Here is a 57,671-nt window from a genome sequence, read left to right as displayed (position 1 = left end):
CTGAAAAACATCCGGATATTGAACGTGCCCACCTTCGGGTTAAAAAACACGTCATTTCGTCGATTCTGATTCATATCCCGGAAATTGCCATTCCCTTGTGAATAGTACTCCGGCGCAAGAGAGAAGAAGTTATAATCCCGCTCCAGATCCCCATGCTTGCGGGAGTATAGATGGACAACGGCCCCTTCCTTCCCGTTATCGAATAGGAATGGATATCCGCCCCGCAGAAAATTGTCCAGATAGGACTGACGGCTATATTCGTCAAATAGGGGTAATCCCGTTTTGGTGGCCACATCCTCGGTTAATTTCCGGGTCAACGCCGAGGCCTCCTCGCGTTTACGGAGGATATAGGCAGGAGAACACAAATCTTTGGAACGTTTATTGATTTTACCGATATCGTTCACATGACCAACCAGTGTATAAACGGTCGCCGTCTCCCCAGGCTTAAGCTGAGTCGATAATCCGCTGAATCCGCATGGTACTTTGTTCACGGCATAAGGCGTGGCGTTCAGCAAAGCTTCCACCGAGCTCACAGCAAATCGATCAGGGTGGATCAAGGAAGTGTTTCCGCCAAAGATCAGCTCAAAGTCTACAAGGGGTTGGAGCAGCTTCCCATGCTGATCAAACGACAGATAGAAGTGACCGCTCGTAACTTCGCTGACTTCCGCCTCGTCGTGCGTACTGGAGCGAACTTTATAGAACGGGATCCCCTGATCCAAGTTCTCCACTTCCATCCAGCTCCGCAGCAGATTGCCGACCTCCTTGTACCCGCTATTCTCGACACCGTAAGGCAGAATCTCCGGCATGCCGTCCAGCAGTTCAAGCGATACAGTCCCGGCTCCGATATTCGTTACGCTGACCTTGCGAACAAGGGCGGCAAAATCCTCACCGGGCAGCTGAAAATACGACACCGAAGTGCGAAGTCCTTTACCGGCATGCTCCTCCTCAATGACCAGCTCATTCTGACGAATCAGCATCGTTCTCTTCGCTTTGGAATCCGGCTGAAAGGATTGGAACGGCTCATAGAGGGGCGTTGTCCCCGCCATCTTGATAAACGTGCGGAAACCGGTAGTCGAGACATTCTTATACGAGATATTCGCCGGGGAAAATTCCATGATTGGCGAGTTCTTATCGCGTATGCCGAAGCTGCATATTCCCTGACCCCGATTCACATAAAAGGTCCACATTGGAATCCCTTTCAAGCCTGCGATACCCGGCAGAAAGCTGGAAAACGGTTTGGCAAGATCATACTGCTCAATAACAAAGGTATCCTTCTCAAAACGATAATTTGACATGTTAGATCCTCCTTTAATGGGTCATAATCGACTCAACTCTAGAGTCCGATTACTTTCGAAACCGGTTTCGAAAAATGGTAAAAATGAGTCCTGCCTTATATTTCACCTAGGTGACCGGGTGGCAGGATTCCCGGATAATCAATTGAACTGGCAGCATAACCGACTTTACTGTTGCGTCTTGCTCTTCGATGGAAGAAAGAAGGAGCTCCGCCGCAACGGTGCCCAGCTGCTCCGTATCCTGGCGTATGGTCGTTAACGCAGGGGTGATGTAACGGGACATTTCAATATCATCAAAACCAATGATGGACACATCTCCCGGTACATGCAGGCCATGTTCCTGAACGGCACGAACCGCTCCAAGTGCGAGTAGATCACCTGCCGCATAAACAGCAGTCGGCCTCTCTCTAAGCCCCAGCAGCTTCTTCATGGCTTCGTATCCGCTCTCGGTGGAGAAAAAATCGCTGCCGGTTATGTACTCTCCCCTTAGATCCAGGTCAAGTTCCCGAAGGGCTTGCTCATAGCCTTGTTGGCGCTGTTCGCCTGCAAACGTATTCAATCCGCCCGATATATGGGCAATTCTGCGATGTCCGAGCGAATGCAAATACCGAAGTGCCTGCATGCTCCCTCCGATATTGTCGGAGTAAACCGAATGCACATGTTCCGGTGACGAATCCAGAATGACGCACGGAATGCCGCTATCCAGCAGCTCCTGGAAATCGGGATCCTCGCTGCTCGACAGAATGACGACCACACCGTCGACGCCTCGGATTTTGCAATGCTCCACATAACTGCTTCTTCGGCCGCCGACATCCTTGGAGATGAACATCAGATCATACCCTTTGGATACGGCAATTTTCTTAAAGCTTTCGATAACAGCTCCAAAATAGGGGTGACGAATCCCTGCTCCAGTGGCTTCTACAAAAAGAATACCAATGGTCCAGGATCGCTTCGTTGTAAGCGATCTGGCGTTTGCGTTTGGAAGATAGCCCATTTCCTTCGCGGTTGCCAGGATCTTGGCTCTCGTCTTCTCCCGGACATCCGGATAGTTGTTGAAGACTTTGGACACCGTCGTAGGCGAATAGCCTGTTTTCTTGGCAATATCATAAATCGTAGTCAACCTTGGAATCAGCTCCTGCACCTTCGCCGGCATATTCTAATTCAAATCTATCTGATATTAGATTCTACCTGTCCTGGCAGGCTCTCGTCAATGTTATTCCGCACGGACGGACTAGCAGGAGCCGAACCTTCGGTTATCAAAAAAACAAATCTTCTAGGACAAGCTGGCAGATGCGGTCTGCGGTTTTGCAGGACTTGCCGTTTCCTGATGGCGAATCATCAGAACGCAGATCAGCGCGAGCAGCATGCTGCCAGCGGCACAATAAAACAGAATCGAATATCCCATGCCATCAATGAGCTTGCCCAGCAGAGGCGGTGACGAGATCGCCGCCAGCGAGGATACCAAATAGTACATTCCTGTCCGCGTCCCAATGCTGTCCTCCGATCCGGTAGATACGATAAACGGATAGGAGTTAATATTGATGCAAGCCCAGAATAACCCACCAACAGTCAGCAATACACGGAGCAACACCATTGATTCAACCCATGGTACAAGCGCAAAGACAATCAACAGTCCGCTGACGCCGATCAGAATCATCCGTTTCTTGCCGAATTTACCGCCGAGCCATCCGCTTGGAATGGCGAACAGAACAAAGGCGAGTGAAAAAAACGTTAAGGAAAAGGAAGCCTGCGATTCCGTTAGCCCCATCTCGTTCTTCCCGTACAGAGTAAACAGCGTCTCAACTCCCTGATAAGCGACAAACCAGAAAAATATAGCCGCCAAGAGCAGCACCGTCGTCCGATTGAGCTGACTCTTAAAGGAAACTTTAGTTTTGGCTTCCGTCTGAGCCTGATAGCCTGGAGCGTCGCGCTTCTCCTGGATAAATGTTCTCAAAATGAACAACGACACCAGCGTTATGCCGGCCGCTGCAATAAAAGGTAGGGAGCGATGAGCGCTATACAGTACCGAGCCCACGCCAAAAGCCAGTATAGACCCTATGCCGCCCATAAAGTTAATGATGCCGTTGGCCCTCGTGCGTCGTTTCTCCTCCGTAATATCCGGCATTAGTGAAACGGTAGGCGAACGATACAGGCTCATAGCCAGATTCATGAGGACCATGAACAGTATCAATGTTGCCATCCCGGTGTGAAACGGAATGATTGCGGTAAACAGAGCGCCAAGCGGCATTCCGATGAGCAGGTAAGGCATTCTTCTGCCATACCGGGTATGAGTACGGTCGCTTCGACTTCCAATCCATGGCTGCAAGAACAAGGCAAAGTAATTGTCGATCGTCATAAAAAAACCGATCAGTGCGACACTGGATATGTAATCCTCCAGAAAATAGGGCACAAACGCATTGTAGAGCGCCCAGGTAATGCTAATGCTGAAAAAGCCAAATCCCAGCAGCCATGTTTTTTTCACAAAGTCACGCTCCCTTGGTTTGTAGCAATCCCCCGAGTACATCCGGATAATCCGTAATAATGCCCGCCACGTCTGCATCGATCAAGGCTTTCATCTGTTCCTCGTCATTGACAGTCCACGGGTGATAGACAACACCATGCTGCTTCGCTTCCGCTACCCATTCCGGTAGAACTGCGCGATGGTATGCATGAAGCGCATCCGCTTTAGCCAATTTGGCATACTCCCACGGTTTGTATAACCCTTCTCCATACAGCAGGCCGGTACGGATTTCAGGATCAATATGTTTGCACTCCACCAGGGAATAATGATTGAAACTTGAGATGACGATTTGCTCTGACATTTTGTAGTGTCTTACGGTCTCGATCACGCGCTTTTCCAGCTCAGGATATTGAATCGACCCGTTCTTCAGCTCAATGTTCACGATCGTGCCACGGTTTTTCGTTAATTCCAGCAGTTCTTCCAGCAGCGGAATCCGTTCCCCTTGAAAAGCCGCTCCAAACCATGAGCCTGCGTCCAACTTGGCCAGTTCGTCGTATGTATAATCTTTGACTAGCCCCTCAGCCCCCGTGGTACGGGCAACACTCTCATCATGGATCAGAACCAGCCTTCCATCCTTCGTCATCTGAACATCGGTTTCAATCCCGGTAGCTCCCTGCTCCAAGCCTTTGGCAAAGGCAGCCATCGTATTCTCGGGGCATATAGCCGATGACCCGCGGTGTGCAAAATTAATCAATTGTGACATTTGTACTTCCTCCTGAGTGGTTAGAAATTGGTTTGTACTATAAATATAGCTCGCAATTGTTAGAGCTATGTTATCATTCCATTTTTCATATTCCACATCGTTTTACGAAACCCTGTCATGCAGACAATTAATTTTTTGAATGGTTTGACTGATTTGCATGTCAGGCATATAATTGTTTAGACAACTATTTTTGAAAACTTGAAAGGAAAGGTGTGACTTGTTTCTTGAAAGTACCTAAACGCAACCCCTCCATCGGTTTTCATCTGGGTTACACCTATCGCCGCGCATCCCATTTGTTTGCTAACGCCTTGAAGCCCTATGATATCACCCCTGAGCAATGGCTGGTGCTGTACCACATCGGAGAGCACGAAGGGTTAAATCAAAAGGAAGTTGCCGCCAAAGCGGACAAGGACCAACCGACCACTACCCGCATTTTGGATCTGCTCGAGAAAAAAGGATACACCCGCAAATCCGTTTCGGTAAACGACCGAAGAGCTTTCCAGCTCTATTTGACGGATACAGGCAAACAATTGATCGAGACAACCACAACGATCGAAAGTCAGTGCGGAAGCCAGTTAATCGAAGGCATTGACGATCATCAATTAGAGATGTTCTGGGACACACTCTCACGCATCAATACCAACATACACAACTTAGAGAATAACAGGAGTGATGTTTCACATGAATGAAATAAATTCGAAACAACGATTATGGACCAAAGAATTCATCACCTTGATGGTCAGCAACCTGTTTCTGTTCCTGACCCTGCAGATGATGCTGACCACGCTGCCCGCATACGCCAAAGAGGCGTTTATGGCAAGCCCGCTTCAGGTCAGCCTGATAACCAGCCTGTTCGCCTTCAGTGCGATCGCTTCCCGCTTCGTGTCAAGCAAAGCGCTGGAAAAAGGAAAACTGCGCCTGCTTCTGTACGTCGGGCTGTTGATATCACTGGCAGCCACGCTCGGCTATTACTGGGCATCCGGCATCGCCTTTCTGCTGCTGATGCGCGTTTTGTTTGGCATCGGCTTTGGCATGACAAGCACCTCGTTTCCTACGATGGCTTCAGACGTCATTCCTATCAAACGACTGGGCGAGGGCATGGGGTATTTCGGATTATCCACTACACTCGCCATGTCGATCGGCCCGATGATCGGCTTAACGCTCCTGCAAGACGGGGGTTTCACACCGCTTGTGGTCATCACCGTCATCATCAATGTACTTATCTTCCCGCTCGCCTACGTTCTGACGTTAAAATCGGCAAAACGAAACACGGAACGCCCCTCAGCAGTTAAACCTCGAGTGGAGGAACAACCAAAGGGTTCATTCAATAAGAAGCTGATTCTACCCAGTATCCTTAACTTTTTGATGTCCATTACGTACGGCGGACTGCTGAGCTTCATGGCGTTGTTCGGCGCCGAGGCTCACCTCCGGAATCCCCAGTATTTCTTCTTGTTCAATGCCATTGCCATTATACTGGTACGGCCGTTCTCCGGCAGAATCTATGACCGGTATGGGCACAAGGCGCTGGTTATACCCGCTGCTGTTCTGATGGTCACCGGTTTGTTGTTGCTGACCTTCGCCTCATCGACGGGAATTATGCTGTTATCGGCATTATGTTATGGCCTTGGCTTCGGTGCGATGCAGCCGTCCATCCAGACCTGGATGATCCAGGAGGTTCATCCGCTCCAGCGCGGCATGGCCAACGGCATGTTCTTCAACTCCCTGGATTTCGGTGTCGCTATCGGCTCTATCGCGCTCGGCTCCATCGCCAAATCCACTTCGTACACGATCATGTACCGATATTCAGCCATTGCGCTAGTGCTGTTGATCCTGATTTATATCGTCATGCAGGCAACCGGCAAATCGCGCACTAAAGCTACATCAAAGCTTGAGGATACCGAACCCACCGTTGCAGGATAACGGGGGTTCGAAAGCGAATCCAATTTTTTGGCATCTCTTTGATTTCATTCGAATATTTTGCACGCATCAAGCTCTGACCTACCGGATCGGACCCGGATGGATCATGCAGAGCCCGTTTACTCGATTATACGAGTGGACCTTCGTTCCCTATGCTCCCGATCCGTACCCGAATATGAGAGAAAGGTCTTGTCCATTATTTATGGACAAGACCTTTCTTTTTCAAGCCCTGCGGTTTCTTGAAATCCACTCGGTATGAATTCCCTCCGGTATCGTCTTCCTTCGCCTCCGGCTTCACGGCGAATAATGTAAGCAGGCCACCTACAGCCGCGACGGCTGCCAACGTGCCGAACAGCACCCAATGATTCGCCCCGAGCAGCAGTGAAACAACTGGCGGACCGAGCGATACGCCGATAAAACGCATACTGCTATATAGGGAGGTAATGGTACCGCGCTGCTCCTTCTCAACACCTTCCGTCAGCAGCGTGTCCATGCATGGCAGTACCATCCCGATCCCGATGCCACCAAGCGTCATCATGCCGACTACAAAATAGATCTGTGCACTAAATCCGGTTACGATCAAGGAAGCCGTCAAAATGGCCATGCCCGCGAAACCGGTCCACTTCTTAGCCGCTTTATTTTTGCCCGTAAATTTACCGGCTAAATAAGATGAAAGACATAACAAAGCTAGCGGAATCGCAAGCACCAGCCCTTTCACCACACCGTGTAAATGGTAAGTGCTTTCGAGCGTTTCCGACAAATAGAAAAGAACGCCGAACACGCCAAACATCGCGATGCCGCCGATGGCAAATATGGCATACAGCCATCTTCCCTTCTCGTGCAAAACCTGCTTGGTTGTTTTTAAAAACTCGTGAATGGATTGTTTGTCGTTGTCGTTCGACTTTGGCGTCTTCACAAGAAAAATGACAAGCACGATAGAGATCAAGCATAGAATCGGAATAGCTATAAAGGGCAAGAACCAAATAAAACTTCCGAGCAGGGCACCCAGTATCGGGCTGATTACCTTGCCAAACGTATTGGAGGTTTCGATAATACCCAAACTCTTACTGACCTCTTCTTCCTCTTTAAACATGTCACCGACAAGCGGAATGACAATGGGGAATGCCCCGGCAGCACCAATCCCCTGCAGAAACCGTCCCGCCAAAATAACGTAATATGCCGCCGTCCCACTCAGCATCCAGGCTGCCACAGCCGAGACAGCTCCGCCTAATGCCGCAATAATTAAGCTGGGGATGATGATCTTCTTTCGTCCATACCGATCCGATAAATAACCGGCAATCGGAATCAGTAAGATGGCTACAACAGCATATACTGTTATAAGCATACTGACTTTGAAGGAACTGATCCCCAGAGCTTTTGAAATCTGCGGCAAGATGGGAATCAGCATGGAATTGCCCAAGGTCATGATGAGTGGTATGGATGCAAGGGCAACCAGATCCCATTTCTTGTTTTCCATGAGAGAAGACCACCTTTGCGTTATCTGTCATCCATATTGTAGGTTCTTTTGCCCAGAATATGCATGATTGCAAGGTGGCCGTTTTTTCCCATATGCAATTTTTCCTTATTTATACTTTAAAGCCGGACATCAACTGCCGCAGCTTGCTGGACATTACGTTCAAATCCTCAACGGAATTTGTAATTTCCTCCATAGAGGCGAGCTGCTCTTCCGTGGCTGCACTGACGCTTTGGGTTCCACCTGCCGTCGTCTCCGTGACCTCCTGAATTCTGCGGATGGCATGAACAAGCTCTCCTGCTCCGGAGTCCATCTGTTCAGTTGCAACAGTGACACTCTGAATTTGTTCGTTCAATTCGCCGACGGATTGCTCAATATCCTTAAAAGCTCTCTCGGCTCCTTGTGCCACGTTCATTCCCTCGGTCACTTCGCGGGTGCCCTGCTCCATGACGCCGGCCAAATCAACAATATCCTGCTGAAGCTCATGGACGAATTGTCTGATTTCGACGGAAGAGTTTGAGGCCTGATCAGCCAATTTTCGGACCTCAGCCGCTACAACCGCAAAACCCCTGCCATGCTCACCTGCCCGAGCGGCCTCAATGGAGGCATTCAAGGCAAGCAGTGATGTCTGCTCTGCAATTTCGATTATGATCTGTCCCATCGCTCCAATGTTGGAGGCCTTTTCGCCGAGCGCCCGCACCGATTGCGCAGATTGATCCACACTGGTGCGTATACCTTCCATCTGAGCCAGCGTATGTATAAGTGCCTGTTCCCCTTCAGCCGCAAGTTGGTTCGTCGTTGCTGCCAATCCGGAGACGTCTTGGGCGGCATGCGCGATATGTTTCATGCCTTCCGCCATGTCCGTTACCGTAGCTGTCGTTTCCTCCGTATCCTGAAGCTGGTTTTCTACCCCGGCCGCCAGCTCTTCCATAATCCCAGAGGTTTGCTGAGAAGCTTGACGGATTTCCTCGGTCGTGGAATGCAGCGTCGAAGCTGCGATACCGACTTGGCTGGCCGTATCCTGTACCTGCACGACAAGCACCCTGAATCCATCGACCAGTTTATTGTAGGCGTCGGCAACCGCCCTGATTTCGTCTTTTGTATTGATCTGTAATCGGGTAACAAGATCACCGCCGCCTTCGGCAATCTTCAAAAGCTGACTGCTCATCTGGTTTAACGGACGGATCGATCGAGTAAGAAGATATCCCTGTATAGCAAAATAAACAACGGCTGCGACTCCGATCAGCATAATGATCAAATTCTGAAATCGGCTGCTGGCCGCAATTTGATCAGCCTGTTTAGCCAAGGCTTCATTTTTATCTACCGTAAATTGTGCGATAAGCGTACTAAATGACTTGCGCACTTCGCGTTCCTGGTTAAATGCAGCTTCATATACCCGAAACGGCACAGCCTTGTAAAATCCGGTATCATACCCCAATTTGTTTAACACCTCAGAAACGGCTTCGGTGTAGATGACATACCCGGTTTCGATCTCGTTAAATACCTTTTGGTCTTCTTCAGCCGTCATCAAGCCTTTGGTTTCGGCCATGAGTTTGGCGACGGACTCCTGTTTCGCTTTCAATGAATCGGCAAAGGTCGAATCACCGGTCAATAAGTAGCCCCGCTCATCATTAGAGACACCCGTCAATAGGGTCTCCAATTGCGTCAGGTTATAGATGACCTTCTGATCCACTTCAATAATCTTGCTGAACCTCTTCTCCGTCATATTCGAAGTGATGAACGCGATGATTACGATAACCGCCGTAACCGTTGCAAGAATCGTAGACGAAAGAATTAATTTTGTTTTTATCTTCATCCGCAAGCACCCGACCTTTGATATAAGTAATAGACCCCCAATCCTTTTTTCGTCAAATTTGTGTCCAAAATGAATAGACGAGGCGATCGAGAAAGCGCTTTTCCCGAAAATAATTGAAAAAAATTATTAATCACCGGTCAAATCATCATAAATATTGGATAACTCCCTCCTTATGGTATAAAGCATACTCCCTATCTCGCCCTAAATAGGTTTCCGTTTTTTTCCTTTTCCATGAAACATGTTTGGATTTCATATAACAATCATGAAAAAAAAAGGCCTGCCTAAGCCGTGGCTCAGACAGACCTTTATTCATTTAATATTCATCCGGGATAAAATGGCTTTTTTCCCCGATATGATACACATGAAGTTTGTGCATGGCACGCGTACATGCGGTGTAGAACAGCTTGCGGTCGCTTTCGCGATGGTACACATCCTCAGAGCCGTTGTATATGATCACCGCGTCGAATTCCACGCCCTTGGCCAAATAGGCAGGAACGACAAGCGTTCCTTTCTCAAAAGCCGGAGTGGTTTTGGCAATTAATCGTGTTTGTATATCTGCTGACAACTGCTCGTGTACGCGTCTACTCTCCTCTTCTGTCCGGCAGATCACCGCGACGTACTGGAATCCCTGTTCATGAAGTTCACGGATATCAGAGACAATCGCTGCATGCAGGTGTTTTTCATCGTTCACCGCAACCACACGCGGAGCTTCGCCGCTTCGATTAAATGGAACGATCCGCTCCCCGCCCGGTATCATCTGCCGCGTGAAATCAACGATTTCATACGTGGACCGGTAGCTTTGCGTCAGATTGATAACCTCCGTATCCTCATTGCCGTACAGACTTACCAGATTTTCGAGATTGCCGAGTGCCTCTCCATGTGCATAAATCGCTTGATTAAGGTCTCCCAGCACCGTCATTTTCGCTCGTGGGAACAATCGCTTCAGGAATTCCAGCTGGAATCCGGAATAGTCCTGTACTTCATCAACAATGACATGTCGAATCGACGTGTTCGTGCGGAAACCTTGAAGCAGCTCCTTCAGATAGAGGAACGGAGTCGCATCCTCATACAACAGCGATTTGTTGTCCAGTGATGCAACGGTAAGATTGCAGATTTCTTCCCAATAATCAGGGAGCATCTCCAAATTTCCGGCCGCCCGGCGAAATAACGATTCATCTGTATATAGTTTTCGATACATGCCCTTCACATCCACATAACGGAACCGCTTGATCCAGCGTCTGACCGGCTTGAGTCGATTGCTGATGACCATTTTGGCAAGGACGTCCCTTTCCTTATCGAAATCGTCAAACGTGTCTGCCTTCCGGTTTTGCTTACGTCTCATCGTTTGAAAGGCCCGTTGGTAATCCTCCGTATCCAGCAGCTGGATTTGCTCCTCCACCCACGGGGCGTCTTTTTCGCTCTGAGCAAACTCCGACAGGCGTTTCAGCATCCACTCTTTCATGAGGTCGATACGGCCAGCAAGCTTAACCGCCGCATCATAACCATAGAACTGCGCGGACATTTCGTCGGAGCTAACGATAACCTTACCTTGAAATACGACCGGCTTAAAGAGCATCCCGTCCTGTTCCAGCAGCTCCTTGTATCGTCTGATGGTGTCCAGATAAGCACCCGAGGATTTATAGGATATACTCTGAAGCCGTGCCCGGTAACGCGGCGAATCGTCCGCATTCAGCAGGGTTTCCGTCTGCGTGAACACGTCTTCTAGCTCAAACTCTTTGCCGAGCCGATGCTCCAGATAAGACTGAAAGGTCGTCTGCTGCATATTGTCCTCGCCAAGCTCCGGAAGCACCGTGGATACATAACTGTTGAACAGCGGGTTCGGTGAGAACAGAATCATCTGATCGGCCCGAAGCGTCTCCCGGTACTTATACAACAGATAGGCCACTCGCTGCAGTGCCGCTGAGGTTTTGCCGCTGCCAGCAGCCCCCTGAACGATCAGCATGCGGGTTTTGTCGTTTCGGATGACGGCATTCTGTTCCTTTTGAATTGTAGCTACGATGCTCTTCATCCGATCATCCGCGCTATGGCTGAGCACCTGCTGGAGCAGCTCATCCCCGATTGTTACACCGGTATCAAACAATACCTTGATCTCGCCGTCATGGATGACGAATTGGCGCTTAAGCAGCATTTCGCCTTTGACCGTACCCGAAGGCGTTTCATATTGGGTCGGACCGGGTGCCCCGTCATAATACAAGCTTGATATCGGAGCCCGCCAGTCGTAAACCAGAAACGTCTCCATATGTTCATCCAAAAAAGATCCTGTCCCCAAATAAATGGTTTCCGTCTCCGTGGTCCCATCCTCTTGAAAATCAATGCGTCCAAAGTAAGGGGATTCCACAAGTTTTCTATACTTTTTAAGCAGCTTGCTGGATTGCAGATGAGCATGCTCACGTTCCGCGAGCACCTGCGACTGCTGTCTCAGGTTGGTGGACGTTTCACCCAAATCGTCCGGGTTGCTGAAGTTGACCGTTACTTCGTCCCAAAAGTCTTTCCGCATATCAATAACGACTTCACGGATATCTCCAACGCTCGCTTCCAGCTGAGATATTTTATTACCGATTTTCGTTGTCACTTCCGTTACCCGTGCCTGTTCTTCTTTCCAATCCTGTTCGCTGATAGCCATTTGTTCATCCCCCTAATATACTGGTTGACAGCGCAAGTTGCCTGTGTTATAATACAATTGTGATATTCTAACCACGAATTCCAATTTTAATGACAAATCATTGCTAATTATAACAATGAGCCCCGTATAATTCAACATCGAATTCCAGAACCGACCCACCGGGCGGTTTTTTTTGCGTTTATATACAATACCATTCCCAAAGCTCACTGCCAAGAGAAATCATCATAAATCCTGGTGCATGAAAACAGCCGATCAAATATGGCATCTTGATCGGCACCCTCATGGTGAACGTCACTTATTTACGCAGCCACGAGAACAAAGCTTCATCCTGCTCTTTATCATCCGCAACGCGGCTGATATGATCCGCCACACGGTTCAGCCGGTCAAGCTGATATCCGTAATCATACATGGAGGCAGCCACCACTGACAGCCGAAGCCCCCCGGCATTGGCGCCTGGCCCGCACATCACCTGCTCCATAAACGCTTCATTGTTCTCCGCCATAGTCTCAGCTTCGTCCTCATTCGGTTTCAGTTTATCTTCGAATTTCCACAAGATATGCTCATGGTACTTCATTAACCGCTCTAGATTATGATCAAACTTCTCGTCGATTTCTTCGGATCGTTCCGCCTGAAAATAGTGGTTCTCCACCGCATCCAGCACTTCATACCCCTTACGAAGGGATTGGAGCAGTTGCTTATACACCACTAGCTGCCTTGCTTGACTGTACTTGGCCCGCTTTAGCTTCCTCTGCTCTTCCTCAAACAAATTGTATTTGTCGGACAACGATTTGATCGCCGATTCCAGCTCCTTCTTCTCCGCACGATACACCGAATCCTTCATTTCATGAGAGATGGCCGTGCGCAGCAGAAGTGACATTTTGCCAAATACAATATGAATCCGCGTGATGTACTGTTCCTTGGGTTTCGGGGGAAACACAAGAATATTGATAAGAAATGCAGATATGATACCGATAATCGTCAGAATAAAGCGATTGAGTGCAAAATCCCATTGACCTGAAGCTTCCATCACAGATATTACCGTGACGAGCGTAAGTCCGATGGTCTCACCCATATTCAGCTTCATACAAATCATAATCACTAAAACACACACCAAACCGACGGAAATAGGCTGATTCGATAAAAAGTATCCTCCGAGCATCGCCAGAATCGCACCGAGCGTACTGGTCTGCAGCTGGTCCAGGAAATATCTCCACGACCTGTATATGGATGGCTGCATCGCAAAAATCGCGGCTATGGCGGCAACAACAGGGGATTTAAAGTCAAAGAGCATGGCTAAATAAAGAGCCAGCGTCACGGCTAAGCCGGTTTTGAACATTCTTGCTCCAAACGCCACAGACAGCCCTCCTTACCGAACCCAATTTCACATCTATGGATACACACCATGATACATACTCCTCCGTTTGAACCGCTATTACATGAATTACCCTTGCGCTTCCAATGTTATGCAGTTTCTGATCCAATCCTATCTTCCGGGTTGGCCCGCTTCCCCATCCTCTTCTCGTAAGATCGGACCAGAAATCCAAGCCAAGCGCAAGCAGCCAAATATCCGCCAAGAATATCGCTTGGATAATGGACCCCAAGATAGACTCTGCTTAGTCCGATGCCCAGAATCATGACGACGGAGATGGATATTAAAGTCCCTCTCCCCGCCCTGCTGTCGATATGTCTCCACAGCAAGTATGCGAGCACGCTGTAGAACGAGAAGGCAGCCATGGAATGTCCGCTGGGATAACTATATCCCGTAATTTCAATTAAGCGGTGGATGTCAGGCCTTGCCCGTTGAAAGACCCATTTTAATAATACATTCAGAATAGATGAACCGAAGACGACCACAATAAGGAGAAGGATCTCCACGCGGTGCCCCAGTACCCAATATAGCACGGCGATTACAATCAGACATAACATAATCACCGGTCCGATAGAACCTATAAACGACAGCCCGATGGCGATATCCGTGATAAGCGGCTGCTCCCAGGCTTGTACCGTTGTTATGATCGCCATGTCAAACGTTTCCAGGCCTTGCCGCTTTACCAAAGCTGCCAGCGTGACAAATCCTATGAGGCTGATCATCGATATGAGAAAAATCCAGCGTTGTCTTCCTGAAGTCGGGTGTAGCTTCTGTCCGCTCAACTCTCTTTTCTCCTTTGCCTTTGTTTCGAACCCGTGTCCATTGGTGAAAACAAGATAATATCATTTTCCCGAGATAAAGGAAAGTACATTTGGGATATACATGAAATATCCCGTAGTCTATGTCAAAGTCGCAATGATTACTCTTTCAAGGAAATTTTTACCGTAAAGGAGCATGTCCACATGAAGATTCTCGTTGTCGGTGCCAACGGCCAAATCGGCAAACAGCTTACACATCTGTTGCAAGACCATGAAAGATATACCGTGAGAGCAATGGTACGAAAAGAGGAACAGGCCGCCCCATATCAAGCTGCCGGAATAGAATGTGTTCTTGCGAACTTGGAAGGATCGGTCGAGGAGCTTGCTGATGCGGCGAAGAATTGCCAGGCGGTGGTATTCGCTGCCGGCTCAGGCGGAGCTACCGGATACGACAAAACCCTGTTAATCGATCTGGACGGAGCCGCAAAAATGATCGAAGCCGCCGAGCAGGCATCTGTTTCGCGTTTTGTGATGGTAAGTGCGCTTCAAGCCCATCATCGGGAATTTTGGAATGAGGAGATCAAACCGTATTATGCCGCCAAGCATTACGCGGATCGCATGCTTCGTCAGAGCAGCCTCACGTACACCATCATTCGTCCAGGAGGACTTACAAATAGACCCGGTACCGGTCGTATTACCGCTGCGGTGGATATCCAGGGCGGATCAATTCCGCGCGAGGATGTAGCACGAACGATTCTGTTATCTTTGGATGAAGAAAATACCTTCCGTCGTTCCTTCGATTTGATTTCAGGAGATACTCCTATATCCGAAGCTTTATCCTCCATTTAAAGAGAATGCCTTTGCCAAAAAAATCGCCCCTTAGTATAAGCGGTACGGTTGTATCCGCTCATACTTCAGGGGCGATCTTTCAGTTCTGGTTGAATAATATAACCAGCTCACAATAAAGGCAGTCCATGCCAACGCAGCGCATAGATCGTGAATTGCTTCGTCAAATTAGCTTTTGTTTTGTTATCTTACGCGCCTGTCTTCTGCAGCATTTGATTCCGCAATATATCTTTTACCGCATCCACAGCTTCTTCCACCCGGTCCACCGCGACAACGATAGGCGTGCTTCCCTCATATTGACTGAAAGAGTGATTATACTTGGGATCATAATAATGCTCGAGCAGCAGCTGTATTCCCTGAGCAAATCGACCCTCTTCCAACGACTTGCCGATTTCCGCGGCGATAGGTGTGTGGATCCTGTTTTTGATTAATTGAAAGGCCGCCAAATATTGCTCTTTAAAAGCGGCAGGGTTGTAATCCTCCAGGATCTGGCGAACACGTTCCGCCATCGGCAGTTCCAACACGATGGCTACCCCCGACTCCTTCTTCTTCATCAGGAAATCGGGAACGGCAATTTTGCCGATCCGTTTGCTCTCCGCCTCAAATAACAAATACGGCGCAGATTCCAGTTGCTTCAGCCGCTCAACCAATCCCGAATCAAACGTCTTCTGATTATTCGCCTGGAGACCGATATGTCCAAAGATCGAGCCGCGATGTCCTGCCAGCCCTTCCAGATCCACGACCGGGTAGCCTTCCTGCTGAAGCTGTTTAAGCACTGCGGTCTTGCCTGTGCCTGTCAATCCATGAAGGACAAATGCTTCTGCGTCCAGACTCTTATGCTCCAGCGTATCCAGCACATACTTCCGGTAAGCCTTAATCCCGCCCGTAATCCGGTTGACATGGATATCCATTAAAGAGAGAACGGTTGCGGCGGTCCGGCTGCGCATGCCGCCCCGCCAGCAATAGACCGCCTTATCCCCTTCGATCTCCTTGAATTGCTTTACAAAGCTCGGGAGCTTGGCCGACATAATGGCAAGTCCACGCTCTTTAGCCGCATCCACGCTCACCTGTTTATAAATCGTCCCGATCTCCGCCCGTTCTTCATCATTGAAGACCGGAATGTTCAGACTTCCCGGAATGGTGGAATCCCTGTACTCCGAAGGGGAACGGACATCAATCAAAGTAATCTTCTTCTTGCTTTGCAGTTCCATTAATTCTTTTACGGTGATGTCTTGAAACATGTCTGTTCGCTCCTTTATTGATACAAAACCCGATTCCCTTTATAACTCAACGACAATGCGATTCGGATGGTTATCCACGACCTCACCGATTCTTCCTGCTTCCAGACCTGCATGGCGAAGCTCTGACAGAAGCTGATCGGCCTGCGAGCCATCAACCGCAATGAGGAGTCCTCCTGAAGTAACGGCATCGCACAATATCCACTTATCAATCTGGTCCATGCTGTCCGGGAAATCCACGTCGTCCTTCACGTGATCATAGTTGTTTTTTGTACCGCCTGGAATAACACCACCATCGGCCATCTCTCGAACCCGCTCCAGAATGGGAACAGAAGGTTTAGAAATTCGGATCCCCGTGCCGCTTCCTTTCGCCATTTCAAGCGCATGGCCAAGGAGACCGAAACCAGTCACATCCGTGCACGCATGCACCTCATAAGGTTCCATGAGCTCGGCTGCCGTTTTGTTCAATGCCGCCATCACGGCGGTAACTCGGCGAATCTCCTCATCGCTTAACAGATCTTTCTTGATGGAACTCGTCAGGATACCCACGCCGATTGGCTTGGTCAAAATCAATGCATCGCCTGGCTTAGCACCGGCATTGGTCCTTACTCTGTCCGGATGGACAGTACCTGTAACGGCAAGGCCGAATTTTGGTTCTTTATCATCGATGGAGTGCCCGCCAACCAGGGTTACCCCCGCTTCCTTCAATTTATCCCCCGCGCCTCTCAAAATATCCGTCAATACCTGCTTGTCCAGCGTTGAGATCGGAAATGCCACGATATTCAAGGCAGTCAACGGCTTGCCTCCCATGGCATAAATATCGCTGATGGCATTCGCTGCAGCCACTTGTCCAAAATCATAGGGATCATCCACAATCGGCGTAAAAAAATCGACGGTCTGAACCATAGCCAACTCATCCGTGAGGCGGTATACGCCAGCATCATCACTTGTATCCAAACCAACCAATAAATTGGGATTCGGCTCGGCTTGCGGGAGCTTGCGAATGACCTGTGCCAGGTCCGCAGGTCCGATCTTGCATCCGCATCCTCCTTTAGAGGAATACGAGGTTAATTTTATTTTCTCCGATTGACTCATAACGGGTCTTCCCTTCGTCTTAAGAGTTAATTTTAACAAAACACATGCAACAACCCCGGCGTGGATGCATAAAAAACGTCTCATCTACCCCGGGGATAATCTGATATTTGTCCGTTTACTAACACTTGTGATCACACACAATATCTATATTATAAGAAATCGGCTGCTCCAAGTCTAATGGTCTTCCTATTTCTTGCAATTACCGGGAATATCTTCCTTCGTTCTTCCACAATGTGATATACTAATTGATTGGATATGTAAATCATTTCACAACGCATCGGGGGAATATAGATCATGAATCACTCAAGCGACGGCAGAATGGCCTTTGATCATTCGGATCGCAGAAGAACCATCTGGTTCATCACCATCTTCATCATCATTGCAGCAACAGGGCTAACCTACGTAAAATGGTGGCCTTATTACGATAAAGCGCTCAAAGCTATTATGGAGCACAGCATTGGCTCTTCCATATTAGGCCTGGACCCGGGCAATGCCGCGCCATCTTGGCAAGCAGCCTGGGAATATGCGGTCACGTATTTTAAAGCAGTTTGGAAAGCGGCGGTGCTCGGTATCCTGCTCGGGACCTTGATCCAGTCGCTGCTGCCCTCCCAGTGGCTGCTCCGCGTACTTGGCAAAACCACCTTCGGCAGCACGGCGATTGGAGGAATCGCCTCCATTCCGGGCATGATGTGTTCCTGCTGCGCAGCACCGATCGCGATCGGTCTGCGCAAGAAAAAGGTGTCCGTAGGCTCCGCCCTCGCGTTCTGGATCGGTAACCCGACCATCAATCCGGCGACACTCGTGTTTATGACGTTTGTTTTGTCATGGAAATTCACCGCGCTGCGTTTGATCTTCGGCATCATTCTGACCTTTGGCGTCAGTTATCTGGCTAACCGCTTTGCCAAAGAGGCGAATCCAGTAGAGATTGACGCGCCAGAGAGCACTGAACAACTCGATGAACGTCCACTGTGGAAACGCTGGTTCGCCAGCATCGGTCATATGATTATTCGGGTGGTACCGGCTTATTTTATCGCTGTGCTTCTCCTTGGCGCCCTGCAAGTGTGGATGTTCCCTCATTTGGGAGCTGCTGCTGGAAACACGCTGCTGGCCGTCATTTTCTTCTCCGTGATGGGAATGCTGTTTGTCATTCCAACCGCAGCGGAAATCCCGATCATTCAGGCCTTTATGGCCGCGGGCCTCGGAGGGGGCCCGGCCGCAGCGCTGCTTCTGACCCTGCCGGCCATCAGTCTTCCATCTCTTCTCATGGTGAGACGCTCATTCCCGAGGAACGTCATGTGGTTTGTTGTTGCTGCCGTGATCCTGCTTGGAATTATATGCGGTATAGCGGGAATGCTGATCCTGTAGGCCCAGCTCCAACTTTTTCGATTATCTTTACAATTTTTATTTTTTCTTAAGGTAAACCCTTGGCTTATCTGGTAAAGTGATTAAAGAATGAACCAACTCATTATTACATGCAGTCGAAGGGAGTCAATCATTAAATGAAAGATAACGATTTGCAGCCAAACCATCCGGGGCAACCCGAGGATGAACTAGGACAAGCCCAAGAGAAAGAGAATAACCAACAAGATCCGGGCAGCTTGTCTAATGAAGAAGAAAGAATAGATTCAACCTATCCTGAGTCGATCGAGCTTCACAAGGATGAGAACGAACAGCCTGCACTCATGCATCCAGCAGGGGATCAACCGCTTAACGATGAACAGTCCCCTGCAGGTGGCGGCGGCAACGGAAGCAAAGGTTGGATGATCGCTTCGCTGGTATTGGCGGCAGCGTTAATCGTCGTCCTGATTGTCCCTCCGTTTGCCAAGGGATCCGGCAATGAAGCTATAGCTAAAGTCAATGACGTTAACATTACCAAGGATAATCTATACAACGAGCTTGTCAGCGCAGGCGGTAAACAAACACTCAATTCCATGATCACAGAGGAATTGATTCAGCAGGAGTTGAAGAAGAAATCCATTACGGTGACCGATGCTGACGTCAATAAAGAAGTGGATACCTTGAAGGGAAGTTTCCCGTCCGAGGATCAATTCAATAGTGCCCTTCAGCAAAGCGGCATGACGCTCGATGACCTGAAAGAGCAAACCAAAACCCAGGTCGAGCTCAAAAAACTGATGGCCGACAAAATCAAAGTCACCGATGAAGAAATTAAAGAAATTTACGACCAAAACAAAGAAAGCTTCGCTACGCCTGAGCAAGTTCGCGCATCCCACATCCTGGTCGAGACCAAGGAAGAAGCCGAAGCCATCGAGAAGCAGCTGAAGGAAGGCGCCGACTTTGCAGCGATTGCCAAAGAGAAGAACCAAGATGCTACGAAGGAAACCGGCGGCGACCTGGACTTCTTCGGACGCGGCCAGATGGACCCTGCATTTGAAGAAGCAGCGTTCAAATTGAAGAAGGGAGAGATCAGCGAGCCTGTGAAGAGCTCCTTCGGTTACCACATCATCAAGGTTACCGATCGTAAAGCAGCCACGAACCCTACCCTGGAAGATAAGAAGGAAGAAATTCGCAGTCAGCTTGAGAACCAGAAGGTTTATTCCGAATCCACGGCTTATATTCAAGAACTGAAGGATAAAGCAACCATCACCAATACGCTGGAAGAAACACCGGCTAAAACGCCAGCAGATCCTGCAAAGGAAACACCGGAAGCACCTGCTGCACCATAAATATTAGTCCAAGCCCCTACCCTTGAGGTATGGGCTTTTTTTAATTCGAAATAAAAAGTTCTTTAAACCCCAGGGAAAACATGTTAGAATGTAAGCGTTATCAAATGTTGATCTTGGAAAAGGGGGAAGCAGAATGATGAAGCACGTATCGGAATCCCGCAACATGTATGAGGACTTCGTGGTGGAGACAGACATTCTGTTCTTTAAAACCGGATCGCACGGTTTGGTCAGCTTTCACGGCAGAAACTATAACATTAAAAAGAGAATGACTGCCGAAAAAATCGCATCCCTGCTCTCCGGTAAACAGTTCTATCATGTCGGCGGAAACTGCTACGTTAACGTAGACAAAATCACGACGGTAGAACAAGGCATCGTTTACTTTGGGGAGAAGGCACCTTCTGCCAAACATCTTCGGATTCCGAGATGGAAGCAAGAGTCACTCAAGCGCCTTGTCGCTGAAGTAAAACAGCCTGTTTGAGAGCAGCGCTCTCTTCAGTATCAGGCGTCAAACACAGAAGATCCCGTATCCGTTAACCGGAAGCGGGATCTTTTGGTTTACAGGGTTAAAGCTTCAGTTTTTTAGCATTGACGATGTACAGATGCTTCAGCGGCATTGCACCGTTTCTGTACTTCCGTGCACCGGATTCAAACAGAACGTACAGATCATTACCCCTCATCGCAATATTCTCGGACATCGGAGGCATCGTCAGCGGCGTAGCCGCAGCCTTTCCCTTTGCTCCACGAGTATATATGAGCAATTTGCTTGCATTGTTGCGGCCGCAGGATTGGCTGTACACAACGCGTGATTTCGTCACGACCGCCCCTTGTATACGGTCAGGTGTAATCCATATATAGGTCGCCTTCCGATTCGACGGGAAACCGTCGCTGGAGGTCAATGGATAACCTCGCAGTTTGCCCTTAGGTCCCGGCGCACACTGTTTGCCTCCTTGATCCTCACCATCCATATATTCGCCAATCCATAGAATGCCGTCTGAATACGTGGCATAGGATGCTTTATGGCCGAGCGCATATGGAGTCATGACAATATTGCTGTAATCTTTCTTGCTGCTAATTGTACTCAGCGGAATTTTGTACACATTTTTGCCGGACGCTACCCACAGATGATTTTTGCTAACCGCAAGCCCTCCGACATGCCCGGTATGCTTTTTGCTGCCGCTCTCATACAAATAGAGTGTTTTGATACGTTTGCTGGTTTTGCTGCTTGTAATCGAGATGCTGCTGGCTTGATTGTTGTCCTTATTGCCCCAATAATGCGAGATAATAATCCAGTTCTTGCTCGGAACGAGAGCCAGTCCTTGCGGAATCCACTCCTTGGTCCCGGAGTAACCAGGAATAGGAGCGCCCTTTTTACTGATATCGAAAAACTTTTTGTACTTCGAGCTGGCTGCTTCGACCTCTCCGGGAAGAACAAGCCCGCTTAAGCTGAAGATCAGCACTAAGCTAAGCAGGAGAAATGCATAACGTTTGGTTCCCTGTCGTTTACTCACAATCAATACACCTCTCTTCCATCGTCATAATCTATAACGGTATGATTTTCACCTTGCTTACCTACTTAAATGTATGTATTCTGGTCTGGTTGTACCTGAGGATCGATAGGGATGCAATGGTATGATCCTACCCCTAACTTGCCCCATATTATGGTAATATCAAATTAAAGGCTTATGAACATAGAGAGGATGATTGCGCATCAGTCCCTATTTTGATCCGAAATATCCGAAAGTTTTTACTGCTTTCTCCATTGAACATTGGATAGCCATTATGGTATTTATCGCCCTTGGCTCGCTGTTGTACCTGTTCAGGACTACAATCGCCTCCAAGCCTTCTTTACACAAGACCGTGAGATGGGGGCTGCTTGCTGCACTTTCGTTACCCGAAGCCTCCCTTCATATCTGGTATGCGTCAACGGGAATATGGGACCCTGCCACTTCGCTTCCATTGGAATTGTGCAGTTTGACCCTGTTTCTCTCCATCGCCATCCTGCTTACGGATGAACGCCGTCTATATCCGTTAGTTTACTTTGCCGGAATTGGAGGGGCCTTGCAAGCTATATTAACCCCCAATCTGGGTTACCCTTTTCCCCACTTCCGGTTCTTTCATTTCTTCGTTGTCCATATCGCGATCATATTGACGGCGTTGTACATGACATGGGTTCGAGGATACCGTCCAACCTGGAAATCCATTGCCTGGACGATGGTCTTCCTGAACGTATCCGCAGTCGTTGTCGGTCTGGTCAACCTCGCTGTCGGCTCGAATTATATGTTCCTGATGCACAAGCCGGACACGGCTTCGCTGCTAGACCTGCTGGGACCGCATCCCGTATACATCCTCGTTGAGGAGCTCATCGCACTCGCGCTGTTTATCCTTATGTATGCCGCCTTTTTTGTCATTCCGGATCGCTTGAAACGCAGTCGCCGCCGTAAACAAGAACAAACCCCTTTTTCTTCGGCTGGCAGTTGAAGAAGGAGTCCTATAAATATAAAGCGTATGGATTGTAAACGCCCTGTGTATTCGGGTGCGGCAATCCATACGCTTTTTTTCAGGGAAAAGCCTAGACTAATCCTTAATCCTTAAGATACAGCCTGGAGGTTGCTTCCCAAATTTCGCCCGGAGCCAAACCGAACAAGCCGATATCGTCAGCCGGCAAGTCCACGTTCGGTGCATTCACCAGATTGATCTGTGGCTCGGGACAGAAGAACTTCCGGGATGCCTTGTTGTTCCATACCATCCACTGCTTATACGAATTGCCGACATCATAAACGAACGTTTTACCAAGCTTGGTATCCGTCAATTCCATGCGGTTTCTGCCATTTTGCGGAACGGCCGTGTAATGGTTGTCCATCGAATCGAAATAAGGATTTACGCCGCTTGTCCGAAGCAGTTCTTCTTCTGGCGTCAGAGTCTGGAACTTGCCAGTCGGCAGCATCCGCTCACTCATTTCCCACCGCTCGCCCATGGTAATTCTCACGACGCAGTCATCCGCCGTGCTCCCGGGTGCAAACGGAGCGTTGATCGCCGTGTGGAAGGCTAGTAGGCACGGCATGCTGCCGGTACCCAGATTACGGATAAACACATGCTGGGCCAATCCATCCTGATTCAGCGTGTAGCGAAGCCGGAAGGTGAACTGGTGCGGAAGCATGGCATACACGGGATGATTCTCATCAATGGTGACCGAAACTACCACGTAGCTTTCAGCCTCGCTGCTGCCATACTCCTCCACACTCCAGGGAATCGTATGTAAAAAGCCATGGAGGTGGTTGCCCGTCTCTTCTTCATTGATTGGGAACTGATAGGTTTGTCCATTCCATGGAAACCGGCCGTCCTCATAACGGTTAGGCGGAAAGAGAACAGGAATGCCGTGAACGCCCGGATTGGATTTGAATGCTTCCATCTCGCCTGCTTCCGGTTCGCGGAGGAACCGGTAACCGCTTTCGTTATCCCTAAAAGCGATGAGATTGCCTCCGATTTCGGGCAATATCGCCGCTTCGTAAGGGCCGTGCTGGAGCCAAACCGCGCGCTCTCCGTGATATGATCCTTCATACGCTTGGTGGTTCATCGGGTCATCTCTCCTTTCAAGTGTGAACGTATATAGATTATCATACCAATGCCCTTAACTTCTATATTTGAGGAGGGATAGTCATCAGAGTCATCCGCTCCCCCCTCCCCCCGTTTGTTTAAAATTACATGCCGGTTAAGACGTAAGTTTCGTTTTAGAGGAGTTTTGCAATATTGGAGCCGGGGCCGATTGATCGCTTGCTGCAGGCTGTGTGGCCGAGACCAACTCCTCATCCAGTTCCTTCGTGTATTCGAGTGTCTGCTGCTCGCTCCAACCCAGTACCGTAGCCATATAATCGATCACAGGCAGCTTCCATTTTCTCGTCCAATCGATATGAAATAATAGGGAACCCGTGCGACGGATAAAAAAGTCGGCCGGCTTCGCTGCCATCTCATGCTGAATCGCATACATCAGAGGAACCAGCACCGATACCGGAAGCGCCGCTGCTTCCGCCTGTTCGGAGCCCTCCTTGGCCAAGCGGAACAATTCCGACACGTTGGAGCCGTACGTTCGCGCCCACTGCTCGGCGAGCTTACGGTCAATTCCTTGCGCGGCGCCGATCTCCGCCTGCTTGCGGACAAAATCAGGGAATTGGGCCGAGCCGCCAACCTCACCGCCGGAAATAGGCAGATTCTTCGTTACGCAGGCACCATACACTTTCCCGCCGCTTTCTTGGATCCGTCTCGCAACCAGGTCGACGACGGTGCCGGCCATTTTGCGATAGCCGGTCAGCTTCCCTCCGGCAATGGTAATCAGGCCAGACGGGGACTCCCAAATTTCATCCTTTCGTGAAATTTCGGACGGGCTTTTGCCTTCCTCCAGAATCAGGGGCCGGATTCCCGCCCATCCCGATTCAACGTCTGCCGGGTTTAGCTTCACGCCAGGGAACATGTAATGAATGGCTTTCAATATATAATCCCGGTCCTCCACCGTGATCAAGGGACGTACGGGATCGGCCTTGTAGACCGTGTCGGTGGTGCCTACGTAGGTCTTCCCGTCGCGGGGAATAGCAAACACCATTCGGCCGTCAGGTGTATCGAAGTACACCGCTTGACGAAGCGGAAACTTGGATTGATCGATGACCAGATGAACCCCTTTGGTCAGCTGAAGCATTTTCCCCTTCTTGGACTTATCCATTTCGCGCACCTGATCCACCCAGGGCCCTGCGGCATTTACGATTTTGGCTCCGGTTACGGACTTGGTCCCGCCACCCAGCATATCCCGCACGGTGATACCGATGATTCGTCCATTCGCATCATAATTCAACGATTCGGCCTTCGCGTAATTGAACAGAACCGCCCCTCTGGCGGCTGCCTCCTTCATGACCTCCAGCGTCAGCCTGGCATCGTCCGTCCGATATTCCACATAATAACCACCGCCCTTAAGACCCTCCTGCTTCAGAAGCGGCTCCCGCTTCAGTGTCTCGGATGCAGACAGCATGGAACGCCGTTCTCCCCGCTTTACGCCGGCCAGGAAATCATACACCATCAGCCCGATAGAGGTGCTGAACCTCCCAAAGGTGCCACCCCGGTGTATCGGCAGGAGCATCCACTCCGGCGTGGTAACATGCGGCCCATTCTCATACACAACAGCCCGTTCTTTGCCAACTTCGGCCACCATGCCAACTTCAAACTGCTTCAAGTACCGCAGTCCGCCATGCACCAGCTTGGTCGAACGGCTGCTCGTTCCTGCGGCAAAATCCTGCATTTCTACCAACAAAACCGACATCCCGCGGGTGACCGCATCCAGCGCAATCCCCGCACCGGTTATGCCTCCGCCGATTACGATCAGATCAAAGGTTGCCTCTGCAATTTCTTGAAATCGATGCCTGCGCTCCAAACTTGAAAACGACTGTACCTGCTTCACAATGAATCCCTCCCAGTATGATTTACCCTGTTTTTATCTATCGTTACCTCCAATGCAAAAAGACAGCAAAAAAGAGACCACGAAACGCGCAGTAACAAACCCCATATCATGAGGTATTCCGCGCCTAGTGGTCTCTCCAAGTCTCCAGACATGTATTCACTTAATGATCATTATACCATAGAAAATGCTAATGAAAAGCCATTGCCGCATAAACGGCTTTTTTCCAGCCGCTGTATAATTGCTCCCTTACGTCTTCCTCCATGGTTGGCTTGAAGCTTTGCCCCATGCTCCATTTGCTGCAGATTTCCTCCTGATCCTTCCAGAAGCCGACAGCGAGCCCCGCCAGGTAAGCGGCACCGAGTGCCGTTGTCTCCGTAATGTTCGGCTGTTCCACCGGAACATTCAGGATGTCGCTTTGGAATTCCATGAGAAACGTGTTGGATACAGCCCCTCCATCCACCCGCAGGGATGTGATGCCATAGCCGGAATCTTCTTCCATCACGGATAGGACATCCCGAGTTTGATACGCAAGCGACTCCAGGGTTGCACGGATGAAATGCTCCTTCGACGTGCCTCGCGTCAGGCCGAATACGGCCCCCCGGACATCGCTGTTCCAGTATGGACTGCCGAGTCCGACAAAAGCTGGCACCACGTACACGCCATCTGTTGAGTTGACCCGACGCGCATAGGGCTCACTGTCCTTCGCCTCGCGGAACATCCGAAGACCGTCGCGCAGCCACTGGATCGCCGAGCCGGCCACGAACACACTGCCCTCAAGCGCATACTGTACGCCGCCATCCAGTCCCCAGGCGATCGTGGTGATCAGCCCATGCTCGGATTTTACGGGCTGGTCGCCGGTGTTCATTAGCATAAAGCTGCCGGTTCCGTAGGTCGTCTTCACCATGCCTTCCGAGAAGCAGGTCTGCCCAAATAGCGCCGCCTGCTGATCGCCGGCTGCTCCGGCAATTGGAACCTCGCGACCGAAGAAATGATAGGAAACGGTATTGGAATATACCTCGGAAGAAGGCCTGACTTCGGGCAGCATGGCCATGGGGATATCTAGGAGTTGCAGGAGCTCCTCATCCCATTTCAATTCATGAATGTTGTAGAGCATCGTTCGCGATGCGTTGGAATAATCGGTCACGTGCGCCTGGCCTCCGGACAGCTTCCAGATCAGCCAGGTATCGATGGTTCCGAATATAATGTCTCCGCGCTCGGCCCGCTCACGGGCACCGTCTACATGATCGAGGATCCATTTGATCTTCGTTCCCGAGAAATAAGGATCAATCAAAAGTCCGGTCTTCTCCCGAACCATCCCGTCATGTCCGGCGGCAATCAGCTCCTCGCAGATGCCCGCCGTCTGGCGGGATTGCCAGACAATGGCGTGGTATATCGGTTCGCCACTATTCCGATCCCAAACCACGGCCGTCTCCCGCTGATTCGTAATTCCGATTCCGGCAATCTGATCCGCCTTCACGCCCGCTTCGGATAAGCATGTCGCGATGACCGCAAGAATGGAGCCCCATATTTCATTGGCATTCTGCTCCACCCAGCCCGGCTTGGGAAAATACTGCGGAAACTCCTTATGAGCCGAGTGTACGATTTCTCCTTCCTTGTTGAACAGGATCGCCCGCGAGCTTGTTGTTCCTTGGTCAAGCGCCAGAATGTACTGCTCCAATCAACTTCTCCCCTTCCGCATATGCATTTAACCAAAGATAACGTGCAGGTGGAAACGTTGTCAAATCCATTATTCCGTAAGCGAGAAACCTAGCAAGTCCTGCAGCAGGACTGAGGCCGCACCCATTAACTTGTCTTCCTCGCCAAGGGAGGCCAAACCGAATACCATGTCCTCCTTCAGAATCGGCAGCGCATGCCGGTCTATATAGCTGCGGACCATTTCCAACAAATTCGGATTTCCATGCGCCATTTCCCCGCCCAGGATTAGCGCTTCGGGATTAAACATATTGACCAGATTGACGATGGCTGCTCCCAGAAGCTCCGCCACTTCCTCATTCAGATCCCTCGCCAGCCTGTCCCCTCTGCGAAGAGCTTCCTTGAATACGGACGGAACAATTTTACTGTAATCTCCCCCGCTGAGCTCCTGGATTAGCGTCGGTCTCCCCGTTGCAATTGCCGTTATAATTCGCGAATACACGGCCATCCAGCTGATGTAACTGTCGAGGCAGCCTACATTGCCGCATTCGCAGCGGATGCCGCTGCGGTTTACGCTCGTATGCCCGAATTCGCCGGCACCGCCATGCTTGCCCCTTAGGAGATGATCGTTAATTAAAATACCGGAACCAAGCCCGTCGCCAATGGAGATATAAATCAGGTTCGCAAATGCGTAATCGCCAAATCGGCGTTCAGCCAGTACAACGGAATTCATATCGTTCTCCACCCAGGTGCGCAGTCCATAGCGTTCTTCAATAATCCGTTTCAACGGAACATCGGTCATGCGAAGTTTCGTGTTATAGTGCACCATGCCCTGACTATCACTCACAATACCCGGCACGGTAACGGAAATCCCGACACACCGCTCTAAGTCTTCTTGGCCTGTCATGAAATTGTCCATCAGGCTCAGCAGCCGCTCGATAACGGCTTCTCCTTGGAGTCCGGCTAGAGGATGCGTTTCCTTCTGGAGCACCTTCGCCTCCAGATTCATGCGGGCCAGCATCATAACCGAATTCGTTATCGCTACAGCGAACAAATGATGATTATCCGGATTGAATTTAAGCAGAATGGGTTTTCTCCCTCCGCTGGAGGAGCCCGTTCCAATCTCGGAAACGTAGCCTTCCTTGATGAGTTCCTGTACGGCTGAGGCGACCGTGGAGGGACTCAGCTTGTTTTTTTTGGCCAGATCGATTCTGGATATGGGTCCCTCTGTGCGGATCTTGTTCAGCACCCTGGACCGGTTTAATGCCTGAATCAGCTTATGGTCACCTTTTTTCATATTGTTCAAGCAAGCTCAACCTCTCTATCGTTTCTTCGCATAGTGCGACTTTCTGTATCGGAAAAATGAGGATAGAATCACTATAACATGTTCCAGAACTGAATAAAAACTTATTCCATTACTCGAAATAAGATGTAACGTTAGATCTCATGCTGATTCTCTCATATTGTGAAAAAAAGAATTTAAATGGATTTGAAATCGCTGTCTTGAAAAATAATCGAGGGGATTATATAATCTTTCGCAATAGAAGCTGGTTGTTCTGTCAAGAAAGATAGCATATCGATGTTAACTTTTTTCGACTTATGGAATAACTATTGCTTTTTACATCACTTACATAAAGGGGGCGCATATGGGGTCCGCTTCACTTCGAACAAACCGTACGACCAACCACGCTTGATCAAAAACCATGTGAATTCAAGGAGGGTTATCTGATGAAAAAAAGAATGTCTGTCCTGATTTCGGTATTATTCGTGTTCACCGCGTTACTGTCTGCTTGCGGAGGCGGCAATGCCTCTGGAGGAGAAAACGGCAAGAAGGTCATCAGCGTCGCTCTATGGGACGAAAATGTGCGGGACACGCTGGACAAGTCCATTAAAATTTTCAATGAGAAGCACCCGAATGTTGAAGTGAAAGTGACTTACACCCCATGGGCCGATTATTGGACCAAGCTGAAAACCAGCCTCGCCGGCAACAGCGGTCCTGACGTCTACTGGATGAACGGTCCTAACTTTCATTCCTATGCCTCCTCCGGTCTGATCAAAGACCTGTCTCCCCTAATTGAGCAAAGCGGTCTGAACACCTCGGTTTATACCGAAGCGCTCGTCGATATGTACACCTATCAGGGTAAACTTCACGGACTCCCTTACTTCCAGGATTCCGTTGGACTTTTTTACAATAAAGAATTGTTTGACCAAGCAGGTCTGCCTTATCCCGACAAGAGCTGGACCTGGCAAACCGTCGAGGAGAACGCAGCCAAGCTGACGGATAAATCGAACGGCATTTATGGCTTCATCGCGCCGATCGACAGCCAGATCGGATACTACAACTTCATTGCTCAAGCGGGCGGATACGTCATCTCGGACGATAAGAAATCATCTGGATTCGATACACCTGAAGCGCTATCGGCCTTCCAGTGGGAGCAGAGCTTGATTGAAAAGGGTTATTCCCCAAGCGCCCAGCAGCAGCTTGAAACGAAGTCCCGCCAATTGTTCGGCTCCGGCAAGGCCGCTATGTTCCCGGGGATTTCGGTTAACTCCCCCGAGTTGTACAAGCTTCTCGGCGATAAACTCGGTGTCGCTGAACTTCCTGCCGGCAAGGAAAAGGCATCGATCGTTCATGGACTCAGCTGGGCCATCAACGGCAAGACGAAGGTCGAGCAGGAATCCTGGGAGCTGATTCAGATTCTTTCCGGCAAGGAAGGTCAGGAATTACTCGCCGAATCTGGATTCTCGATGCCTGCATACAAAGGCACGGAGGGCGGCTGGCTGAAGTCCATCCCTTCTCTTGATCTACAGGTGTTCGTGGACAGCCTGGAGTTCGCCGTACCTTATCCCGTATCCCAGAAAACGGCAGAGTGGCAAGACGCTGAAGTCAAGGAAATTCAGGCGGCTTTCCTCGGAAAGAAATCGTTTGAAGAAGCACTGAAAAATGCCGGCGAACAGATGAATGCGATCCTTGCGACAGAAACGAAATGACAAGCGGCCACGCCCAATACGGAAATTAAGAAAGGACGGTGCAGCCTGTGAGCTCTCCCATCACCGTGACCACAGAACCTCCTAAAACAACAACCAAGCGAAAAGTTGGGAAACTTGCCGTACACGAAGCTGTCTGGGGGTATATCTTCATTCTTCCTGTTGTGCTGGGCCTCGGTCTGTTCTATATGGCACCTTCCGCAGCATCTCTGTTCCTGTCGTTTACATCGTGGGATGGATTAACTTCACCTCAATTCATCGGATTCGATAACTTCGCAAATTTGATGAAGGACGACAAATTCACCGGTTCCTTGCTCAACACGATGCTGTATACGGTCGGTACGGTGCCATTATCCGTTGCACTCGCAACGGTGCTGGCCGTGCTCTTGAACCAGAAGATCAAAGGCATGGTCTTCTACCGCACCCTCTATTTCATTCCCGTGATCACCATGCCGATCGCGGTCGGCATGGTATGGAAATGGTTATACAACTCCGAATTCGGATTGATCAACCATGTGCTGGGCGTCATGAACCTTCCGCAGCCCAACTGGCTGTTCGATGAGCGATTCGCCTTGTTCTCCATCGTGCTTGTCAGTGTCTGGAGCAGCATCGGATACAATGCCGTCATTCTGCTGTCCGGTCTGCAGGGCATCTCCGGCAGCTATTATGAAGCGGCTTCGCTTGACGGAGCGGGGACGCTGTATAAGTTTTTCCGAATTACACTTCCTCTGCTCACGCCTAGCTTGTTCTTTGTCTTGGTCATGTCCTTCATCAATTCGTTCCAGGTGTTTGACCTGATCTTCATCATGATGGATCAACAGACCACGATGCTGGAATCCACCCGAACGGTTGTGTACAGCATCTGGGAAGATGGCTTCAAATACTTCAACATGGGTTACGCTTCAGCGCAGGCCTTCATTCTCTTTATCGTTATTCTGATCATCACCATGGTCCAGATGTATATTCAGAAGCGCTGGGTCCACTACCAATAACAGGAGGTGTGTAGATGTGAATACTTCAACCAATACGGGAAAAGCAAGCCGTCTAGCGGTCCACATCCTGTTAGCTGTCGGGGCGCTGCTCATGATTATGCCGTTTCTGTGGATGATATCCACATCCTTCAAGTCCTTTGCGGACTCCATGTCCGTTCCGCCCAAATGGCTGCCTGTGGAATGGCACCCGGACAACTACCTGCGGGTCATCCAAACCATCGACTTCGGTACCTATTACTTGAACACCATAATCGTGACGGTGGGACGGACGGCTGGCCAACTCATTCTGTGCTCCCTTGCAGCCTATGCATTTGCCAGCTTGAGATTCCCTTTCAAGAACGCCATCTTTCTCGCGCTCTTGGCCGTGTTGATGGTCCCCTCCCAGGTCGTTATGATTCCGAGCTTTGTCATCATGCGCGAGTTCAATTGGCTGGACACATTCTATGTGCTGATCGTACCCGGCATATTCAGCGCCTTCGGTACATTCTTACTGAGACAGTTCTTTATGACACTGCCGAAGGATCTGGAGGAAGCCGCCAAAATTGACGGCTGCAGTTACTTCCGGATTTACTGGAATATTTACTTGCCTTTATCCAAGGCGGCTCTCGTCTCCCTGGCGATCTTCACCATATTAGCCTCATGGAACGATCTTCTGTGGCCGCTCATCATGACAAGCTCTGAGGAGATGCGCGTGCTTTCGATCGGGATTTCCAGCTTCCAGGGACAACATTCCACCGATTACCCGCTGCTGATGGCAGGCGCCCTAATGGCTACCCTTCCCATCATCATTCTGTTTATCTTCCTTCAGCGTTACTTCATTGAAGGCATTGCCATGAACGGGATTAAGGGATAGAACTCGGAAAGCACGAACCATGCAGAAAAAAGAGTGGACGGAAATGTTACAGGGTTAGTTATTGGAGCAAGTACCATGGGAAGAACCCATGGTACCGCCTATGCTTCGATGCCGGGCGTTAAACTTGCCGGTATTGCCGTCCGGATGGAGGAAGCGCAGCAGAGTTAGAGGACAGACATGGCGCACAGAGGCCTATGCTTCATTCGAAGCAGCGGCACAGAAGGCGTACTCGTGGTATTTGAGAAGGTCTTCTGTGCTTTTTATCATTGCGCATCCGTCAATCTAGGTTCAAATGAGTGCTTGAATAATATGGATAGCGGGGCTATAATCACGTGTAAGTAATCGAGTTACCGGAATATGTAACCAACATCTTATACGATCAGGAGTGAGGCAATCTATGATTAAAGCAGGCGTGCTTGGAGCGGGAGGCATGGGCGCTGTCCATATCAAAAACCTTCACGGGAACGAACACGTTCAGCTGGCTGCAATATGCGATACCAATGAAACGTTAGCGCAGCAGCAGGCCGAACTGTACGGCACAGCTTACTATACGGACGGCAGCACGATGCTGGAGCAAGAGCATCTGGATGTGCTGTATGTGTGCATTCCACCATTTTGCCATGGGGATATCGAAGAACAGGCAGCCGCAAAGGGCATTCACCTCATGGTGGAGAAGCCGCTGGGACTGGACGCCCAGTCCGTCCGCCACAAAGCCAAGGTCATTGCTGAAAGCGGAATCATTGCAGCTTCCGGCTACTGTCTGCGGTACCTGGACACGGTTGCGATTGCCAAAGACTTTCTCAAGGACAAAAAAATCGGCATGGTTCGCGCCCACTACATTACAACACCTGTACCAACTCCTTGGTGGCGCAAAAAGGAATTATCCGGCGGACAGCTAGTTGAGCAATCAACGCACACCATGGACTTGGTTCGCTACCTGTGCGGCGATATCACCCGCCTGTATGCTGATATGAAGCTGCTGCTGGTAGTAGACGACATCCCGGACCTCGATATTCCGGATGTGGGCGCCATCCAATTCGTGTTGGATTCCGGAGCCGTCGGCCATATGCAAACTGGATTTATCCAGTTCGATCACCGCAGCGGAATCGAGATCATGGGCCGCGACTTCCGCGTCGTTCTGGACGGAACCACGCTCTCCATTGTAGAGAAGGAGAAAGAGATCGTTTATCGGAGCAAAACGGACTTCTACAAAAATCTTACCAACGCCTTGATCGACGCCATTCGTAACAACGACCCAAGCCTTGTGCTGGCATCTTATGAAGACGGCTTCAAGACGCTGGAAGTGACGCTCGCGGCCAATGAATCTGCGGAAACTGGAAAACCCGTTATCCTACAAGCATAATAATATGGGGCATGCTCATGGTCTGAAAACTTTGAGCATGCCCCTTAATTTTGAATTGGCATGGAGTAGCACAGTAACATATATGCTTGTCAATCCACCCGTTTCGCATTCTTGTGCAGAGATATACTCGCCCCGCTCTTATAAACCAAGCGAAATATACTTCACCTCCAGGAACTCATCCATTCCGTAGTGCCCGCCTTCCCGGCCCAGTCCACTCTCTTTGAATCCGCCGAATGGTGCTTGCGCCGTCGAAGGTACGGGATCATTCACGCCCACAATCCCGTAGTCCAGCGATTCCGCAATGTTGACCGCTTCGCCTAGATTCTGCGTGAATACATAGGCGGCTAAGCCATAAGGACTGTTATTGGCTCGCTGCACCGCTTCGTCTATCGTCCGGAAAGTGGTAATCGGCGCAAGGGGGCCGAAGGTTTCCTCATTCATACACTCCATGTCATCGGTTGCGTTCATGATGACCGTCGGCTCAACATAATTGCGACCCAGCTCAGATAATGCTTGACCTCCTGCCAGAATGACGCCGCCCTTCTCTTCCGCGTCCTTGATCTGTCTTACGACTTTATCCACAGCGTCCCGGTTAATCAAAGGACCAATATCGACGCCGTTCTCCAGTCCATTTCCTACCTTCAATTGCTTGACAAGCTCAGCAAACTTCGCGGCAAACGCCTGCGCAATGCCTTCCTGAACATATACCCGGTTGGCACACACGCAGGTTTGTCCCCCATTGCGGAATTTAGAGGAGATTAATCCGGCAGCCGCTTGGTTCAGGTCAGCCTGATCCGTCACAATAAACGGCGCATGACCGCCAAGCTCCAGCGATATTTTCTTGACGTTAGCGGCAGCTCCGGCCATCAGCTGTTTCCCCACCTCGGTTGATCCTGTAAAAGACAGCTTTCTTACACGGCTGTCCGCCTGCCACACGCTGGAAATGTCGCTTGAAGATCCAGTTACGATGTTAATGACCCCGGCAGGAATACCAGCCTGATCGGCAAGCTCTACCAGCTTGATGGCCGTGAATGGCGTCTCACCGGATGGCTTGATCACCACCGTGCATCCTGCGGCTAAAGCGGGCGCCACCTTACGGGTAATCATGGATGCCGGAAAGTTCCACGGCGTAATCGCTGCTACGACGCCAACGGGCTGCTTCGTTACGATGATGCGTTGGCGGCTGGATGATCCGGGTATGGTCTCGCCGTAGATTCGTTTGCCTTCCTCCGCATACCAAGCCACAAAGCTGTTGGCATATTGTATCTCGCCTGCTGCTTCCTTCAGCGGTTTCCCCTGCTCTGTGGTCATAATCCGCGCCAATTCATCCGTATGCTCCGCTATGAGTTGATGCCAGCGGCGCAGCAATTCCCCACGCTCATTCGCCGTCCTGCGGGACCACGCCGGAAAAGCATCGGCTGCCGCATCGACGGCCAGGGCTGCTTCCTTCTTGCCAGCCTTGGACACGGTACCTATCACCTTGCCATCCGCCGGATTATATACATCCATCTGTTCTTCGGTCTGAATCCATTGTCCAGCAATATAGATTTTATTTCGAAACATAGTAAAGACCTCCTCATCGTCTCTTCAGGCTGCAAGTGTCTATTGATCATCATCTTCTAGGTCACGATTTGTCCTTCTTATTATCCGTTATCCACTTACCCTAATGCAAAAAAATAAAACACCGGAGCTCATGTGAAAGCTCCAGTGTTTTCTATATTCATAACGGCTTCAATATCTTATTTAATCGCTGCGTCTACTTCCGTGATCATTTCGGATACGGACGTCAGGCCGCCACCGGAAAGATACCAGAAATCCGGATTCAAGTAAACGATGTTGCCCTCTTTCGCCGCGTTCGTTGTATTCACAAGCTCGTTCTCAACGACCGCTTTAGCGCCTGAATCCCCTTCGCCTGTGGCAACCGCTGCACCACGATCGACAACAAAGAGATAATCCGGGTTCATCTCAACGATGTACTCATTCGAAATGTCTTTACCATGTGTGCTGACTTCGATGTTAGGATCTACAGCTCCGAAACCGAACACGTCATGCAGAATGCCGAAGCGGGAACCTGGTCCGTATGCACTGATTTTGCCTTCGTTAGCCAGGATGATCAATGCCTTCTTGCCGGTTGCTGTAGCTTTCTCATTCAAAGCTTTGATGTTCTCGTCAATTGTAGCAAGCTCTTTTTCAACTTCTGCTTCTTTACCAAAGATTTGACCCAGCGTGTTCATGTTTGCTTTAAAGGATTCCATGTATTTGCTTGTATCCACACCCAGGAAGATGGTTGGGGCAATTTTGCTGAGTTCATCATACGCATCTTGCTGTCTGCCGGAAATGATGATCAGATCCGGTTTAATGCTGTTGATTTTCTCGAAGTCTGGCTCTTTCAAGCTGCCCACATTCTCATATTTCTTGTCTTCGAATTTGGACAGGTAGGCCGGGACATTCGCTTGGGGTACGCCCAGAACCTCAACGCCCAGTTTATCGACAGAGTCCAGAATACCAAAATCGAAAACAACGACGCGGGAAGGATTCTTCTTAACAAGTGTATCGCCCAGTTGATGGGTAATCGTGATTTCATCGGTTGCAGCCGGTGTATCTCCAGCTGCATCTCCGCCGCCTGCGCCGCTTGTTTTATTATCTTGACCACAAGCCGCAAGTACAAGCGTGAACATTGCTACCATAAATAAAGCTAACCATTTTTTCATTGTTTACACCCCATTTTTATATTTAAAAGCTACTATAATTCAACATATATTTGAATTTATGGTTGAATATGTAATTCGATTTGAACAGACTAAACCATGCCGTCCTGTATCCAAGGCAGCCCTGTCCTTGTCTATGATTAAGGATTCCGTGCTTCTGTTCCCCCAGAATCCTTATCCTCTACTCTCTACTACCATGTCGCTTAGCCGTAGTAGACGCATACCCGATTGTCATTAATCTCTTCGATTTCAATGTCCATGTCATAGATTCCGCGAAGCACATTGCTCTGAATGATGTTCTCGGTCTTCCCTTCGCTTTCAATGGCTCCATCCTTCAATGCCACGATGTAATCGGAGTAGAAAGAAGCGAAGTTGATGTCATGAATCACGATGACAATCGTTTTGTTCAGATCAGCGACAAGCTTTCTGAGAATCTTCATAATCTGTACGGAGTGTTTCATGTCCAGATTGTTCAGAGGCTCATCCAGCAGGATATACTCTGTATTCTGGGCGATGACCATCGCAATGTAGGCGCGCTGGGTCTGACCGCCGCTGAGCTGATGAAGATATTTATGCTGCATATCCCCTAGCTCCATATAAGAGATCGCCTCATCGACGTATTTCTCGTCTTCCGCGTTCAATCTGCCCTGAGAGTAAGGAAAACGACCGAAGGATACAAGCTCACGCACCGTCAGACGGAGACTGATATGGTTGGATTGTTTCAGGATCGAAACCTTCTTTGCCAGATCGCCGCTCTTCCATTGACTAACCTCTTTACCGTCCACCGTAATTTGTCCGCTGTCCTTGCCTGTTAATCTGCTAATCATGGACAGCAATGTACTCTTGCCGGCACCGTTCGGGCCGATAAAGGACGTAATTTGACCTTTCGGGATCGTAACCGACACGTTATCAACGACTTTTTTGCCGCCATAGACTTTCGATACGTTCGTAACCTGGATCATGCTTTACTCTCCTTTAGTAGCAGGTATATGAAGTAGACACCGCCGATGAAGTTGATAATGACGCTAAGCGTTGTTGAGAAGGTAAATACCCGCTCTACAACCAATTGTCCGCCGACCAGCGCAATAATGCTAATCAGTATGGATGCTGCAATTAAATACGAATGCCTGTACGTCTTCATAACTTCGTACGCAACATTGACAACCAGGAGCCCGAGGAATGTGATCGGCCCTACCAAAGCGGTAGCCACCGAGATCAGAACGGCAACCACAATCAGAAGCCGCTTCACAACATAATCATAATTCACGCCGAGGTTGATCGCCTGCTCACGGCCAAGCGCCAGCACGTTCAGGTACTTGGCAAATCGGGCAAAGTACAGCAAGGTCAGCACAACGACAATGACCGACAGGACCAGAAGCTCGGTCTTCACATTATTAAAGCTGGCAAACATTTTGTCGGCCACAAACTGGAACTCGTTCGGGTCAATCAACACTTCCATAAAAGAAGACATGCTCGAGAACAGGGTTCCAAAAATCATGCCGATCAGCAGCAGGAAGTAAATGTTGTTTCCTTCCCTTTTGAACAGAATCTTATATAAGACTCCGGCGAATAGGATCATCCCGCCGACGTTGATCAGAAAGTTAACATTGCTGCCCAGTTTGTACAGCGTGAAGGATCCGAAGACGAAGATGACGGTGGTCTGGATCAGTACATATAAGGAATCTAATCCCATAACGCTTGGCGTCAGTATCCGGTTATTCGTGACCGTTTGAAACACCGTGGTAGACAGAGCGATCGCTCCGCCGGTCAGAATGATGGCAAGCACCTTCTTGATTCTTCTTGGAAGCGCGTAATCCCAATTGCCGCCAAGATCAATGAACAGAAAGACTGCCACCAGGATGATTGCCGCTGCGGCCAACAGGCCGAGTTTGGCTTTATAAGTCATAAGCCTTTCTCCTCATCAGTAAGAAAATGAATATACCGCTTCCGAGTACGCCCACGGTTAGACTAATCGGAATTTCATAGGGATAAATAATGATCCGGCCCAGGATGTCACAGAACAGTACGAACCCGGCCCCCAGAAGCGCGGTATGCGAAAGGCTTTTTTTCAAGTGGTCTCCTAAGTACAAACTGACAATATTAGGTATGATCAGACCAAGAAACGGAATCACGCCGACCGTCAGCACAACAGATGCCGTAACCAGCGCCACGATGACCAATCCCAGATTCACAACTCTCCGGTAGTGAAGACCCAGGTTGGTTGCAAACTCCTCTCCCATTCCGGCCACCGTAAACTTGTTGGCGAACAGATACGCCAGAATCAAAAGCGGGATACTAATATAGAGCATTTCATACTGGCCCTTCATGATCATGGAAAAATCACCCTGAAGCCATGCGGACATATTCTGAATAAGATCATATTTGTATGCAAAGAAGGTGGCTATCGAACTCACGATATTACCAAACATCAGCCCTACGAGCGGGATGAAGATCGCATCCTTGAACTTAATCCGATCCAGTATCTTCATGAAGATAAAGGTTCCTGCCAGAGCGAATACAAATGCCACGAGCATTTTGATAAGCGGACCGCTTGTCGTGAAGACGAGCATGGCTACCAAAATCCCCAGTCTGGCAGAGTCCATCGTACCTGCCGTGGTCGGCGATACAAACTTATTGCGGCTGAGCTGCTGCATGATCAATCCGCAGATACTCATGCTGACACCCGCCAATATAAGACTGACAAGCCTAGGAATCCGGCTTACAAGCATAATATGCTGTTGTTGTTCTGTCATCGAGAACAGTTGCAGTGGAGAGATATCTTTAACTCCAATAAATAATGAGATTATCGAGAGTACCACAACGGCTGCAAATAAGTATCTAATCTTCATGGCTCTTCCTTCTATGCGTATGTCTCTAAAATATCCGGGATCTCGCAATTTCCAACGCCATTCTCATTGAGATTGATTATCAATCGCGCTCTGATATGCATTATATCATCCTCATTCTGGCTCGACAAGTGTAATTGAGAATCAAAATCAATTAATTTGTTCATACTTGTATATTTTGTTCATGAATTGTTCATAATATGAAGTTTCGAGAAGACATAGCTAATATCCTCAGGTAGGAAGCACTCCTTTCGTTTAAACCTCCATATAATGAAGCTTCTCAAAAAGCCAAACGGATTCAATTCATATTTAATAGATAAGGGAAATTATATTTAATCAAAAGTCGTTGACAATTACTCTAAGTTATATTAATATACTAACATAAATATTATTCCTAACTAAACGTAAGTTAATATGGAATGATAATTAAAAATATTGCTAAATAAGCAACATGCATATTTGCTTGAAGTAAAGGACATCTTCTTATCAGGCGTATGCAAATTCGATTACACCAGGAGGTTTTTTTTCAATGTCTAAAGATTTTTCAACTGCACTCAAAAGTCGCCGTTCTTATTATGGGATTAGCAAAGAATCCGTTATCTCGGACGAGCGTATTCAGGAAATCGTAAACGAAGCGGTTAAGTATACCCCGTCTTCTTTCAACTCTCAAAGTGCACGCGTCGTTGTATTGCTTGGCGAACAGCATGATAAACTGTGGAACATCACGGAAGGCATCCTGAAGGAAGTCGTTGGCGATGAAGAAGCATTCAAATCCACTGCCGAAAAAATGGGTGCATTCCGCGCTGGTTACGGTACGGTATTGTTCTTCGAGGACAACAACGTCATTGCCGGGCTGCAACAGAACTTTGCCGCTTATGCCGACAACTTCCCGATTTGGTCCAACCAATCCAACGGCATGCTGCAATTTGTAGTATGGACATCCCTTGAAGCAGAAGGTCTGGGTGCATCCCTGCAGCACTACAACCCGCTGATCGACGAAAAAGTAAAATCCGAATGGAACATCCCGGAAAGCTGGAAGCTGCTTGCTCAAATGCCTTTCGGTAAGCCGGTTGCTGAACCAGGCGAGAAAGAATTTGCACCGCTTGAAGATCGCGTAAAAGTATACAACTAATTAAATAGATGAAAAAAGGCCGCCTCCCTAAGTTCCCGCAACTTGGATAGGCGGTCCTTTTATAATGGGCAAAGATTGAAAAACCGATCACTAAGCGATACAATTAGTCAAGTAAGAACCCTCGAACTTCTAAGATAACAGAAGCTCCGGGCAAACTTGCGATAACCAACTACATAGGTTGTTGGCTGTACTAGGGGTGCCATGTGCTGAGAGACGGCGGTTTGCCGTTAACCCTTAACACCCGATCTAGGTCATACTAGCGTGGGGAAGTGTAGCATTTATGTTTATTTCTTTTCGTAGGCATAACTGCACTTTCTTCACGGGGTGCGGTTTTTTTGCGTGGACTTATATCATGGGGAGGAAATAACAATGAATGAGCTTGTGTGCGGAACCAGTCGGATCGTCGGGTGCCGGTTCTCGGTATTTCCCATGACGGACCGGTTTGTGGAGGTCATCATGGGCGCACTACATTCCGTGGATACGGGGAAGGTATGGATTCAGACAGATGATGTGAGCACCTGTATTCGTGGACGTGCAGAGCATGTCTTTGATGTGACAAGGGCGATATTCGCCTATGCTGCAGCGAGTGGCGTGCATACCGTTTTTAATGGTACTTATTCCATCGGTTGCCCCGGAGATACGGACGCCGATGTATATATGACCGAGGATTCGACTCTCTTAAACAACGACATCGGGGAACATGCCGATATTGAGACTGCTTGCCAATTCGCTCTTTACCCCATGGGTACCGATGACTACATGGATGTCATCTACGGTGAAGTTAATCGTACGAAGGCAGCCGGGACATTCGCCGGAAGCGTTCATTACGCCAGCCGATTGGATGGGTCACTGGCCCAGGTGTTTGGATCCCTTGAAGAGGCTTTTTTACATGCGATTCAATCCGACAGCAGCCATTTGGTCATGACTGCGGTTGTATCCGCACACAGCCCTTCGGTCAAAGCCGCATCGAATTGAGCCTCATCGAGGCATACAAAAGCCCGGCAAGCGCCGGGCTTCCTGTCACTACTGCCAAGAATCTTGACGGTTTAAACCCAAGCACTCAAGATAATTACGAGCAGGATAAAGAGAACCAAAATAATTCCTACTGAATTGTTCCATCCACCGCCGCCATATACTCCGCTCATGAAGATCCCCTCCTGGATTTAAAGAATGACGTGATGTAATCACGCTATTATAGTATTTCCCGTCTCGTGCTAGTGTCACGGCTAATGTACCCCTCTTTTTATTCTATTCCTCATAACCAATGAGAAGCTTGCCTCCGTACGGATGGAGCATTTCCTCGGTGAATGCCATAAGAACTGAAGGATCATCCTGGCGATACATCGCCGTGAGCGCTGCTTCCAATCGTTCTCCCAAGATCGAGTCATAGCGGTTGAACAGACGGAACAGCGTTTTCCCTTCACCCGTCCACTCCCGGTTCACCCTAAGTACAAAATCACAGAGAATCGCCGCTATTTTGTGCACCGTAAACCACTTTTCGGCATCCCTTCGGGGACTCTGCAAATCCAGCAGGTACTCGGTTAGCATATAACGGTATTCGTTAATGTCGGTTAGCGTCAAGGGCATGGGTCCGTAATTCAAGTCGCTTCGGGCTTCCGCCTGCACCTCTTCCCCCTCAGGCAGCGCGTGCAGCACCGTCCCTTCTACGACCATCCGCTGCAATGAAGGATTCGCCGCGATCACTCCCTCATCGAAATATTCGCGGTAGGAGGATAAAGACAATATAAATATTTCCGCGATCCACCCATGTGCCTCTATCGTCTTCCTGCTGAAATCATGACCATCCCGTTCAATGACTATGAGGTCCAAATCGGATTGTTCATTATGTTCACCTCTGCTCGCGCTGCCGCCAAGCACAGCAAGCAAACAGTTGGGATAATCGTATTGTATGATGCGTTCCGCTGCCTCTACCGGTTCCATCCTCATGACGTTTCCTCCAGTATAATTCTGATCCTCCCGAAAAAAGGGCTCAAAATATCTAATTCAGCTAAAACCCTAAACGTACCTGAATCATATGGTAAATAAATAAACGATTACCCTCATGTTGATGACAAGGAAGAAGGGATAGATGAGATGAACTATATTCATATGCTCTCCAAATTAGGTATGGGCAGTGCCCACCCGGGAGGATTCGAGGCAACCCTCCGAATGCTGAAGAATTATCCCATTCAACCGGGCAGCCGCATTTTGGAGGTCGGGTGTGGAACGGGCAGAACTGCATGCCATCTTTCGGAGATGGGGTATCAAGTAACAGCCATTGACCTGAACGAAAATATGATCAAAAAAGCCCGTGCAAGAGCCGAAGCGATGGAAATCGACGTGCAGTTCCAACAAGCGGATGTATGCGCATTGCCTTTCGAGGACAACCAATTCGACCTAATCATGGCCGAATCCGTTACCGTATTTACGGATACTACGAAATCACTGCCCGAATATTATCGCGTTCTGGATCATGGGGGCGTCCTGCAGGACAGAGAATTGCTGCTTGATAAACCCATGCCGGAGGCAAAACTTCAGGAACTGCTCGAATTCTTCGGAATTCCTAATCTCATGATGAGGGAAGAATGGGCGGACTCCCTCTTGGCTTGCGGGTTTAAACAGGAAGAAGTTCTGGAGTACAACCACTTCAATGACCAGTTAAAGGAAGAGCAAACACGTCATCTGGATACATTTGAACAGCGCGATAAAGGACTCCTGTTCGATGTGGCGCTCTGGGAAACGTTGTTCAAGCATGACCGCATGATCCTGGATAATACCGATTATCTCGCTTCCGCCTTATTCCGGGCTGTAAAATAAAATCACTTCATATCTGTGCATCAAGTGGGGATTCGCATATTTGCTGCGTATCCCCTCTCCCTCCTCAATTTCAGTCCTTTCGACCTAATCCAACACTTTTTGTCAATTCGTTATATCTAGTTTTGCCTGTCGATGCTATAATCATGGTAAATATATCCTATGTTGTTGAGGAGGACTCATTCTTATGGCATGGTTCAACAGACTCCCTATCTCGCGAAAAATTACCGCAGCCTGTTTTCTCATTGCCGCTTTGTTTGCGGTTCCAATGCTGCTTGCATTTATTCTAATGGGTAAAGCAATCATTGGCGTGGTCATCGTCGTGGCACTAACCGGTTTAACTTTTCCTCTTTCTCGTCTTATTGAGAAAACGCTTACCAATTCCTTTGCGGAGATCTCCAGCGTTTCCGCCAAAATCGCCAAAGGCGACTTCACCTTCCAGGTAGAAGAGGTTGGGGGCATGAACGATCTCAGCCGAACGTTCAACAGCATGGTGGACAAGCTTCGAAAAATATTGCAGGAAACCTCGGATATCACCCGCCAGGTCATGTCGTCAAGCTCCAACATCTCGATTAAAAACCAGGAGCTCATTCAAGTGATGAATCAAGTCTCCTTATCTTCCAATGAGCTGGCCGTCGGCGCGAACGAAATATCGGAAGACGTAGCCGAAATGACGCATTCCATCGGTGAGATCGAAGAGAAGGTCAGCAATTATACGCATTCAACCCAGGAAATGAATACCCGTTCGATCGAAACGCTGGGACTGGTTGAGCAAGGAAGGGACTCCGTTGCCAAGCAGTCTGCAGGGATGCAGCGTAATATTGACGCAACAGCCAAGGTCTCGGAATCCATTGATGCGCTGGCTAAGAGCGCCAGGGGAATTACGCAGATCACGGAGACGATCTCGGAACTTGCCGATCAGACCAACTTGTTATCCTTGAACGCATCCATTGAAGCGGCAAGGGCAGGCGAGCATGGCGCTGGCTTTGCCGTTGTCGCCCAAGAGGTGCGTAAATTGGCTGAGGAATCCACATCATCGACTAGAGAAGTATTCAATCTCGTACGCAGCATCGAATCGGACGTGAAACATGCAACTCAGAACATAAAAATTAATGAAGAGGTCGTCAGGCAGCAAACCGAAATGATCCGTGAAGCTGAGCTGGTGTTCATGGAGATTGTAAACAGTGTGCAGTATATTTCGGAACAGATCTCCGCTTTCTCCAAGGAGAGCGAATCCATGCTGGAAAGTGCGAAGAGCATTTCTTCCGCAATTCAGAATATATCGGCGATTACGCAGCAATCCGCCGCAGGCACGGAGCAGGTGTCGGCATCCATGAATGAGGGCATCTCATCGATCCAGAAGATGGCCGAGGAAGCAGAAGCGATGAATAATGCCGTCTTCCGGCTGCAAAAAACGATCAACATTTTCAAATTTTAAGTAGGGTACAGCCTCCATCATGTCTATTACTTTCGAAGCAGCAAACGAACCGAAAATGCGAAAAATGGCTGTGCAAAGATACTATCCTGAGCACAGCCATTTCTTCATTGGACACATTTTTTAATCTGACGAACCGTCCGTGTGAGCAGACCCTTCATATGGGACAGCTCCCTTTTGTATCATGTCAAGTACACCTGCATTATTGCTCGCTCCATAACCGCGCGATATTCACAAGCCGCCCTTCTTCAAACTCGACTCGATATATATCCGGCAGCGTCATTCCTTGCCAGAAATGTTGATCATAATGCTGCAGCATAAGTGTCATAATGTCGCCGTGCGTGCCAATTACGACACGCTTTCCTAAATGCGTATTCAAGATTCCCTCTAGCACCTGGACTGCTCGGCTTTGTGCGGCTTTGCTGGATTCCCCTCCGGGAAAGGACGTGGTTGGATCCTGAAACAGTATCTTTTTGGCATCGAGGAAGGAATGCCCCTGAAAATCCCCGACCTCCCGTTCCCTTAAGTCCTCTTGCTCCGCAATCGGGAGTCCTAAAGCATCCGCCAATGGTTGGACCGTGTCCTTGGCTCGCTGATAAGGGCTTGAAGTAATAGCGTCAATCCCTTCACCCAGGAGCAATTCTTTGACTCGAACCGCAGCGAGGGAGCCCTCCGCGGACAATCCCCGCGACCTTTCCTTCCCATCGATAAAGGGAGATTCCGCATGTCTTACAAAATAGAGAGTCGTCATCCTTCGACCTCTGCTTCTTTATGAGCCTCACCCTTTAATACGGGCTCCATCATCATCTCTACAAACGGTGTTAACGGTAACACCCCCAATGACTCCAAGGGAATCCATTTGGCTCCTAATGAGTCTTGGCCGTCACCGTCCGTTTTGATAACAGCTTGAAGATCCAACAGCTCGACATCATACATGATACCGATGTGATGCAGCTCTTCCATCTGATTCGCCTCATACTGATATACGATCGTGTAAGATACAGCCGTCCGAATGCTCCCCTTAATCGGAGAAAGCCCGGTTTCCTCTAAAAATTCGCGCTGCAGCGTATGCTCCGGCTCTTCTCCGAACTCAATGGAGCCGCCCGGTAAATCCCACTTCCCCTTGTGCGGTCCTCTCGCTTTCTGGATCAACAGGATATGATCATGCTGAATCAGTATTCCATAAACACCGAGATGCGTATGTTTCACCACGGTCAACAACCTCCTTTTCTAGCAGTGAAGGTAATCCATTGACTTCGGAAAAGTACGTCTCTCCCATCCTTCACTTCCTGAATATCCTGCTGCACCTGCCGCCTCGTTAAGATCTCCCATTCCGAATACAGCTCATCAAGGATGGAAAAGGCTTTGTCGGCGGATAGATTCAACTCGATTAAGCCTGCCTCCTCCAAACCCGTTTCCTGATCGATTTCCTTTACCTCGGTGCTCATCAATAAGCAATGTACGCCCCGCTCCACGGTTCCAGCCTGCATCTGTTTGATCTTGGATACAAAGGCTTCCTCGGAGCTCATATGCTCCAGACATGAGCATGCGATGACGTAATGATAAGTATCCTCGGTAATTTCATAGTGTTCTACGTCTGCCACAAGTGCCTCAAGATTTGAGCTTACGCCATGCAATGCAGCATACTGCCGCAGCTTGTCAACTGCCGATGGCAGCAGATCCACGCAGATGACCTTCCCGTTAACCGCTTGGATCCGCTGCGCAACCGGGATGCTATTACGCCCGACGCCACAGCCTAGATCCAGTACCCGCATCTCATGAAACGGCAATAATTCCAAATGATCCAGGACCGTCTGAACGGGCTTGGCTAACCAGCTCCCAGGTTGAAACAGTACGGCTTCTTCGTACAATGTCTCGTGATACGATATTTCCTTTTCACGTGCGCGGTTGAATATGTCCATGCTATATCCCCTTGTTCTGGCCGTTATAAGGTCACTCTATAAATTCCATAAGGACAAGCCCATACTTGCTCACTGCAACTCCTGCTAGGACACCTTTTTCTAATCTTCGCTTATCGTTAGCTGCGGCCACTGATCCTGCCATTGCTTCTTTCCTACCCGTTCCAAATAATAGCGTCGCTTATGAAAGTTTGGGCATCTGCGAACACGAAGCGCAAATAAATCCTCCAGTCCGTAAGGACAGCAGAGCTCAAGCTCTCCTTCGGCGTTCAGCCTTGCCCCGACCGCGGTAGCCGTCTCCGTCCAATGAGCTAGCGCATCATGGGTCGAATGATAGGGTTCATCTCCATTCTTCACATGCATTCTGGCCTGATTCTTGACCGACCATTTCGGGTTCCCCGTGGTTGTTCTTAAAAGCTCTTCCAATCGAATATCCCGGACTTCAGACACATCTTCCGGATCGAAATACACCACATCGATATCCGTATGCCGATCCGTCCCTTCTAATCCATGAAGCAAGTCCCACACATAATTTCGGATGTAGCCTGCAGCAATATAGCATTGCGGCAGCCCTAAGTCACGAACGATGTCCAAATCCGTCATCAATTGCTGATGCTGTCTTATGTACTCCTTTAACCGTTTCTCTAACATACCATCCACCGCCAATGACCTAAATTCTTCTCAGCCCTCTTACCATTCAACTGCCATAAGTTCTTATATTAGTTAGCTGCAACTTGAACAAGAGCGTAACCCTAAAATCCTGTATTCGTGTAAAAAAGCATAGACCGCTTCACGAAGAGAAGGAAACGGTCTATGCACACTCATAGATATAACTATTATATTCCAGATAATCCCTGAACGGCAAGAGAAGGCAGGGATTATGGGACGCAGCGGGTGATACCCGAGCTGCATGTTGGACAGAAATCTGAGCATGCATGCGCCATAACAGCTTCAACTTGAGCCAGATTGATTTCGGTATGCTCATGTGAGAGAGCTTATAAGCCGGATTTCGGACAGCCATGCACGAAATAATCCCACTACCGAACAATCAAGTCCAGTGGTGCTAGCTACACAGCCGCGTCCACCCGCTCCTGCGAAGCGCCGTCGCAGCGCTTGCACACTTTCAGGGCAGTCCCGTCCGATTTGGTTCGGGGATACAACAATTTCGTTCGGGTACTCTTGCACACCGGACATGTACCGCGCGCGCGAGTTGGTAGGTTCCACAAGGATTTGCCTCTTTTTTGTTTTGCCATTAGTCAGATACCCCATTTCATAGATTCATTATTATCACTCTTACTTATATGAAAGGGTTCAGCAGAACATGTCGGGCAGCTCCATTTAGATCTCACATACCATCGCTCACAACCATTGCAACCTCATCAGATCCGGAATAGATGGTGGATCGCCCTCATGGTACGTCTCCGTCGCACATTGAAAAACGAGTGGGTAAGATAACAAAAGCGAGAAGGCAACGAAGACGCCCTCCCGCTTGTGCAACGAATTACTTATTTATAAAAGCCAGAATCTCTTCCTTGGACGGTATGGAGGCTTGCGCGCCTGGCCGGGTCACCGTCAATGCAGCCGCTGCAGTTGCAAACTGAAGCGCTTCTTCCGTCTCCAGCCCCTCCGTGCAAGCTGCCGCATAAGCACCGATGAACGTATCTCCTGCCGCCGTGGTATCCACGGGTCTGACGTGGAAAGCCGGAACGGTGAAACGCTCACCTTGTGCATTCACATAGAAGCAGCCTTGCTCGCCAAGGGTGATGATCACGTTGGAGGTGCCTCTGCCGATAATCGACGCTGCAGCCGCATCGGCTGAAGCAGTGTCCTCCACCTTTAGGCCGCTTACCACTTCGGCTTCCGTCTCGTTCACAATCAAGGTATCGATCAGCGGCAACACGTCATGAGGGATCTTTCGCGCAGGCGCCGGATTCAACCAGACGCGAACGCCTGCCTTGTTGGCCGATTGGATAACATACTGCGTCGTCTGCCATGGAATTTCATTTTGCAGCAGTACAGCATATACTCCATCCCACTTCACCTCAGTCGCAACATCTTCTTCAGTCAACCGCCCATTGGCTCCTTCCGACAACACGATATAATTCTCGCCCGCCTCGTTAACCGTGATGATCGCCATCCCCGAGGTGCCTGTCTTGGAGAGGACGGATGTAACGCCAACCCCGCGCTCCTCCAAGGAAGCAACCAGGGTATTCCCAAAAGGATCAAGACCGACCGCGCCGACCATGACACAATCCGCACCTGCTGAGGCTGCAGCCACAGCCTGATTCGCTCCTTTACCCCCAGGAAAAAAAGATGTGCCCCTGCTATGAATCGTTTCTCCCGGCCGGGGAAACTGCTCTACATTACTCACAACATCCATATTAATGCTTCCAATGACAACTAGCTTGCGCAAAGATAACCTGCTCCCTTCTCTTAAACCGGCTTCGGCTCTGATGTACGGACGCGAACATCCTTGATCTCATTCTCGCCATCCTCCAAGCTGCCAAAGCCGAACATGCCATGACCATAGGCAGTTTCCTTGCATTCTAGCACATTGTCTCCATTAATATACAAGATGAACCGATCCTTCTCGGACACCAGCTTCAAGCGGTATTCTTTTCCCCATTCCCAATCGTATCTTGCCGTAATCAGACGCTTGATCCCGAAGTCCTGTTTGATAAACGATACGGAATTCGGACCGTCGAACCCGGCCAGATAATGCCGCATGACCCCTTGCGCCCTTGTAATCAGACAATGGCTGGTGCCTGATATTGGTCTAATGGTCGCTTCAATCTCCATATCTCCTGCATAGTAATTGCCGGAATAGGACGAGGTATCTCCTTCAGATATACAATGCAGTGCTCCCTCACGCAGCTCCCAGTTTCCTCGATGATGCGAGAATGGAGTGACAGAAGCGAACTCTTTGGCCTGCTTGGCAAAATCGATCGTATAATCCGCCGCTCCCGTGATGCGGAATTGCCCGACGAACAAACTACCGATAGCGCGGTTCAAGAGCGGCGACGGGCTCTCGAGTATCCAGCCGATCTCATCAATCATGGCGCCTTCGGTATCCGGAATGACGAATTCAACCGCGTTCCACTCTCCGCACGCTGGAGTATACGTTGCCAAACGCACTTCCTCCTGCGTATAAGTATTTCGCACATACGGAGTCAAGGTTACTGGTTCGCCTTCCCACTGATCCACATAAATTTGGGCGGATACGGTCTGCCCGCTATAGGCCAGGGGGGCAAAGGTCGGCTTATATTTCTCATCGTTAAACTCCGCCCGGCGATAGAACGGTTTATAGTAGATTTTGCTGCTGTCGCCTTCTACCAGTCGGTCAAAGACCACTTCCAAGGATCCTCTGCTATCATAAGTATTCTTGGTTGAATGGCGCAAGACAGGCGTCTTGAACGAATTGCTTGTCCGAAAGCCGTGCGTGGACCCCGGCAGATCGAAATCGAAATACACCTCGCCTTGCTTCACCCGCAACACCAACGCTTCGGGGGCCTTCTCTCCATTGAGGCGATAGCCAAGCAATGCAAGCTCTTTGGCAAATGTCGGGAAATCCACCAGATTCAAATAACCGGATACACTCGAAGCCACGATGAAGTCATTGATCGGCTTGCGATAATGATCCGGAATCCCCGCCAGGCCGCCGTAAACGCCTAGGATCGTGCCCACGTTTCCGGCGTTGCAATCGGTGTCCCAGCCACACATCGATGCGATCTCGACCGTGCGCGCAAAATCCCCCTCGCCATACAGAAGGGCAAGCACGCACACGCCCGCATTCGGGATAATGTGGCATACGCCAGTATACTTATCGTATCCCCAGTGATCCTCCAAATATTGACGGCAAGCGCGGAAATCCGATGGATGCTCCCGGTGGAAGTCCATCACCGCATGGACCACGCGCGCATAAGTGGAGTCATCCGGAATCATGCGAAGTCCTTCCGCAATAATCTCATCAATGGATGAAGCATCAAAGGCTTTGGCTATGCAAGCAGCTATGAAGCGGGCGCCGTACAGCCCGTTGCCGTCGTGCGAAACACTGGCGGCTTTTTCCGCATAATCCGCCGCTTTCTCCGCCTGACCCGGGAACAGCAGGCCCCAGGAATCGATGAAGATCTGGCCGCCGATCTGCTCCGCCATCTCCGTGCCGTTGACCTCAATCGAACCGGAGCGGGGGGCTGAAATGCCTTTGCGCAGATTAACATAAGCACGGTGCTCCGTACTGATATCCTCGCCGCCCCACCAAAACATGCCGATCCCTTCCCTTGCGTAATTGAGCCATGCTCTGCCCACGTCCTCCGGCTCAAGCTCGCGGTCCGTCGCATCGTCATACAGCGCGCGAATAAAGAAAACCGGACCGTTTGCGTCATCGTCCGCGGCAAAGGTTTTGTACGGCTTCACGTAATCCCGGATATCGCCGTATACGTCCCGAATGCGTTCATACGTCCAAGCTACCGGTTCGATGGGAGCACCGAGCCTTATGCCGATGTTCATGCCGATGAATCCCGCATATACCGTCTCTACATAATGTTTAGGTATCATTTGCTCTCCCTCCTGTATCAACCATTCCTCTACATCCGCTAAGCTGCAATAGCTTGTGAAAAACTATGGACTCACAATATTCTTCCGAGATTCATTGATGCGAAGATCCTCCTCGATGATCTGCGCGGCAATGCCGCTGAACCTGTCCGCGATGGCACACAGGTCCAAGCGGTTCACCTTATTCAGCTGCTCGATATCTTCCTTGCGGATAACCTCACAACCATACATGGCGCCCAGGATGACCCCGGCCATAACGCCGATCGAGTCTGTGTCACGCCCGGAGTTAACCCCGGCCAGAATCGAACGATAGTAATCGCCGTCGTTGAGAACGATAAACGCTAGTGCCATCGGCAGCTCTTCAATCGACCATAGGCGGCTTGGCGTATAATGGTTGCTCGGGATGCCGACCTTGTCGATATGGCGACTCACGTCATCGCCCATCGGCGAATATTTGAGCATGATCGCTTGCAATACCTCGATCACTTTGTCCATGTCATCCCGCTGATGCCGCAATTCGCGGGCGGCTTGCGTCATTTCCACAATGGCTGCTTTCGTGCCGTCTTTTGCCAGGCTGATCGCGGTGCGGACAATGTCGTCCACACTCACCCCCGGCTCAAAGGCCTTCGCCACGCAGGCAGCCAGAACGCCTGCGGCTTCCAGACCGTAGCTGCTCTGATGACCCATCGCAAACAGGATGGCTTCATCATAAGCAGCCTTGGGATTGCCCGCATTGACGATCCCGATCGGGGCGATGTACATCGCCGCCCCGCAGTTCACCATATTCCCGATGCCCCCTTCTCTCGGATCGCAATTAGCCAGCACATGACGCATGAAGATGTATTTTTCCGGATAGAACAACCGGTCAATGATCAACGTCTCCTCATTCAGCTCCGGGACAAACGTCTTGCGGAACGCAATCTCCTTCACGAATTCATTGCCCATATCATAGGCATCCAGATGCCGGCCTTCAGTAAGATAAACATTCATGAGCGCAATGGTCATCAGCGTATCGTCCGTGACAATCCCGTCGCCCCTTACCCGTCCAAGCCGGACGTCGGCGGGCAGATCCATCTTATGCCATCTTGTCATAAGAGATTCCACGCGTCCGTATTTGGACTTGATCTCCTCGTACGTCAATTTCTCGATTGGAGCTCCCATTGCGTCTCCGAGCGCGGTGGATATCACCACGCCCCTCACCCGGTCACGAAACGAAGTCATAGTCATAGGCTCCTTACTTGATGTTTTCGTTGGCATATTTCGTAATTTCTGCACCGCCCGCAGCATTCCAGGCTTCAACGAATTGGTCGAATTGGGACAAGTCTTTCTTGCCCGTAATAAAGTCCGTCGAGTATTCCTTGTACAAATTGTTCATTGCATCCCAATTCGCAATGAATTGCTCAGGAATGATGAAATTGTTGTCTTCCGTGTAGAATTCGGTAGCCATTTTCAACGATTCGGTTCCAGGCTCACCCAATAGCGGCGTTTTCAAAGGCGTTTCGGACTTGATCTCGGTCGGCTCCCAGAAACGCGCATACCATTCGCTGTAGTATTTCTCGTTCAGCTCGATCTCGCCGTCAACGACCTTATAATGCTCGTCTTCGAAACCGAGGCGGTCCAGCATTTGCCCCTTCGGACTTGCAAGGTAATCAAAGACCTTGAACGCTACGTCTTTATGCGGTGACTGCGAAGAGATCGCAAGCCCTCTGGATTCCTTCGTCACGTCGGTTGCCCCGAAGCCCTGAGCTTCGCCCTTGGCCGGCGGCAGCACGATCAGATTGGCGTCATCTCCGCCCAGTTCCTGCATTCTTCCATCATACAAATCGATGATTTTACCGGCTGTGCCCGTGATAACGGCAGCTTCCCCTTTATAGAAGGCGTCCTCCTTGGTATCCCATTGCTTTGTAATGAATTGCGGGTCCAGCAGCCCTTCCTTGTAGAGCTTATTGTAGAACGTCAGCTTTTCCTTTTCTTTCTGAGAAACCTTGGAATACTCATAAGTTCCATCTTCCTTCTTGAGCCAAGTCGTATCCAAACCGAAAGCCGTATTAAAAATAAAGTTGATCTCGGCAATATCGCCTGCTGCCGTCAGCGCGTAGCTCGGCTTTCCTTTACCCGGCTTCTTCTCCACCAGTTCCTTGAAGAAGGCATAATAATTGTCGACACTCGGGTTCTCCATCAAGGCCTTGGAGCTCTCCATGGCATTAAACCAATCCGCCCGGATGACCGGTGTTTTCGGTGCGAGCGGTTTGATCCACAGCAGATACGGATAACTTGCCATCCGGGTCTTGTTGTGCGGCTCCATGATATTTTTGATGTAGGTTGAATTTTCAATATAAGGTGTCAGATCTTCCAACAGACCTTGATCGGCAATTTGCTGGTCACCGCCCTGGAAATAGATGATATCCGGAATGGTTCCGCCCAGCAGCAGCAGATTCAGGTTCTCGGCATAACTGCCTTGTGCCAGATCCACAAGCTCGAATTTCACGTTCAAGCCTTCGTCTTCAGCCAGGGATTTCTCCAAGGTCTCGAAGAATTTAACCGAAACGGGGTTTGCCGTTCCTTCATCCTTGTACACGATCTTCAGCGTAACCGGATCCCCGGTCCCGTCAGACTGGGCGGTTCCGGGTTCAGTTTGACCTGCTCCCGGCGTGTTTGACTTCGATGTACATGCCGACATGACCATAACCAGCATGGCAACGATTAAAAACAGGCTTAATTTTTTCATGTTCATCTTTCTCCCCTTTTTTGAATTTGAACATTCATGCCTTATAAGTTAGCTGCCTTCGCCTTCCCGCTTAATCCTTCACTCCGCCCTCCAGTTCGCCTTTCGCGTAATATTTCAGAATGAACGGATATAGGAATAACAGCGGTACAATCGCAATCATGATCGTACCTGCCTGCAGGGAAGCAAAATCAAAGTTGATCGAGCTGTCGAACATGTTTTGGTTGCCGATCAAGGACGTATTATCCTTGCGGACAACAAATTGTCTGAGTACAACCTGCAGCGGCCATTTGGTTGGATCCGAAATGTAGAGCGTGGCTCTGAAATATTCGTTCCAGTGATATACCCCATAGAACAAACCCAATGTCGCCAGCCCCGGTTTGGACAGCGGCAGTATGATCTGACTATATAAGCGAAAATGACCTGCGCCGTCGATTCGGGAAGCCTCCAGAATCTCCTCCGGAATGTCCTGAATGAACCGCATAAGAATAAAGAGATAGTACACGTTGACCGCTTTGTACAGGATCAGTGACGTGAGCGTATTCATCAGTCCGAGATCCTTTACCAGCAGGTATTCGGGAATCATGCCCGGCTCGAACACCATAATGACGATCAGAAAGAACAATACAACTTTTTTACCGATAAACTCGGTTCTGGCCAGCACGTACGCTGCCATGGAGGTCAGCAGCAGATTCAGGAATGTACCCGCTACGGTAATCCATACCGAATTCAGAATACTGCCCGTAATCAAGGGATTGGACAATAACAGTTGGTAATTGATCGTCGAGAATCCCTTCGGAAAAATGTCCAGTCCGCCCATCAAATGGGCTTTGCCGGGATCGGTTAAGGATAGCGCCAGCAGATTCAGGAGAGGAACCAATACCATGAGCGTAAACACAAACAACATGAGATAAATAACGATTTTCGAAACTTCCAGTCGCCTCATCGTAAATCCCTCCTTTACCAGACGCCCTTGCCCGAGAAGCGCTTCGAGATGAAATGCGTGCCCAGGATGAGGATGATACCGATAACGCCCTTGAACAGACTCGCTGCGGTTGCATAAGCAAATTGTCCGTTCCCGATACCGATTCGGTACACATACGTGTCCAAAATATCCACCACACTGATGATGGAATCGTTCATAAAGTTAAACACTTGATCGAAACCAGCATTCATGAAGAAGCCCAGATTCAGAATGAAGACGGTTACAACTGTGCTGTATAAATGAGGAAGCGTAATGAACCTCATCTGCTGCAGGCGGGTCGCCCCGTCAATCTTGGCTGCTTCATACAATCCTGGGCTGATCTTCATGATGGCTGCCAGGTAGATGATGGAGTCCCAGCCGGCGCTTCGCCAGATTTCGGAGAATACGAGCACCCAACGAATATGCTCTTTGCTGGTCATGTAATCAATGGATGGCAGTTGAAAGAAATTCGCAATCAGATTGACTCCGCCTTCGGCAGGATTCAAGAGGCTGATCCAGATCCCGGCAATAACGACCCAGGATAGAAAATGCGGCAAATAAACCACGGATTGTACGTATTTGCGGTATTTCGAGCTTCGAACTTCATTAATAAGCAGTGATAACATGATTGGAATCGGGAATACAAATACGATTTTCATCAAACTGATAATGATGGTATTCTGCAGTACGCTTGTGAAGGCGGGCGAGCTGAATAGCGTCTTAAAGTGCTTCCACCCGACCCATACATGATCCCCCAGAATCCGGTAATCCTGAAAGGCAAGCTTCATGCCGTATAGCGGAATGATGTGAAAGATAAAAAAGTAGAGCAGAGGCAGCGACAGCATCGCGTATAGTACCCAATCCTGCCTTAAGCGTCTCAACACCTTCATGGCTTACCCCTCCTCCAGATGTTCAATGGATAATTTCATGAGGGGAGCATGCTGCTGGGCTCCGTACACGTCGCGGTCGCCGACACTGCCGGACGATATATCCCGCGACATTGTGATTTTGAAACCCAGCGCCTGGTCGAAAAATACCAGGTGATGAATCTGCTCCTCCCGTATCTGATACAGCTCGCATATCGTCCGTTTTGTAATGATGCCGGACTGTTTCACTTTGTCATATTGCTCTTTGGAATCAAACAACACGTCTAAAGTAATTTCGAAGGGGCCTGAGTTTTTGCTTCGCAGCACCTTCGCCAAATCGCCGAGTTGAGTCATGGTTGATCCTCCTTATCGATGCTCTATCCGAAAAGCATTATTGTTCATTTCCATCAGATGGTAGACGGAGAATTCATAGACAGGACCGAACTCGATATCGCTTGGCGCGAAGGGAAAAGCCAGATTGCCTGCCGTTGATTTACGGCCTTCGTATCCATAATGCAGGAAGGTGGAACGCACCGTGGCGCAGATGCTGTTCGCTAACTCCTGCGTCTTGGCCACCACTTCGAACATAACGCCGACCTCGTGTCCGACGAACGACTCCGGCTCCTTGCTTCCGAGAACACCGTTCTTGCCGTAGTTGTAAAATTGAATCTGATAATCCGATTCCGGAATTTCCCGGTAATATTCCCGTGCCTGATTGCGAACATATTCCTCAACCTCTTCCAGCTTCCCGATCAGGATCGGATCCCGGATCCCCGCCACCACGAAGGTCCGATAAGCGACGCGCCTAGCGCCTTCCAGCTTAATGAAATATTTCTCTGCCGGAAGGAACCGGCTGCCGGTTACCCGAACGATGCCTTTCTCCTCTTCCTCGAAGCGGCAATTCTCCAAGTCCAGTGTAAATCCGGGACCATGCAGAATATAAGGGTGTTCCTTCTCATAAAACGTATGTGCCGCAACGCTGGTCGGGCTGCACGTCCGGTCCGGGTTAAGCGACTGAACGGTAAACGAATCGTCGCTGATCGTGCCAAGAATGCTGTCTTTGGTTGTTCCCGGTTCCGCGCACAATGCGCCGCATTCCAATATTTTGCCCAGATGATAGGATAGCCCCGGGTCCTTGCCGTGGTAGATCCCGATCGCCGCGAAAGGCGAAGGATCATACGCCCTGCCGCAGACGATGATGTCCACGCCCTGTTGAAGCGCTTCCACAATAGGTTCATGTCCCATCTGGGCAACGATGCTGTTGGTGGAGTCAATCAACTCACTGGTGAGTGGCGGAATATTCGGACTTAATGCCCTAATCCGCCCTTCTTCCTTCGCCTGATGGATTTCCTCCCGGGTGAAGTCGGCCCATATGACGGACACCTTGGCCTGAAGTCCCCGCTCATCCAAAATTTCATCAATGATGTCGAGTGTCCATTTCACATGGGTCCGTGCGCCCGAACCGCCGGCCGAGCCGATGATGATCGGAATTTTACGGGGCAAACCGTTCGTGAGCATAATATCCAGGTCTTTCTTAACCGCCCGCTTGCTGACGATCGATACGCCGGCACCCAACTTATGCGGTCCCCCGTCCGTTGAGCCTGCATCAACAACGATGCCGTGCAGCTCGAACTTCAGTCCGTTCATGAAGGATTGTTCAGGAAATCCATATCCCAGCATGCCGCAGGGGGATAGAATTCGAATGTCTGTATTCATCTGCAGTCCCTCTTTACCAAAATATTCACCCATGACCATTGGATAATTGGATTATCCAATTTGTGCTAAAAGGGGTACGATTCTCCCCTCTTAAACATGAATGTAGTTTTTCTGTATGTTTTCTTTAACCCGGCTGAGATGGTTCAGCAAAGCCAGCTTTGCTTTTACCGGATCGCGTTCCTTAATAGCTTGCAAAATAAGTAAATGTTCTTCGTAGACCTCGCTCTTGCGACCCGGAATCTGGGCTGTTTTGCTCAGCGTCCGCTGAAGCAAATCCATATGCAATTCAATCATATTGACGAGGACCACGTTATGCGTGGCTTTAGCAATTGACAGATGAAACGCCTGA

52 protein-coding genes and 1 riboswitch (2 of these 53 only partly in view) are annotated in these 57,671 nt (G+C 49.5%); of the genes, 15 read left to right on the top strand and 37 right to left on the bottom strand.

Annotation, left to right across the window (positions count from 1 at the left end; translation table 11 throughout):
- From AB4124_RS19920 to AB4124_RS19905, 4 genes are all read right to left on the bottom strand, one after another.
- Nucleotides 1-1,295, bottom strand: partial view of a cellobiose phosphorylase gene (locus AB4124_RS19920; RefSeq protein ID WP_441973974.1) — the 5' portion only. The gene continues 1,930 nt to the left of window position 1, outside the view; 1,295 of the gene's 3,225 nt are visible here — the first part of the coding sequence; its start codon is at nt 1,293-1,295; the stop codon falls past the left edge of the window.
- Nucleotides 1,296-1,401: 106 nt separating this feature from the next.
- A complete protein-coding gene (locus AB4124_RS19915) occupies nt 1,402-2,412 on the bottom strand; it encodes a LacI family DNA-binding transcriptional regulator (RefSeq protein WP_441973973.1) in 1,011 nt (336 codons plus the stop codon).
- 153 nt (nt 2,413-2,565) lie between these two features.
- Nucleotides 2,566-3,774: an SLC45 family MFS transporter gene (locus AB4124_RS19910; RefSeq protein WP_076325050.1), complete on the bottom strand. Its 1,209-nt coding sequence runs from the start codon at nt 3,772-3,774 to the stop codon at nt 2,566-2,568.
- Nucleotides 3,775-3,778: 4 nt separating this feature from the next.
- A complete protein-coding gene (locus tag AB4124_RS19905; protein ID WP_076325051.1) occupies nt 3,779-4,516 on the bottom strand; it encodes a glycerophosphodiester phosphodiesterase in 738 nt (245 codons plus the stop codon).
- A gap of 224 nt (nt 4,517-4,740) precedes the next feature.
- On the opposite strand from AB4124_RS19905, the gene AB4124_RS19900 reads away from it, so the two are divergent.
- Both AB4124_RS19900 and AB4124_RS19895 read left to right on the top strand, forming a co-directional pair.
- Nucleotides 4,741-5,205, top strand: coding sequence for a MarR family winged helix-turn-helix transcriptional regulator (locus AB4124_RS19900; protein WP_379404783.1), 465 nt, complete (start codon nt 4,741-4,743; stop codon nt 5,203-5,205).
- On the top strand, nt 5,198-6,436 hold the full coding sequence (locus tag AB4124_RS19895) for an MFS transporter (RefSeq protein ID WP_441973972.1): 1,239 nt from the start codon (nt 5,198-5,200) through the stop codon (nt 6,434-6,436). Before AB4124_RS19900 ends, AB4124_RS19895 begins: the two co-directional genes overlap by 8 nt.
- Before the next feature lie 193 nt (nt 6,437-6,629).
- Here the strand turns inward: AB4124_RS19895 and AB4124_RS19890 are convergent, their stop codons facing one another.
- The 5 genes from AB4124_RS19890 to AB4124_RS19870 all read right to left on the bottom strand — a co-directional run bounded on the left by AB4124_RS19890 (nt 6,630) and on the right by AB4124_RS19870 (nt 14,518).
- Nucleotides 6,630-7,934: an MFS transporter gene (locus AB4124_RS19890; protein ID WP_441974193.1), complete on the bottom strand. Its 1,305-nt coding sequence runs from the start codon at nt 7,932-7,934 to the stop codon at nt 6,630-6,632.
- An 85-nt stretch (nt 7,935-8,019) separates the two neighbouring features.
- Nucleotides 8,020-9,723: a methyl-accepting chemotaxis protein gene (locus AB4124_RS19885; protein ID WP_441973971.1), complete on the bottom strand. Its 1,704-nt coding sequence runs from the start codon at nt 9,721-9,723 to the stop codon at nt 8,020-8,022.
- 313 nt (nt 9,724-10,036) lie between these two features.
- Complete coding sequence (gene helD / locus AB4124_RS19880) at nt 10,037-12,367, bottom strand: RNA polymerase recycling motor HelD (protein WP_441973970.1); 2,331 nt, start codon at nt 12,365-12,367, stop codon at nt 10,037-10,039.
- 295 nt (nt 12,368-12,662) lie between these two features.
- Nucleotides 12,663-13,721, bottom strand: a complete 1,059-nt coding sequence (locus tag AB4124_RS19875) for an FUSC family protein (protein WP_076325057.1) — start codon at nt 13,719-13,721, stop codon at nt 12,663-12,665.
- A gap of 107 nt (nt 13,722-13,828) precedes the next feature.
- Nucleotides 13,829-14,518, bottom strand: coding sequence for a phosphatase PAP2 family protein (locus AB4124_RS19870; protein WP_076325058.1), 690 nt, complete (start codon nt 14,516-14,518; stop codon nt 13,829-13,831).
- 180 nt (nt 14,519-14,698) lie between these two features.
- Between AB4124_RS19870 and AB4124_RS19865 the strand changes: the two genes are divergently transcribed.
- Nucleotides 14,699-15,343 carry an SDR family oxidoreductase gene (locus AB4124_RS19865; RefSeq protein WP_441973969.1) on the top strand — a complete coding sequence of 215 codons (645 nt, stop codon included), beginning with the start codon at nt 14,699-14,701 and terminating at the stop codon, nt 15,341-15,343.
- Nucleotides 15,344-15,528: 185 nt separating this feature from the next.
- On the opposite strand, the gene mnmH is transcribed toward AB4124_RS19865, so the two are convergent.
- Together mnmH and selD are read right to left on the bottom strand one after the other, a co-directional pair.
- On the bottom strand, nt 15,529-16,581 hold the full coding sequence (gene mnmH / locus AB4124_RS19860) for a tRNA 2-selenouridine(34) synthase MnmH (RefSeq protein WP_076325060.1): 1,053 nt from the start codon (nt 16,579-16,581) through the stop codon (nt 15,529-15,531).
- Nucleotides 16,582-16,620: 39 nt separating this feature from the next.
- Entirely contained in the window at nt 16,621-17,673 is a 1,053-nt protein-coding gene (gene selD, locus AB4124_RS19855) for a selenide, water dikinase SelD (RefSeq protein ID WP_076325061.1), read from the bottom strand.
- 294 nt (nt 17,674-17,967) lie between these two features.
- Between selD and AB4124_RS19850 the strand changes: the two genes are divergently transcribed.
- The 3 genes from AB4124_RS19850 (at nt 17,968) to AB4124_RS19840 (ending at nt 20,835) form a co-directional block, all read left to right on the top strand.
- Nucleotides 17,968-19,038 carry a permease gene (locus AB4124_RS19850; RefSeq protein WP_441973968.1) on the top strand — a complete coding sequence of 357 codons (1,071 nt, stop codon included), beginning with the start codon at nt 17,968-17,970 and terminating at the stop codon, nt 19,036-19,038.
- 134 nt (nt 19,039-19,172) lie between these two features.
- A complete protein-coding gene (locus tag AB4124_RS19845) occupies nt 19,173-20,357 on the top strand; it encodes a peptidyl-prolyl cis-trans isomerase (protein WP_441973967.1) in 1,185 nt (394 codons plus the stop codon).
- A 133-nt stretch (nt 20,358-20,490) separates the two neighbouring features.
- Entirely contained in the window at nt 20,491-20,835 is a 345-nt protein-coding gene (locus tag AB4124_RS19840; RefSeq protein ID WP_009590070.1) for a LytTR family transcriptional regulator DNA-binding domain-containing protein, read from the top strand.
- An 85-nt stretch (nt 20,836-20,920) separates the two neighbouring features.
- Here AB4124_RS19840 and AB4124_RS19835 read toward each other — a convergent pair whose 3' ends face one another.
- Nucleotides 20,921-21,865 (bottom strand): hypothetical protein, encoded by a 945-nt coding sequence (locus tag AB4124_RS19835; RefSeq protein WP_441973966.1) that lies wholly within the window; start codon nt 21,863-21,865, stop codon nt 20,921-20,923.
- Nucleotides 21,866-22,058: 193 nt separating this feature from the next.
- Between AB4124_RS19835 and AB4124_RS19830 the strand changes: the two genes are divergently transcribed.
- Nucleotides 22,059-22,835 carry a YwaF family protein gene (locus AB4124_RS19830; protein WP_441973965.1) on the top strand — a complete coding sequence of 259 codons (777 nt, stop codon included), beginning with the start codon at nt 22,059-22,061 and terminating at the stop codon, nt 22,833-22,835.
- Between the two features lie 103 nt (nt 22,836-22,938).
- Here the strand turns inward: AB4124_RS19830 and AB4124_RS19825 are convergent, their stop codons facing one another.
- The 4 genes from AB4124_RS19825 to AB4124_RS19810 all read right to left on the bottom strand — a co-directional run bounded on the left by AB4124_RS19825 (nt 22,939) and on the right by AB4124_RS19810 (nt 28,747).
- On the bottom strand, nt 22,939-23,931 hold the full coding sequence (locus AB4124_RS19825) for an aldose 1-epimerase (protein WP_339290871.1): 993 nt from the start codon (nt 23,929-23,931) through the stop codon (nt 22,939-22,941).
- Nucleotides 23,932-24,066: 135 nt separating this feature from the next.
- Complete coding sequence (locus tag AB4124_RS19820; RefSeq protein WP_441973964.1) at nt 24,067-25,797, bottom strand: glycerol-3-phosphate dehydrogenase/oxidase; 1,731 nt, start codon at nt 25,795-25,797, stop codon at nt 24,067-24,069.
- A 187-nt stretch (nt 25,798-25,984) separates the two neighbouring features.
- Nucleotides 25,985-27,475, bottom strand: coding sequence for a glycerol kinase GlpK (gene glpK, locus AB4124_RS19815; RefSeq protein WP_076325066.1), 1,491 nt, complete (start codon nt 27,473-27,475; stop codon nt 25,985-25,987).
- Between the two features lie 69 nt (nt 27,476-27,544).
- On the bottom strand, nt 27,545-28,747 hold the full coding sequence (locus AB4124_RS19810; protein ID WP_441974192.1) for an ROK family transcriptional regulator: 1,203 nt from the start codon (nt 28,745-28,747) through the stop codon (nt 27,545-27,547).
- 431 nt (nt 28,748-29,178) lie between these two features.
- On the opposite strand from AB4124_RS19810, the gene AB4124_RS19805 reads away from it, so the two are divergent.
- The 4 genes from AB4124_RS19805 (at nt 29,179) to AB4124_RS19790 (ending at nt 33,646) form a co-directional block, all read left to right on the top strand.
- On the top strand, nt 29,179-30,441 hold the full coding sequence (locus AB4124_RS19805; RefSeq protein ID WP_441973963.1) for an ABC transporter substrate-binding protein: 1,263 nt from the start codon (nt 29,179-29,181) through the stop codon (nt 30,439-30,441).
- A gap of 47 nt (nt 30,442-30,488) precedes the next feature.
- Nucleotides 30,489-31,430, top strand: coding sequence for a carbohydrate ABC transporter permease (locus AB4124_RS19800; protein ID WP_076325068.1), 942 nt, complete (start codon nt 30,489-30,491; stop codon nt 31,428-31,430).
- A gap of 16 nt (nt 31,431-31,446) precedes the next feature.
- The gene (locus AB4124_RS19795; RefSeq protein WP_379404813.1) at nt 31,447-32,283 is read left to right on the top strand and encodes a carbohydrate ABC transporter permease; all 837 of its coding nucleotides are present in this window, start codon (nt 31,447-31,449) and stop codon (nt 32,281-32,283) included.
- A gap of 397 nt (nt 32,284-32,680) precedes the next feature.
- The gene (locus AB4124_RS19790; RefSeq protein WP_441973962.1) at nt 32,681-33,646 is read left to right on the top strand and encodes a Gfo/Idh/MocA family protein; all 966 of its coding nucleotides are present in this window, start codon (nt 32,681-32,683) and stop codon (nt 33,644-33,646) included.
- A gap of 138 nt (nt 33,647-33,784) precedes the next feature.
- On the opposite strand, the gene AB4124_RS19785 is transcribed toward AB4124_RS19790, so the two are convergent.
- The 5 genes from AB4124_RS19785 to AB4124_RS19765 all read right to left on the bottom strand — a co-directional run bounded on the left by AB4124_RS19785 (nt 33,785) and on the right by AB4124_RS19765 (nt 39,203).
- Nucleotides 33,785-35,209: an NAD-dependent succinate-semialdehyde dehydrogenase gene (locus AB4124_RS19785; protein ID WP_441973961.1), complete on the bottom strand. Its 1,425-nt coding sequence runs from the start codon at nt 35,207-35,209 to the stop codon at nt 33,785-33,787.
- Between the two features lie 176 nt (nt 35,210-35,385).
- Complete coding sequence (locus tag AB4124_RS19780; RefSeq protein ID WP_441973960.1) at nt 35,386-36,357, bottom strand: siderophore ABC transporter substrate-binding protein; 972 nt, start codon at nt 36,355-36,357, stop codon at nt 35,386-35,388.
- A 200-nt stretch (nt 36,358-36,557) separates the two neighbouring features.
- Nucleotides 36,558-37,316 (bottom strand): iron ABC transporter ATP-binding protein, encoded by a 759-nt coding sequence (locus AB4124_RS19775; RefSeq protein WP_076325073.1) that lies wholly within the window; start codon nt 37,314-37,316, stop codon nt 36,558-36,560.
- Complete coding sequence (locus AB4124_RS19770; protein WP_098747217.1) at nt 37,313-38,260, bottom strand: iron chelate uptake ABC transporter family permease subunit; 948 nt, start codon at nt 38,258-38,260, stop codon at nt 37,313-37,315. Before AB4124_RS19770 ends, AB4124_RS19775 begins: the two co-directional genes overlap by 4 nt.
- The gene (locus AB4124_RS19765; protein ID WP_076325075.1) at nt 38,250-39,203 is read right to left on the bottom strand and encodes an ABC transporter permease; all 954 of its coding nucleotides are present in this window, start codon (nt 39,201-39,203) and stop codon (nt 38,250-38,252) included. Before AB4124_RS19765 ends, AB4124_RS19770 begins: the two co-directional genes overlap by 11 nt.
- A gap of 526 nt (nt 39,204-39,729) precedes the next feature.
- Here AB4124_RS19765 and AB4124_RS19760 point away from each other — a divergent pair.
- Nucleotides 39,730-40,332, top strand: coding sequence for a nitroreductase family protein (locus tag AB4124_RS19760; protein ID WP_339290883.1), 603 nt, complete (start codon nt 39,730-39,732; stop codon nt 40,330-40,332).
- Between the two features lie 182 nt (nt 40,333-40,514).
- Nucleotides 40,515-40,617: riboswitch (TPP riboswitch) on the top strand.
- 84 nt (nt 40,618-40,701) lie between these two features.
- Nucleotides 40,702-41,307 (top strand): YkoF family thiamine/hydroxymethylpyrimidine-binding protein, encoded by a 606-nt coding sequence (locus AB4124_RS19755; RefSeq protein WP_339266344.1) that lies wholly within the window; start codon nt 40,702-40,704, stop codon nt 41,305-41,307.
- A 71-nt stretch (nt 41,308-41,378) separates the two neighbouring features.
- On the opposite strand, the gene AB4124_RS19750 is transcribed toward AB4124_RS19755, so the two are convergent.
- Nucleotides 41,379-41,477 (bottom strand): sporulation protein YjcZ, encoded by a 99-nt coding sequence (locus AB4124_RS19750; protein WP_076325078.1) that lies wholly within the window; start codon nt 41,475-41,477, stop codon nt 41,379-41,381.
- 103 nt (nt 41,478-41,580) lie between these two features.
- Nucleotides 41,581-42,279: a nucleotidyltransferase domain-containing protein gene (locus AB4124_RS19745; protein WP_441973959.1), complete on the bottom strand. Its 699-nt coding sequence runs from the start codon at nt 42,277-42,279 to the stop codon at nt 41,581-41,583.
- A 147-nt stretch (nt 42,280-42,426) separates the two neighbouring features.
- On the opposite strand from AB4124_RS19745, the gene AB4124_RS19740 reads away from it, so the two are divergent.
- Both AB4124_RS19740 and AB4124_RS19735 read left to right on the top strand, forming a co-directional pair.
- Complete coding sequence (locus AB4124_RS19740; RefSeq protein WP_430105156.1) at nt 42,427-43,149, top strand: class I SAM-dependent methyltransferase; 723 nt, start codon at nt 42,427-42,429, stop codon at nt 43,147-43,149.
- 184 nt (nt 43,150-43,333) lie between these two features.
- A complete protein-coding gene (locus tag AB4124_RS19735) occupies nt 43,334-44,584 on the top strand; it encodes a methyl-accepting chemotaxis protein (protein ID WP_076325081.1) in 1,251 nt (416 codons plus the stop codon).
- A gap of 199 nt (nt 44,585-44,783) precedes the next feature.
- Here the strand turns inward: AB4124_RS19735 and AB4124_RS19730 are convergent, their stop codons facing one another.
- From AB4124_RS19730 to AB4124_RS19665, 14 genes are all read right to left on the bottom strand, one after another.
- On the bottom strand, nt 44,784-45,332 hold the full coding sequence (locus tag AB4124_RS19730) for a histidine phosphatase family protein (RefSeq protein WP_441973958.1): 549 nt from the start codon (nt 45,330-45,332) through the stop codon (nt 44,784-44,786).
- Complete coding sequence (locus tag AB4124_RS19725; RefSeq protein WP_339266350.1) at nt 45,329-45,793, bottom strand: NUDIX hydrolase; 465 nt, start codon at nt 45,791-45,793, stop codon at nt 45,329-45,331. The genes AB4124_RS19730 and AB4124_RS19725 overlap by 4 nt, the downstream gene beginning before the upstream one ends.
- 2 nt (nt 45,794-45,795) lie before the next feature.
- Nucleotides 45,796-46,503, bottom strand: coding sequence for a class I SAM-dependent methyltransferase (locus AB4124_RS19720; RefSeq protein ID WP_430105160.1), 708 nt, complete (start codon nt 46,501-46,503; stop codon nt 45,796-45,798).
- A 99-nt stretch (nt 46,504-46,602) separates the two neighbouring features.
- The gene (locus AB4124_RS19715; RefSeq protein ID WP_441973957.1) at nt 46,603-47,151 is read right to left on the bottom strand and encodes a nucleotidyltransferase family protein; all 549 of its coding nucleotides are present in this window, start codon (nt 47,149-47,151) and stop codon (nt 46,603-46,605) included.
- Between the two features lie 416 nt (nt 47,152-47,567).
- Entirely contained in the window at nt 47,568-47,753 is a 186-nt protein-coding gene (locus AB4124_RS19710) for a hypothetical protein (RefSeq protein WP_074961828.1), read from the bottom strand.
- A 248-nt stretch (nt 47,754-48,001) separates the two neighbouring features.
- The gene (rbsK, locus tag AB4124_RS19705) at nt 48,002-48,913 is read right to left on the bottom strand and encodes a ribokinase (protein WP_441973956.1); all 912 of its coding nucleotides are present in this window, start codon (nt 48,911-48,913) and stop codon (nt 48,002-48,004) included.
- 20 nt (nt 48,914-48,933) lie between these two features.
- On the bottom strand, nt 48,934-51,054 hold the full coding sequence (locus tag AB4124_RS19700; protein WP_441973955.1) for an ADP-ribosylglycohydrolase family protein: 2,121 nt from the start codon (nt 51,052-51,054) through the stop codon (nt 48,934-48,936).
- A 63-nt stretch (nt 51,055-51,117) separates the two neighbouring features.
- Nucleotides 51,118-52,272 carry an ADP-ribosylglycohydrolase family protein gene (locus AB4124_RS19695; RefSeq protein WP_441973954.1) on the bottom strand — a complete coding sequence of 385 codons (1,155 nt, stop codon included), beginning with the start codon at nt 52,270-52,272 and terminating at the stop codon, nt 51,118-51,120.
- A gap of 13 nt (nt 52,273-52,285) precedes the next feature.
- Nucleotides 52,286-53,779: an extracellular solute-binding protein gene (locus AB4124_RS19690; RefSeq protein ID WP_430105169.1), complete on the bottom strand. Its 1,494-nt coding sequence runs from the start codon at nt 53,777-53,779 to the stop codon at nt 52,286-52,288.
- 70 nt (nt 53,780-53,849) lie between these two features.
- Nucleotides 53,850-54,722, bottom strand: coding sequence for a carbohydrate ABC transporter permease (locus AB4124_RS19685; protein WP_215160247.1), 873 nt, complete (start codon nt 54,720-54,722; stop codon nt 53,850-53,852).
- A 14-nt stretch (nt 54,723-54,736) separates the two neighbouring features.
- Nucleotides 54,737-55,630: an ABC transporter permease gene (locus AB4124_RS19680; protein ID WP_430105171.1), complete on the bottom strand. Its 894-nt coding sequence runs from the start codon at nt 55,628-55,630 to the stop codon at nt 54,737-54,739.
- A gap of 3 nt (nt 55,631-55,633) precedes the next feature.
- On the bottom strand, nt 55,634-55,960 hold the full coding sequence (locus AB4124_RS19675) for a DUF4387 domain-containing protein (protein ID WP_083659789.1): 327 nt from the start codon (nt 55,958-55,960) through the stop codon (nt 55,634-55,636).
- A 12-nt stretch (nt 55,961-55,972) separates the two neighbouring features.
- Nucleotides 55,973-57,322, bottom strand: a complete 1,350-nt coding sequence (locus AB4124_RS19670) for an acyclic terpene utilization AtuA family protein (RefSeq protein WP_430105172.1) — start codon at nt 57,320-57,322, stop codon at nt 55,973-55,975.
- A gap of 90 nt (nt 57,323-57,412) precedes the next feature.
- Nucleotides 57,413-57,671, bottom strand: the final stretch of a protein-coding gene (locus tag AB4124_RS19665) for a FadR/GntR family transcriptional regulator (RefSeq protein ID WP_076325091.1). It continues 440 nt past the right edge of the window; 259 of the gene's 699 nt are visible here — the last part of the coding sequence; its start codon lies beyond the right edge, outside the window; it ends in the stop codon at nt 57,413-57,415.

It is taken from the genome of Paenibacillus sp. 2KB_20 (assembly GCF_052115765.1).
In the GTDB taxonomy this organism is placed as follows: domain Bacteria; phylum Bacillota; class Bacilli; order Paenibacillales; family Paenibacillaceae; genus Paenibacillus_AQ.
The sequence above is the reverse complement of the archived record's forward strand: the minus strand, read 5'-3'. Positions and strand labels throughout refer to the sequence as shown.

Excerpts from the sequence above, each read along its gene's own strand:
- AB4124_RS19740 (WP_430105156.1), top strand. The coding sequence starts at position 42,427 with ATGAACTATATTCATATGCTCTCCAAATTAGGTATGGGCAGTGCCCAC.
- AB4124_RS19710 (WP_074961828.1), bottom strand. The coding sequence starts at position 47,753 with ATGGCAAAACAAAAAAGAGGCAAATCCTTGTGGAACCTACCAACTCGC.
- AB4124_RS19765 (WP_076325075.1), bottom strand. The coding sequence starts at position 39,203 with ATGAAGATTAGATACTTATTTGCAGCCGTTGTGGTACTCTCGATAATC.
- AB4124_RS19720 (WP_430105160.1), bottom strand. The coding sequence starts at position 46,503 with ATGGACATATTCAACCGCGCACGTGAAAAGGAAATATCGTATCACGAG.
- AB4124_RS19805 (WP_441973963.1), top strand. The coding sequence starts at position 29,179 with ATGAAAAAAAGAATGTCTGTCCTGATTTCGGTATTATTCGTGTTCACC.
- AB4124_RS19770 (WP_098747217.1), bottom strand. The coding sequence starts at position 38,260 with ATGACTTATAAAGCCAAACTCGGCCTGTTGGCCGCAGCGGCAATCATC.
- AB4124_RS19680 (WP_430105171.1), bottom strand. The coding sequence starts at position 55,630 with ATGAAGGTGTTGAGACGCTTAAGGCAGGATTGGGTACTATACGCGATG.
- AB4124_RS19700 (WP_441973955.1), bottom strand. The coding sequence starts at position 51,054 with ATGATACCTAAACATTATGTAGAGACGGTATATGCGGGATTCATCGGC.
- AB4124_RS19755 (WP_339266344.1), top strand. The coding sequence starts at position 40,702 with ATGAATGAGCTTGTGTGCGGAACCAGTCGGATCGTCGGGTGCCGGTTC.
- AB4124_RS19885 (WP_441973971.1), bottom strand. The coding sequence starts at position 9,723 with ATGAAGATAAAAACAAAATTAATTCTTTCGTCTACGATTCTTGCAACG.
- AB4124_RS19790 (WP_441973962.1), top strand. The coding sequence starts at position 32,681 with ATGATTAAAGCAGGCGTGCTTGGAGCGGGAGGCATGGGCGCTGTCCAT.
- AB4124_RS19730 (WP_441973958.1), bottom strand. The coding sequence starts at position 45,332 with ATGACGACTCTCTATTTTGTAAGACATGCGGAATCTCCCTTTATCGAT.
- AB4124_RS19825 (WP_339290871.1), bottom strand. The coding sequence starts at position 23,931 with ATGAACCACCAAGCGTATGAAGGATCATATCACGGAGAGCGCGCGGTT.
- AB4124_RS19895 (WP_441973972.1), top strand. The coding sequence starts at position 5,198 with ATGAATGAAATAAATTCGAAACAACGATTATGGACCAAAGAATTCATC.
- AB4124_RS19845 (WP_441973967.1), top strand. The coding sequence starts at position 19,173 with ATGAAAGATAACGATTTGCAGCCAAACCATCCGGGGCAACCCGAGGAT.
- AB4124_RS19810 (WP_441974192.1), bottom strand. The coding sequence starts at position 28,747 with ATGAAAAAAGGTGACCATAAGCTGATTCAGGCATTAAACCGGTCCAGG.
- AB4124_RS19760 (WP_339290883.1), top strand. The coding sequence starts at position 39,730 with ATGTCTAAAGATTTTTCAACTGCACTCAAAAGTCGCCGTTCTTATTAT.
- AB4124_RS19715 (WP_441973957.1), bottom strand. The coding sequence starts at position 47,151 with ATGTTAGAGAAACGGTTAAAGGAGTACATAAGACAGCATCAGCAATTG.
- AB4124_RS19745 (WP_441973959.1), bottom strand. The coding sequence starts at position 42,279 with ATGAGGATGGAACCGGTAGAGGCAGCGGAACGCATCATACAATACGAT.
- mnmH (WP_076325060.1), bottom strand. The coding sequence starts at position 16,581 with ATGTTTCAAGACATCACCGTAAAAGAATTAATGGAACTGCAAAGCAAG.
- AB4124_RS19840 (WP_009590070.1), top strand. The coding sequence starts at position 20,491 with ATGATGAAGCACGTATCGGAATCCCGCAACATGTATGAGGACTTCGTG.
- AB4124_RS19695 (WP_441973954.1), bottom strand. The coding sequence starts at position 52,272 with ATGACTTCGTTTCGTGACCGGGTGAGGGGCGTGGTGATATCCACCGCG.
- AB4124_RS19785 (WP_441973961.1), bottom strand. The coding sequence starts at position 35,209 with ATGTTTCGAAATAAAATCTATATTGCTGGACAATGGATTCAGACCGAA.
- selD (WP_076325061.1), bottom strand. The coding sequence starts at position 17,673 with ATGAGTCAATCGGAGAAAATAAAATTAACCTCGTATTCCTCTAAAGGA.
- AB4124_RS19675 (WP_083659789.1), bottom strand. The coding sequence starts at position 55,960 with ATGACTCAACTCGGCGATTTGGCGAAGGTGCTGCGAAGCAAAAACTCA.
- AB4124_RS19850 (WP_441973968.1), top strand. The coding sequence starts at position 17,968 with ATGAATCACTCAAGCGACGGCAGAATGGCCTTTGATCATTCGGATCGC.
- AB4124_RS19670 (WP_430105172.1), bottom strand. The coding sequence starts at position 57,322 with ATGAATACAGACATTCGAATTCTATCCCCCTGCGGCATGCTGGGATAT.
- AB4124_RS19775 (WP_076325073.1), bottom strand. The coding sequence starts at position 37,316 with ATGATCCAGGTTACGAACGTATCGAAAGTCTATGGCGGCAAAAAAGTC.
- AB4124_RS19905 (WP_076325051.1), bottom strand. The coding sequence starts at position 4,516 with ATGTCACAATTGATTAATTTTGCACACCGCGGGTCATCGGCTATATGC.
- AB4124_RS19685 (WP_215160247.1), bottom strand. The coding sequence starts at position 54,722 with ATGAGGCGACTGGAAGTTTCGAAAATCGTTATTTATCTCATGTTGTTT.
- AB4124_RS19690 (WP_430105169.1), bottom strand. The coding sequence starts at position 53,779 with ATGAAAAAATTAAGCCTGTTTTTAATCGTTGCCATGCTGGTTATGGTC.
- AB4124_RS19735 (WP_076325081.1), top strand. The coding sequence starts at position 43,334 with ATGGCATGGTTCAACAGACTCCCTATCTCGCGAAAAATTACCGCAGCC.
- AB4124_RS19865 (WP_441973969.1), top strand. The coding sequence starts at position 14,699 with ATGAAGATTCTCGTTGTCGGTGCCAACGGCCAAATCGGCAAACAGCTT.
- helD (WP_441973970.1), bottom strand. The coding sequence starts at position 12,367 with ATGGCTATCAGCGAACAGGATTGGAAAGAAGAACAGGCACGGGTAACG.
- AB4124_RS19750 (WP_076325078.1), bottom strand. The coding sequence starts at position 41,477 with ATGAGCGGAGTATATGGCGGCGGTGGATGGAACAATTCAGTAGGAATT.
- AB4124_RS19780 (WP_441973960.1), bottom strand. The coding sequence starts at position 36,357 with ATGAAAAAATGGTTAGCTTTATTTATGGTAGCAATGTTCACGCTTGTA.